This window comes from Pseudomonas sp. FSL W5-0299 (assembly GCF_005930655.1).
GTDB classification, from domain to species: domain Bacteria; phylum Pseudomonadota; class Gammaproteobacteria; order Pseudomonadales; family Pseudomonadaceae; genus Aquipseudomonas; species Aquipseudomonas mandelii.
On sequence record NZ_RXHX01000002.1, the window covers coordinates 113,027 to 166,379 of the forward strand.

General features: G+C 55.6%; 62 protein-coding genes and 2 pseudogenes (2 of these 64 cut by a window edge). 26 read left to right on the forward strand and 38 right to left on the reverse strand.

Annotated elements, in window-relative coordinates:
• From FHL16_RS04155 to FHL16_RS04170, 4 genes are all read left to right on the forward strand, one after another.
• A protein-coding gene (locus FHL16_RS04155; RefSeq protein WP_077747517.1) for an aminotransferase crosses the window boundary here: on the forward strand, positions 1-904 show its end. It extends 2,009 nt beyond the left edge of the window; 904 of the gene's 2,913 nt are visible here — the last part of the coding sequence; its start codon lies beyond the left edge, outside the window; its stop codon occupies positions 902-904.
• Positions 905-1,200: 296 nt separating this feature from the next.
• Entirely contained in the window at positions 1,201-2,079 is an 879-nt protein-coding gene (gene aguB, locus FHL16_RS04160; RefSeq protein ID WP_077747518.1) for an N-carbamoylputrescine amidase, read from the forward strand.
• Between the two features lie 4 nt (positions 2,080-2,083).
• A complete protein-coding gene (gene aguA, locus FHL16_RS04165; protein WP_077747519.1) occupies positions 2,084-3,190 on the forward strand; it encodes an agmatine deiminase in 1,107 nt (368 codons plus the stop codon).
• 245 nt (positions 3,191-3,435) lie between these two features.
• Positions 3,436-3,648 carry a hypothetical protein gene (locus FHL16_RS04170; protein WP_010464685.1) on the forward strand — a complete coding sequence of 71 codons (213 nt, stop codon included), beginning with the start codon at positions 3,436-3,438 and terminating at the stop codon, positions 3,646-3,648.
• A gap of 206 nt (positions 3,649-3,854) precedes the next feature.
• Here FHL16_RS04170 and FHL16_RS04175 read toward each other — a convergent pair whose 3' ends face one another.
• Positions 3,855-5,948: a TonB-dependent receptor gene (locus tag FHL16_RS04175; RefSeq protein WP_077747520.1), complete on the reverse strand. Its 2,094-nt coding sequence runs from the start codon at positions 5,946-5,948 to the stop codon at positions 3,855-3,857.
• 254 nt (positions 5,949-6,202) lie between these two features.
• Between FHL16_RS04175 and FHL16_RS04180 the strand changes: the two genes are divergently transcribed.
• The 6 genes from FHL16_RS04180 to FHL16_RS04205 all read left to right on the forward strand — a co-directional run bounded on the left by FHL16_RS04180 (position 6,203) and on the right by FHL16_RS04205 (position 10,788).
• On the forward strand, positions 6,203-6,817 hold the full coding sequence (locus FHL16_RS04180; protein ID WP_077747521.1) for a DsbA family protein: 615 nt from the start codon (positions 6,203-6,205) through the stop codon (positions 6,815-6,817).
• Between the two features lie 233 nt (positions 6,818-7,050).
• Positions 7,051-8,337, forward strand: coding sequence for an OprD family porin (locus FHL16_RS04185; RefSeq protein WP_010464680.1), 1,287 nt, complete (start codon positions 7,051-7,053; stop codon positions 8,335-8,337).
• 232 nt (positions 8,338-8,569) lie between these two features.
• Positions 8,570-9,319: a 2OG-Fe dioxygenase family protein gene (locus FHL16_RS04190; RefSeq protein ID WP_010464678.1), complete on the forward strand. Its 750-nt coding sequence runs from the start codon at positions 8,570-8,572 to the stop codon at positions 9,317-9,319.
• 46 nt (positions 9,320-9,365) lie between these two features.
• Complete coding sequence (locus FHL16_RS04195; protein ID WP_169857613.1) at positions 9,366-9,779, forward strand: GNAT family N-acetyltransferase; 414 nt, start codon at positions 9,366-9,368, stop codon at positions 9,777-9,779.
• A complete protein-coding gene (locus FHL16_RS04200; RefSeq protein ID WP_010464674.1) occupies positions 9,776-10,492 on the forward strand; it encodes an AzlC family ABC transporter permease in 717 nt (238 codons plus the stop codon). The genes FHL16_RS04195 and FHL16_RS04200 overlap by 4 nt, the downstream gene beginning before the upstream one ends.
• Positions 10,471-10,788 carry an AzlD domain-containing protein gene (locus FHL16_RS04205; protein ID WP_010464672.1) on the forward strand — a complete coding sequence of 106 codons (318 nt, stop codon included), beginning with the start codon at positions 10,471-10,473 and terminating at the stop codon, positions 10,786-10,788. The genes FHL16_RS04200 and FHL16_RS04205 overlap by 22 nt, the downstream gene beginning before the upstream one ends.
• Here the strand turns inward: FHL16_RS04205 and FHL16_RS04210 are convergent.
• Positions 10,705-11,631, reverse strand: a complete 927-nt coding sequence (locus FHL16_RS04210; RefSeq protein WP_042932449.1) for a LysR family transcriptional regulator — start codon at positions 11,629-11,631, stop codon at positions 10,705-10,707. The two genes, FHL16_RS04205 and FHL16_RS04210, sit on opposite strands and share 84 nt — an antisense overlap.
• Before the next feature lie 475 nt (positions 11,632-12,106).
• On the opposite strand from FHL16_RS04210, the gene FHL16_RS04215 reads away from it, so the two are divergent.
• The 5 genes from FHL16_RS04215 to FHL16_RS04235 all read left to right on the forward strand — a co-directional run bounded on the left by FHL16_RS04215 (position 12,107) and on the right by FHL16_RS04235 (position 18,222).
• Positions 12,107-13,120: a 2-keto-3-deoxygluconate permease gene (locus FHL16_RS04215; RefSeq protein WP_077747522.1), complete on the forward strand. Its 1,014-nt coding sequence runs from the start codon at positions 12,107-12,109 to the stop codon at positions 13,118-13,120.
• Complete coding sequence (locus FHL16_RS04220) at positions 13,117-14,397, forward strand: four-carbon acid sugar kinase family protein (protein WP_077747523.1); 1,281 nt, start codon at positions 13,117-13,119, stop codon at positions 14,395-14,397. The genes FHL16_RS04215 and FHL16_RS04220 overlap by 4 nt, the downstream gene beginning before the upstream one ends.
• Before the next feature lie 5 nt (positions 14,398-14,402).
• Positions 14,403-15,404 carry a 4-hydroxythreonine-4-phosphate dehydrogenase PdxA gene (gene pdxA, locus FHL16_RS04225; protein ID WP_077747524.1) on the forward strand — a complete coding sequence of 334 codons (1,002 nt, stop codon included), beginning with the start codon at positions 14,403-14,405 and terminating at the stop codon, positions 15,402-15,404.
• A gap of 55 nt (positions 15,405-15,459) precedes the next feature.
• Positions 15,460-16,233, forward strand: coding sequence for a DeoR/GlpR family DNA-binding transcription regulator (locus tag FHL16_RS04230; protein WP_077747525.1), 774 nt, complete (start codon positions 15,460-15,462; stop codon positions 16,231-16,233).
• A 375-nt stretch (positions 16,234-16,608) separates the two neighbouring features.
• Positions 16,609-18,222 carry a Fic family protein gene (locus tag FHL16_RS04235; RefSeq protein ID WP_077747526.1) on the forward strand — a complete coding sequence of 538 codons (1,614 nt, stop codon included), beginning with the start codon at positions 16,609-16,611 and terminating at the stop codon, positions 18,220-18,222.
• A 56-nt stretch (positions 18,223-18,278) separates the two neighbouring features.
• Here the strand turns inward: FHL16_RS04235 and FHL16_RS04240 are convergent, their stop codons facing one another.
• Positions 18,279-18,572 carry a DUF3077 domain-containing protein gene (locus FHL16_RS04240; protein ID WP_077747527.1) on the reverse strand — a complete coding sequence of 98 codons (294 nt, stop codon included), beginning with the start codon at positions 18,570-18,572 and terminating at the stop codon, positions 18,279-18,281.
• 811 nt (positions 18,573-19,383) lie between these two features.
• On the opposite strand from FHL16_RS04240, the gene FHL16_RS04245 reads away from it, so the two are divergent.
• Complete coding sequence (locus tag FHL16_RS04245; protein WP_202979489.1) at positions 19,384-20,583, forward strand: reverse transcriptase family protein; 1,200 nt, start codon at positions 19,384-19,386, stop codon at positions 20,581-20,583.
• Between the two features lie 10 nt (positions 20,584-20,593).
• Positions 20,594-21,316, forward strand: a complete 723-nt coding sequence (locus FHL16_RS04250; RefSeq protein ID WP_077747528.1) for a retron Ec48 family effector membrane protein — start codon at positions 20,594-20,596, stop codon at positions 21,314-21,316.
• Positions 21,317-21,372: 56 nt separating this feature from the next.
• Here the strand turns inward: FHL16_RS04250 and FHL16_RS04255 are convergent, their stop codons facing one another.
• Positions 21,373-21,744, reverse strand: coding sequence for a helix-turn-helix domain-containing protein (locus tag FHL16_RS04255; protein WP_077747529.1), 372 nt, complete (start codon positions 21,742-21,744; stop codon positions 21,373-21,375).
• A gap of 222 nt (positions 21,745-21,966) precedes the next feature.
• Between FHL16_RS04255 and FHL16_RS04260 the strand changes: the two genes are divergently transcribed.
• From FHL16_RS04260 to FHL16_RS04270, 3 genes are read left to right on the forward strand one after another with little or no spacing between them, the layout of a single operon-like run.
• Entirely contained in the window at positions 21,967-22,188 is a 222-nt protein-coding gene (locus FHL16_RS04260) for a tautomerase family protein (RefSeq protein ID WP_077747530.1), read from the forward strand.
• Positions 22,185-22,841, forward strand: coding sequence for a DsbA family oxidoreductase (locus tag FHL16_RS04265; RefSeq protein ID WP_077747531.1), 657 nt, complete (start codon positions 22,185-22,187; stop codon positions 22,839-22,841). Before FHL16_RS04260 ends, FHL16_RS04265 begins: the two co-directional genes overlap by 4 nt.
• 43 nt (positions 22,842-22,884) lie before the next feature.
• Positions 22,885-23,595, forward strand: a complete 711-nt coding sequence (locus FHL16_RS04270) for an SDR family NAD(P)-dependent oxidoreductase (RefSeq protein ID WP_077747532.1) — start codon at positions 22,885-22,887, stop codon at positions 23,593-23,595.
• 71 nt (positions 23,596-23,666) lie between these two features.
• Here the strand turns inward: FHL16_RS04270 and FHL16_RS04275 are convergent, their stop codons facing one another.
• The 7 genes and pseudogenes from FHL16_RS04275 to FHL16_RS34325 form a co-directional block, all read right to left on the reverse strand.
• A complete protein-coding gene (locus FHL16_RS04275) occupies positions 23,667-24,656 on the reverse strand; it encodes an Abi family protein (RefSeq protein WP_077747533.1) in 990 nt (329 codons plus the stop codon).
• 372 nt (positions 24,657-25,028) lie between these two features.
• Positions 25,029-25,241, reverse strand: a complete 213-nt coding sequence (locus tag FHL16_RS04280) for a hypothetical protein (RefSeq protein ID WP_077747671.1) — start codon at positions 25,239-25,241, stop codon at positions 25,029-25,031.
• A 424-nt stretch (positions 25,242-25,665) separates the two neighbouring features.
• Positions 25,666-26,346: an MAE_28990/MAE_18760 family HEPN-like nuclease gene (locus tag FHL16_RS04285; protein ID WP_077747534.1), complete on the reverse strand. Its 681-nt coding sequence runs from the start codon at positions 26,344-26,346 to the stop codon at positions 25,666-25,668.
• A gap of 3 nt (positions 26,347-26,349) precedes the next feature.
• A complete protein-coding gene (locus FHL16_RS04290; protein ID WP_077747535.1) occupies positions 26,350-27,492 on the reverse strand; it encodes a DUF262 domain-containing protein in 1,143 nt (380 codons plus the stop codon).
• A 62-nt stretch (positions 27,493-27,554) separates the two neighbouring features.
• On the reverse strand, positions 27,555-28,889 hold the full coding sequence (locus FHL16_RS04295) for a site-specific DNA-methyltransferase (protein WP_138739015.1): 1,335 nt from the start codon (positions 28,887-28,889) through the stop codon (positions 27,555-27,557).
• Positions 28,890-29,014: 125 nt separating this feature from the next.
• Positions 29,015-29,320, reverse strand: a complete 306-nt coding sequence (locus FHL16_RS34320; protein ID WP_077747536.1) for a hypothetical protein — start codon at positions 29,318-29,320, stop codon at positions 29,015-29,017.
• A pseudogene (locus FHL16_RS34325) lies at positions 29,317-29,625 on the reverse strand (integrase domain-containing protein); the annotation flags it as partial. The gene FHL16_RS34320 and the pseudogene FHL16_RS34325, both read right to left, overlap by 4 nt.
• Here FHL16_RS34325 and FHL16_RS04310 point away from each other — a divergent pair.
• Both FHL16_RS04310 and FHL16_RS04315 read left to right on the forward strand, forming a co-directional pair.
• Positions 29,607-30,494: pseudogene (locus FHL16_RS04310) on the forward strand (phage terminase large subunit family protein); the annotation flags it as partial. The pseudogenes FHL16_RS34325 and FHL16_RS04310 sit on opposite strands and share 19 nt — an antisense overlap.
• Positions 30,494-31,519: a phage portal protein gene (locus FHL16_RS04315; protein WP_077747538.1), complete on the forward strand. Its 1,026-nt coding sequence runs from the start codon at positions 30,494-30,496 to the stop codon at positions 31,517-31,519. The pseudogene FHL16_RS04310 and the gene FHL16_RS04315, both read left to right, overlap by 1 nt.
• Before the next feature lie 33 nt (positions 31,520-31,552).
• On the opposite strand, the gene FHL16_RS04320 is transcribed toward FHL16_RS04315, so the two are convergent.
• The 3 genes from FHL16_RS04320 to FHL16_RS04330 form a co-directional block, all read right to left on the reverse strand.
• The gene (locus FHL16_RS04320; RefSeq protein WP_138739016.1) at positions 31,553-31,900 is read right to left on the reverse strand and encodes a hypothetical protein; all 348 of its coding nucleotides are present in this window, start codon (positions 31,898-31,900) and stop codon (positions 31,553-31,555) included.
• A 676-nt stretch (positions 31,901-32,576) separates the two neighbouring features.
• Entirely contained in the window at positions 32,577-32,885 is a 309-nt protein-coding gene (locus FHL16_RS04325) for a hypothetical protein (RefSeq protein WP_138739017.1), read from the reverse strand.
• Positions 32,886-32,937: 52 nt separating this feature from the next.
• A complete protein-coding gene (locus FHL16_RS04330) occupies positions 32,938-33,612 on the reverse strand; it encodes a division plane positioning ATPase MipZ (RefSeq protein ID WP_077747541.1) in 675 nt (224 codons plus the stop codon).
• 167 nt (positions 33,613-33,779) lie between these two features.
• On the opposite strand from FHL16_RS04330, the gene FHL16_RS04335 reads away from it, so the two are divergent.
• Positions 33,780-34,571: a hypothetical protein gene (locus tag FHL16_RS04335; protein WP_077747542.1), complete on the forward strand. Its 792-nt coding sequence runs from the start codon at positions 33,780-33,782 to the stop codon at positions 34,569-34,571.
• A gap of 345 nt (positions 34,572-34,916) precedes the next feature.
• Here the strand turns inward: FHL16_RS04335 and FHL16_RS04340 are convergent, their stop codons facing one another.
• The 14 genes from FHL16_RS04340 to FHL16_RS04405 all read right to left on the reverse strand — a co-directional run bounded on the left by FHL16_RS04340 (position 34,917) and on the right by FHL16_RS04405 (position 43,627).
• On the reverse strand, positions 34,917-36,068 hold the full coding sequence (locus tag FHL16_RS04340) for a site-specific integrase (RefSeq protein WP_077747543.1): 1,152 nt from the start codon (positions 36,066-36,068) through the stop codon (positions 34,917-34,919).
• A complete protein-coding gene (locus FHL16_RS34330) occupies positions 36,065-36,277 on the reverse strand; it encodes a hypothetical protein (RefSeq protein WP_077747544.1) in 213 nt (70 codons plus the stop codon). The genes FHL16_RS04340 and FHL16_RS34330 overlap by 4 nt, the downstream gene beginning before the upstream one ends.
• Before the next feature lie 78 nt (positions 36,278-36,355).
• Positions 36,356-36,586 carry a hypothetical protein gene (locus tag FHL16_RS04350; RefSeq protein WP_077747545.1) on the reverse strand — a complete coding sequence of 77 codons (231 nt, stop codon included), beginning with the start codon at positions 36,584-36,586 and terminating at the stop codon, positions 36,356-36,358.
• A 191-nt stretch (positions 36,587-36,777) separates the two neighbouring features.
• Positions 36,778-37,383 carry a hypothetical protein gene (locus tag FHL16_RS04360; RefSeq protein WP_077747546.1) on the reverse strand — a complete coding sequence of 202 codons (606 nt, stop codon included), beginning with the start codon at positions 37,381-37,383 and terminating at the stop codon, positions 36,778-36,780.
• Positions 37,380-37,586 carry a glyoxalase superfamily protein gene (locus FHL16_RS04365; RefSeq protein WP_033039984.1) on the reverse strand — a complete coding sequence of 69 codons (207 nt, stop codon included), beginning with the start codon at positions 37,584-37,586 and terminating at the stop codon, positions 37,380-37,382. The genes FHL16_RS04360 and FHL16_RS04365 overlap by 4 nt, the downstream gene beginning before the upstream one ends.
• A 76-nt stretch (positions 37,587-37,662) precedes the next feature.
• On the reverse strand, positions 37,663-38,478 hold the full coding sequence (locus FHL16_RS04370; RefSeq protein WP_077747547.1) for a hypothetical protein: 816 nt from the start codon (positions 38,476-38,478) through the stop codon (positions 37,663-37,665).
• 71 nt (positions 38,479-38,549) lie between these two features.
• Positions 38,550-38,687 (reverse strand): hypothetical protein, encoded by a 138-nt coding sequence (locus FHL16_RS33985; RefSeq protein WP_158080543.1) that lies wholly within the window; start codon positions 38,685-38,687, stop codon positions 38,550-38,552.
• Positions 38,688-38,723: 36 nt separating this feature from the next.
• Entirely contained in the window at positions 38,724-39,032 is a 309-nt protein-coding gene (locus FHL16_RS04375; protein ID WP_077747548.1) for a hypothetical protein, read from the reverse strand.
• A 40-nt stretch (positions 39,033-39,072) separates the two neighbouring features.
• On the reverse strand, positions 39,073-41,877 hold the full coding sequence (locus tag FHL16_RS04380) for a toprim domain-containing protein (RefSeq protein ID WP_177346223.1): 2,805 nt from the start codon (positions 41,875-41,877) through the stop codon (positions 39,073-39,075).
• A gap of 2 nt (positions 41,878-41,879) precedes the next feature.
• Positions 41,880-42,113, reverse strand: a complete 234-nt coding sequence (locus FHL16_RS04385; protein WP_177346220.1) for a hypothetical protein — start codon at positions 42,111-42,113, stop codon at positions 41,880-41,882.
• A 64-nt stretch (positions 42,114-42,177) separates the two neighbouring features.
• On the reverse strand, positions 42,178-42,552 hold the full coding sequence (locus FHL16_RS04390; RefSeq protein ID WP_077747550.1) for a hypothetical protein: 375 nt from the start codon (positions 42,550-42,552) through the stop codon (positions 42,178-42,180).
• Positions 42,552-42,833: an ogr/Delta-like zinc finger family protein gene (locus tag FHL16_RS04395; protein ID WP_033039973.1), complete on the reverse strand. Its 282-nt coding sequence runs from the start codon at positions 42,831-42,833 to the stop codon at positions 42,552-42,554. Before FHL16_RS04395 ends, FHL16_RS04390 begins: the two co-directional genes overlap by 1 nt.
• A 78-nt stretch (positions 42,834-42,911) precedes the next feature.
• Positions 42,912-43,385, reverse strand: a complete 474-nt coding sequence (locus FHL16_RS04400) for a YmfL family putative regulatory protein (protein ID WP_077747551.1) — start codon at positions 43,383-43,385, stop codon at positions 42,912-42,914.
• A gap of 29 nt (positions 43,386-43,414) precedes the next feature.
• The gene (locus tag FHL16_RS04405; protein WP_033039969.1) at positions 43,415-43,627 is read right to left on the reverse strand and encodes a DNA-binding protein; all 213 of its coding nucleotides are present in this window, start codon (positions 43,625-43,627) and stop codon (positions 43,415-43,417) included.
• Positions 43,628-43,713: 86 nt separating this feature from the next.
• On the opposite strand from FHL16_RS04405, the gene FHL16_RS04410 reads away from it, so the two are divergent.
• The 3 genes from FHL16_RS04410 (at position 43,714) to FHL16_RS04420 (ending at position 45,014) form a co-directional block, all read left to right on the forward strand.
• Positions 43,714-44,061 carry a helix-turn-helix domain-containing protein gene (locus tag FHL16_RS04410; protein ID WP_033039966.1) on the forward strand — a complete coding sequence of 116 codons (348 nt, stop codon included), beginning with the start codon at positions 43,714-43,716 and terminating at the stop codon, positions 44,059-44,061.
• Positions 44,062-44,093: 32 nt separating this feature from the next.
• Positions 44,094-44,660 (forward strand): hypothetical protein, encoded by a 567-nt coding sequence (locus tag FHL16_RS04415; RefSeq protein ID WP_077747552.1) that lies wholly within the window; start codon positions 44,094-44,096, stop codon positions 44,658-44,660.
• A gap of 138 nt (positions 44,661-44,798) precedes the next feature.
• Entirely contained in the window at positions 44,799-45,014 is a 216-nt protein-coding gene (locus tag FHL16_RS04420; RefSeq protein ID WP_077747553.1) for a hypothetical protein, read from the forward strand.
• Here FHL16_RS04420 and FHL16_RS04425 read toward each other — a convergent pair.
• From FHL16_RS04425 to FHL16_RS04470, 10 genes are all read right to left on the reverse strand, one after another.
• A complete protein-coding gene (locus tag FHL16_RS04425) occupies positions 45,011-46,291 on the reverse strand; it encodes a phage late control D family protein (RefSeq protein ID WP_177346221.1) in 1,281 nt (426 codons plus the stop codon). The genes FHL16_RS04420 and FHL16_RS04425 overlap by 4 nt on opposite strands.
• A complete protein-coding gene (locus tag FHL16_RS04430; protein ID WP_077747554.1) occupies positions 46,288-46,728 on the reverse strand; it encodes a phage tail protein in 441 nt (146 codons plus the stop codon). The genes FHL16_RS04425 and FHL16_RS04430 overlap by 4 nt, the downstream gene beginning before the upstream one ends.
• Before the next feature lie 6 nt (positions 46,729-46,734).
• Positions 46,735-49,515 carry a phage tail tape measure protein gene (locus FHL16_RS04435; protein WP_077747555.1) on the reverse strand — a complete coding sequence of 927 codons (2,781 nt, stop codon included), beginning with the start codon at positions 49,513-49,515 and terminating at the stop codon, positions 46,735-46,737.
• Complete coding sequence (locus FHL16_RS04440) at positions 49,508-49,627, reverse strand: GpE family phage tail protein (RefSeq protein WP_017336912.1); 120 nt, start codon at positions 49,625-49,627, stop codon at positions 49,508-49,510. The genes FHL16_RS04435 and FHL16_RS04440 overlap by 8 nt, the downstream gene beginning before the upstream one ends.
• 8 nt (positions 49,628-49,635) lie before the next feature.
• Positions 49,636-49,980 carry a phage tail assembly protein gene (locus FHL16_RS04445; protein WP_202979490.1) on the reverse strand — a complete coding sequence of 115 codons (345 nt, stop codon included), beginning with the start codon at positions 49,978-49,980 and terminating at the stop codon, positions 49,636-49,638.
• Between the two features lie 54 nt (positions 49,981-50,034).
• The gene (locus tag FHL16_RS04450; protein ID WP_033039956.1) at positions 50,035-50,550 is read right to left on the reverse strand and encodes a phage major tail tube protein; all 516 of its coding nucleotides are present in this window, start codon (positions 50,548-50,550) and stop codon (positions 50,035-50,037) included.
• Between the two features lie 49 nt (positions 50,551-50,599).
• Entirely contained in the window at positions 50,600-51,772 is a 1,173-nt protein-coding gene (locus tag FHL16_RS04455; protein WP_077747556.1) for a phage tail sheath protein, read from the reverse strand.
• A 146-nt stretch (positions 51,773-51,918) separates the two neighbouring features.
• Complete coding sequence (locus FHL16_RS04460) at positions 51,919-52,293, reverse strand: DUF1353 domain-containing protein (protein ID WP_077747557.1); 375 nt, start codon at positions 52,291-52,293, stop codon at positions 51,919-51,921.
• Entirely contained in the window at positions 52,290-52,853 is a 564-nt protein-coding gene (locus FHL16_RS04465; RefSeq protein WP_077747558.1) for a DUF4376 domain-containing protein, read from the reverse strand. Before FHL16_RS04465 ends, FHL16_RS04460 begins: the two co-directional genes overlap by 4 nt.
• An 11-nt stretch (positions 52,854-52,864) precedes the next feature.
• Positions 52,865-53,353, reverse strand: partial view of a phage tail protein gene (locus FHL16_RS04470; RefSeq protein ID WP_077747559.1) — the end only. The gene runs 1,194 nt beyond the window's last position; 489 of the gene's 1,683 nt are visible here — the last part of the coding sequence; the start codon falls outside the window, past its right edge — the gene reads right to left on this strand; the stop codon is at positions 52,865-52,867.

A 53,353-nucleotide genomic window follows, 5' to 3' on the forward strand; every position in this document is an offset into this window, starting at 1 on the left:
CGTGCTGGAGGCTTATCACGGCTGGACAGTGGGCGCGGATGCGGTTTCGACCTCGATTGCCGACAACCCGCAAGCCTTGAGCAGCCGTCCCGATTGGGTGCATCCGGTGATCGCGCCGAATACCTATCGCGGCGAATTCCGTGGCCCAGGCAGCGCGCCGGACTACGTGCGCAGCGTCGAACACAACCTGGCGAAAATCGCTGAGCAGAAACGCCAGTTGGCCGGTTTCATCTGCGAACCGGTGTACGGCAATGCCGGCGGGATCTCGCTGCCGCCGGGTTATCTGAAACAGGTCTATGCGTTGGTTCGCGCCCAAGGCGGTGTGTGCATCGCCGATGAAGTGCAGGTCGGCTACGGGCGCATGGGTCACTTCTTCTGGGGCTTCGAGGAGCAAGGCGTGGTGCCGGACATCATCACGATGGCCAAAGGCATGGGCAACGGCCAGCCGTTGGGCGCGGTCATCACCCGCCGGGAAATCGCCGAGGCGCTGGAGGCCGAGGGTTACTTCTTCTCGTCGGCCGGTGGCAGCCCAGTCAGTTGCCAGGTCGGCATGGCGGTGCTGGACGTGATGGAGGAAGAAAAGCTCTGGGAAAACGCTCAGGTGGTGGGGGGGTATTTCAAGGAGCGGCTTGAAGCGCTGATCGATATTCATCCGTTGGTGGGCGCGGTGCATGGTTCCGGCTTCTATCTGGGTGTCGAGCTGATCCGCAACCGCGAGACCCTGGAACCGGCGACCGAAGAAACCACGGCGCTGTGTGACCGGTTGCGGGAGTTGGGGATTTTCATGCAGCCGACAGGGGATTATCTGAACGTACTGAAGATCAAACCGCCGATGGTGACCTCGCGCCGGAGTGTGGATTTCTTTGTCGACATGCTTTCGAAGGTGTTGGGTGAAGGGTTGTAAGGCTTGATACCGTCTTCGCGGGCAAGCCTCGCTCCTACAGAATTTGCGCGATTTCAAATTGGCGCATGGCCTGTAGGAGCGAGGCTTGCCCGCGAAGGGGGTCTCAAAAAAGCCGATTGTTATCGAGTTTAAGTGCTTTAAATAAGACGGGCGGAGTATTAATCGCTTCTAAAGTCGATATTTATCGGCTATAAAGTCGCCATTGCTCACGGCGTGCCTCATCGCGCCCTTGCTTCCCGTTTCTGTCATCGGTCGAGGCCATACTCGACCCATCAGCACTTGCCCGGAGATGATCCATGAGTCGTATCGTTACCGTCGCCGCCACCCAGATGGCCTGTTCCTGGGACCTTGAAGCCAACATCGAGACCGCTGAGAAGCTGGTCCGTGAGGCTGCAGCCAAAGGCGCGCAGATCATACTGATCCAGGAGCTGTTCGAGGCGCCGTACTTCTGCCAGAAACCGAACCCGGATTACCTGCAACTGGCCACGACGGTTGAAGACAACGTCGCCATCAAGCACTTCCGGAAAGTCGCCAAGGAACTGCAAGTGGTGCTGCCGATCAGCTTCTATGAACTGGCCGGCCGCGCCCGTTTCAACAGCATCGCGATCATCGATGCCGACGGCAGCAACCTCGGGATTTATCGTAAAAGCCACATCCCGGACGGCCCGGGTTACCACGAAAAGTATTACTTCAACCCGGGCGATACCGGCTTCAAAGTCTGGAACACCCGTTACGCGAAAATCGGCGTCGGCATCTGCTGGGATCAGTGGTTCCCGGAGTGCGCCCGCAGCATGGCGTTGCTGGGCGCGGAAATCCTGTTCTACCCGACCGCCATCGGCAGCGAGCCGCACGACAAAACCATTTCGTCCCGCGACCACTGGCAGCGCGTGCAACAAGGCCATGCCGGCGCCAACCTGATGCCGCTGATCGCGAGCAACCGCATCGGTAACGAAGAACAGGACGGCTACGACATCACGTTCTACGGCTCATCGTTCATCGCCAACCAGTTCGGCGAGAAGGTCCAGGAACTCGACAAGACTGAAGAGGGCGTGCTGGTCCAGAGCTTCGACCTCGACGAGCTGGAGCACATTCGCAGCGCGTGGGGTTCGTTCCGTGATCGTCGCCCGAACCTATACAATGCGATCAAAACCCTCGACGGTTCCCTGGAGTCCTGATCGCATGACCACTTTAAACAGCACCCCGCGCGCCGATGGCTTCTACATGCCCGCCGAGTGGGCGCCACAAACCCAGACCTGGATGATCTGGCCGGAGCGCCCGGACAACTGGCGCCTGGGCGGCAAACCCGCGCAAGCCGCGCACGTGGCCGTCGCCAAGGCCATCGCCCGTTTCGAACCGGTGACCGTGGCGGTCTCTGCCGGCCAATACGAAAACGCCCGTGCCCGTCTCGACGTGCCGAATATTCGTGTGGTCGAGATGTCCAGCGACGACGCCTGGGTTCGCGACACCGGCCCGACGTTCGTCATCAATAACAGTGGCGAAGTCCGTGGTGTGAACTGGGACTTCAACTCGTGGGGCGGTTTCGATGGCGGTTTGTACTCGCCGTGGAACCGCGACTCGCAGGTGGGCGGCAAGATCCTCGAGATCGAGCGCAGCCAGCGCTACCGTACCCAGGGCTTCGTGCTCGAGGGCGGTTCGATTCACGTCGATGGCGAAGGCACCCTGATCACCACCGAAGAATGCCTGCTCAACCGCAATCGCAACCCGCACCTGAGCCGGGGGGAAATCGAAGCGGTGCTCAGTGCTCATCTGGCTGTGGATAAGATCATCTGGCTGCCGGACGGTCTGTTCAACGACGAAACCGACGGCCATGTGGATAACTTCTGCTGCTACGTGCGTCCGGGTGAAGTATTGCTGGCCTGGACCGATGATCCGCAGGACCCGAACTACCCGCGCTGCCAGGCGGCAATGAAAGTGCTGGAAAGCAGCACCGATGCCAAGGGTCGCCCATTCACGGTGCACAAGATGCCGATCCCGGGACCGCTGTATGCGACCGAGGAAGAGTGTGCCGGCGTGGATCCGGTGGACGGGACTCAGGAGCGTAATCCGAGCGTGCGTCTGGCCGGTTCCTACGTGAACTTCCTGATCGTCAACGGCGGCATTATCGCGCCGAGTTTCGACGACCCGCTGGACGGTCCTGCGAAAGAGATTCTGCAGGCGCTATTCCCGCAGCATGAAGTGGTGATGGTGCCGGGCCGCGAACTGTTACTGGGGGGCGGTAACATCCACTGCCTTACCCAACAACAGCCGGCGCCGCACAAGGAGTGAGTGGGGTTGTAACAGCCTGAACCGGCTGAAAAATCACCAAGACGCCGGTTTATCCCCGCTCTTCACCCAGAAGCCCGCAGCCCCAAAGGACTGCGGGCTTCTTTGTATCCACTTGTCGACACTTGGGAAACATTGGCACAGCTCTTGTATCTGTCACGGAGTGAAACAGGGAGGGGGAGGACTTCGATGTTCTGTCATAAACCTTGGATAAGTTAGCCGCTCACGAACCAGGAGAGAGCGCTGAAATGAACGCCGAAGTGAACGTAGTGAGAGAGCGGGCGTTGCATCCCCTGGCAGTTAATAGCGAATCGCTCCAGGTCCTGGCGCACTGGTTGAAGTCCAATGGAACGCGTCAGATCAGAGAACCTGATCCGCGCCGGATGATGATCGAGCGCTACCCCGCTGGTTTATTCAGCGAGGCGGAACTGGAAGCGTTGTGGGATGTGATGGAAGGATAAGAAGAAAAAACAAAGGATTGATGAGAGCGCTGCCGGGATGGCGGCGCTTTTTTATGGGCGATGGATTTGTAAGCTACACCCTGACCATTGTAGGAGCGAGCCTGCTCGCGATGGCGGCCTGGCAGTCACATTAACGTTGACTGACCCGCCGCCATCGCGAGCAGGCTCGCTCCCACAGGTGATTGGTGGGAACACATCAGCAGTGTTTAGAAGCTGTAGGTCCCCGTCACCACCAGGCTGCGCGGTTCGCCGGGTTGAATCTGCGCCGCGCTGGTGGCCGACGAGTAATAGGTCTTGTCGCTGATGTTGTTCAGTGCCGCACGCAAGTCCCAATCCTTCTGCCGGAATCCGGCCAGTGCATCCCAACGGCCATAACCCGGCAGTACGACGGTGTTGAGGTTATCGGCGTAACGCTGGCCGACCAAGGTCAACCCGGTTTCCGCATACCAGCCCATTTCCGGTTTCCAGGTCAGGAACAGACTGCCGTTGTGCTTGGCCACGTTGCTGATGCGTTTGCCTTCAAAGCCGTTGTTGTCCTTCTCGACCGTCGCGTCCTGTACGCCCACGCCACCGCGCACGTACCAGTTGCCGGCAATTTTACCGGTGCCGGTCAGCTCGATCCCGCGGGAACGTTGCAGGCCCGAGAGCAAGGTGACGGTCGGGTTGAGGGGATCGCTGGTGCGGCGGTTGTAGAGTTCCAGTTCGTAGATTGCCAGGGTGGTGCTCAGGCGGTCGTCGAGCCAGTCGCTCTTCACGCCGATTTCCTTCTGCTTGGTCAGCTCCGGGCTCAAGTCGTTGCTGTTACCGGCCGCGCCGGGCGTGATGCCGATCAAGCCGCCGCCCACTGGCGAGAACGTCTTGGTCCAGGAGGCATAGAAGGAATGATTCTGCAGCGGCGTCCAGACCAGGCCTACACGCGGGCTTGTGCTGTGGCTGTCACGGTCTTCGGAAATGTCGCGCAGCTTGTTGGTCGATTCGATGTCGAACGTGTCGTAGCGCAAACCGGCCAGCAGTTGCCATTGATCGTTCAGACGCAATTGATCCTGCACGTACACCGCACGGCTTTCGACTTCGGTGTGGTTGTCGCTGGACACCTGCATGCGGCCGGTGTGGCGCAGATCGCGATTCGGGTTGTGCAGGTCCAGCGCCGGCACCGGCGAGCTGCCCGGTCCGGAAGTGGCCGCGTTGTAAAGGGTCGGATCGCGGCGTTGACTGCCGATCTCGATCCCGGTCAGCAGGCGATGCTCCAGGCCGAAGGTGTCGAAACCTCCCTCCAGTTCGACGTTGTTGTAGACATTGCGGGTGGTCAGGTCTTGCTGCCAATGCTGACGCGTGACCTTGTTGGTGGCCGGGGTGTATCCGGTCAGGTACGTGTTGTCGAAATCGCTGTCGAGCTTGAACACGCCCAGGGTGTGGCGCAGCTGCCAGTTGTCGCTCAGTTCATAGCTGAGTTTGGAGCGCAGGGATTGCGACTTGTCGTCGATGAAATCGTGCTCGCTGCCGTAGGTCGTATCGCGTCCTACGTCTGCCGGGCGCCCGTTTACGCCAGGAATACCGCGATCCGGCGTGCGGTTGTAACGGCTGTATTCGTATTGCACCAACCAGTTCAGGTCCGGCGTCAATTGCCAGCTCATGGATGGCGCGAACAGTTGGCGGTTGCCGCTGACACCCTCGCGAAAGCTGTTCTGATCCATGTTGCCCATGTTCAGGCGCAGGCTGATGTTCTCGGACGGATCGGTGCTGAGGTCGGCATAAAGGCTGCGTAAATCATCGCTGCCGCCCTGGGCTTCGATGGTCGAACGGCGGCCGAACTCGGGCAGTTTGCTGACCCGGTTGACGATTCCGCCCTGGCTGCCACGCCCGTATAACACGGCGGCCGGCCCTTTGAGGACTTCGATACGCTCGATGTTGTGCAAGTCGCGCACGTATTGGCTGTCGTCACGAATGCCATCGAGGTAGAAGTCGTTGCTCGCATCGAAACCGCGGATACGCAGGCTGTCGAAACGAGTGTCTGCACCGCTGCTGACGTTGGGGATGCCGCTCAATGCAGTGCCCAGATCATTGGTGCCGTAATCCGAGACGTTCGAGGTTTTAATCGAGTCGATGGCTTGTGGCACGTAGCGCACCGGAGTCGCAGTCCGGGTGGCGGTGCTGGTTTCCTTTACTCGCGGATCGTCGGCCTCCGCTTCGGCACTGATCGAGGTTTCGGGTAAAACGGTGGTCGCGGCGCAAGTGAAACCGGCAGATAGAAAAGCAGAAAGCCCAAGGGTGGCGGGCATAAGGCGGAAGGGGGCAGGCATCTGAAGCGCATCCGAAAGGGTAGAAGAGTTCGAGGGTGCGAATGGTAATGCTTGTTATTTACTTCCGTTAATTATTCTTGAAAAGCTTCGTTGTTCGATTGTTTCAAGCTGTGTCGAGATTACTACAGAGATTCGTCGAGGCTATTCGACCGATTCATGAAACAGACTGAACGCCATTCCAGCGTTTTTCCGCAACGGTCCGAGGATTAGTCTGCCGGCACTGAGTTTCCCTGATTGATTGCCGGAGTCTTTCCATGATCCTTCACTATATTTACGACCCTTTGTGCGGCTGGTGCTACGGCGCCAAACCGCTGGTGCACGCCGCCCAAGGCGTGTTGCCAGTGATCGCCCACGGTGGCGGCATGATGAGCGGTGCCAACCGCAAAGCCGTTTCGCCACAATTGCGCAACTATGTGATGCCCCACGACCGCCGAATCGCCGAGTACACCGGCCAGCCATTTGGCGAAGCGTATTTCGAAGGTTTGCTACGCGACGACACGGCGGTGTTCGATTCCACCCCGCCAATCGCTGCGGTGCTGGCCGCCGAACACATCGCCGGCCGTGGGCTTGAGTTGCTGGGGCGTTTGCAAACCGCCCATTACGTGGAAGGGAGGCGGATTGCCGATGAGGCGGTGTTATTTGAGCTGGCAAAAGAGATTGGACTTGAGCCTGATGCCTTTGCGTCAGCCTTCATAAGCACCGACTCGGATCGCCACATCAAGGACAGCCGCGCATTGCTGGCCCGTGTCGGTGGTCAAGGTTTTCCGACCTTGGCGTTGGAGCAAAATGGTCATTTCACGGTGGTCGATATCAGCCCTTGGCTTGGTAAGCCGCAAGCGTTCGCGTCCTGGCTTGCTCAGTCCGCTTAGATGTTTTTCGCCTATGGATAGACGATTCATCAAATTGACACAGCCTTCTGGGCGCGGCTACGATCGCGCCCAACGCCTGTGGCTAACCGCCATGACTCATAAAATAATAAAAAGGCCCGCCACGATTTCTTCGTGGGCGGGCCTTTTTGTTTTGGGGTGAAAAAAGAGTGCGATAGCGCCGTTTCAGCCGTTCGACACAGCGCGTATCAACCGGTAATAAGGAAAAAAACAAAATGTTGAATAAGCGAATCAGCTTGATCGCTCTGGGGATGTTGAGCGCTACACAGGCCATGGCTAACGACCAGGCCGAATCCAAGGGATTTGTTGAAGACAGCAGCCTCAAAGTGCTGCTGCGCAACGCCTACATCAATCGTGATTACAAAGACGGTCGTGCGGACAAAGCCGAATGGGGCCAAGCGGCCATCGGCACGTTCTCGTCCGGCTTCACCCAAGGCACCGTCGGTGTCGGTGTGGATGCTTTCGGTCTGTACGCACTGCGTCTGGATGGCGGCAAGGGTCGCACCGGCGCACAAGGCATCGACTTCTTTAAAAAGGGCGACAGCGGCAACGCGGCTGACGACCTGTCCAAAGGCGGTGCAGCAGTCAAATTCCGTGTCTCCAGCACCACGCTGACCTACGGCGACCAGATGCCGGCCCTGCCGGTACTGAGCTACGACAACTCGCGCCTGCTGCCGGAAAGCTACACCGGCACCTTGATCACCTCCAAGGAGATCAAAGGCCTGGAGCTGAACGCCGGTCGCTTCACCGCCGAATCGCGCAAAAGCGCTGAAGGCCGTGACAGTGGCGGTCTGAAGTCGATCAACGTATTGGGCGGTAGCTACCAGTTCACCGAACAATTCAAGGCGGCGCTGTACGCATCCGACGTTGAAGACGTGTTGAAGAAGCAATACGTGAACGCCAACTACGTGTTCCCGATCGACAAGGATCAGTCCCTGACCCTGGACTTCAACGGCTATCGCACCAAGCTGGATGATTCCTACGTTCGCGAAAGCGGCGCTACCGGCGACGACAACAAAATCTGGAGCCTGGCGGCGACCTTCGCCACCGGCCCGCACTCGTTCACCCTCGCGCACCAGCGCAGCACCGGCGACAGCAATCTGGGCTACGCCTACGGCGGTTACCAGAAGGACCAAGGTCGTGTCGGCGACGGCGGCAACACCATCTACCTGGCGAACTCCTACTGGTCTGACTTCAACGCCGAAGACGAGCGCAGCTGGCAGTTGGGCTACGGCCTGGACTTCACCGCATTCGGCGTTCCTGGCCTGAGCTACAACTTCGCCTACGTGCGCGGTGACAACATCACCACGTCCACCAGCGAAGGCGGCACCGAGCGTGAAATCTTCAACCAGTTCAAGTACGTCGTGCAAAGCGGCCCGGCCAAAGACCTGAGCGTGAAACTGCGCAGCTCGATCCTGCGTGTCTCGCAGAAATCCAGCGAGTACAACGTCAGCGGTAACGAAGTGCGTGTGTTCGTGGATTACCCGATCAACATCTTCTGATGATCGACTGAGTGTTCAACATTCACTAAAGAACCCCGACTGGCTCGGGGTTTTTTTTCGCTTGAGAACCGTTGAAAAACGCATAAAAAGGCCATTTTCGATCGTAAAAAGTCAAACTAAAGCAACGTCATGCTTCGTTTCAAGCAGCGCTTGATATGCCTCAAATTCTTTCTCATGGACGTAAATCCTGTGCTCTCTAGATTAGGCAGCTAAATGCACGGAGATTTTTAAAATGATCGTTTTGAACAAAGAAGTGGGCGAATTTCTACGGCGTGACAAATATGCGAACGTCCGGGGTGCTGACTTCAATCTTTTCGGTCATTTCAACGATTTCGTCAGATTGACCAAAAGCTGGGAAAACATGGAGCCGGACAGTTACTACGGACAGTCCGAGGCGGGCATGCGCTACCGTCGCTACAGCGATTTCGAGTACAACCCGGTCACGCGCGATCTGAAGCAACTGGAACACCGCGCCTATGTTCAGTCCAAGGCGAACAACAGTTACGTTGGCGGGATGGTTCGGCACTTCCAAGACTTCTCTGATGAAATCATCAGTTCGCCGGTGATGCGCAGCCTGATCGACACCGACTTCGAAGTGTACAAAAACGTTTTGCCACCTGAGTTGCACGACGAAATCTGGCAGTGCCAGATTCATCAGATCCGCATCGAGATCAAGCCCGGCAAACAACTGGAAATCACCCCGGAAGGTATTCACTGCGACGGTTATCCGTTCAGCGGCGTGCACTTCTGGGGACGCAATAACGTTGAAGGGGCAGAGAGCCGGTTGTACGACACGGAAAACCAGGAGCACCTGGCCTCGACGACGTATCAGGAAATCCTCGACACCACCTACTTTCTCGATCGCGACATGCGTCACTACGTGACACCGGCACGCAATACCCATTCTCACGACATGGCGTACCGGCAGATTCTGGCGATCTCTTTCTCGCGGCCCGGGACCGCTTTCGACATTGTTCGCTGAACAGTACAACACCGTGACCAGCCTCGCCGAGTGCCCCGCACCGGTGATGCTGCGGCGCACCACGGCCAAGGATGCACAGCGCCTGGAACGCTTCTTTCGGCAATTCGAAGAAGTGTCTTTCTGTGAATGGCAGGACGCCAAATGCCTGCGCAGTGTGCTGGTGCAGAAGACCACCACCGCGTTTATCGCACTGGACGTCAGCGGCGAAATCGTCGGCGCGGTGTTGGGCGGAATGCTCGGCAGTCGCGGCACGATCAACCACCTCGCCGTGAGCCCGGATTACCGCAGCCAAGGCGTCGGTCAACGCCTGGTTGAAGCAGCGTCGTCAGACATGAAGCGCGTGGGCGTGCTGCGGATGTTCCTGTTTGTCGACGATGCTAACCTTGCCGGCCAGCGCTTCTGGAGTGCCCAGGGTTTTTGCGAGCCGCGGGGCGAAAGAACATTTGAGAGGGACCTATGAATGAGACGTCCAGCAGCCAGCCGCTGATGGTCGAGCCGCACGCTTCGCGCACCTTCGCCGAAGCCAGCCCGGTGGTTGCGGGTTACTTCACGGTGTCGTTTGTGTTCGGTTTGATGGCGGTGAATGCCGGGTTGCCTGTGTGGTTGCCGGTCGCCATGTGCCTGTTCGTGTATGCCGGCGCTTCGCAGTTCGCCGCCCTCGCGCTGATTTCCAGCGGTGCGTCGCTGACCACCATCATCCTCACCACGTTTCTGATCAACGCGCGGCACATGCTGATGTCGGTCTACATGGCCAAGGCGTTGCAGGCAATGGGCCTCAGCCGAATGGAGCGCTGGTGTTACGCGGGTGGGCTGACCGATGAGTCGTTCGCTTTTCACAGCGTCAAACTGGGCAAAGGCTCGCCCGTCAACGTGCGTTACCTGATCGGTTTCAATCTGTATTGCCACACCTCGTGGGTGCTCGGCGGTTTGCTGGGGGCGATTTGCGCGCAGTATGCGGCGCACTTGATCCAGTATCAGCTCGACTACGCGTTGACCGCGATGATGCTCTACGTGCTGGTGTCGCTGTGCAACACGCGTAACAAACTCATCGCCGCACTGGCCGCCGTCGCCTGCATGGGCGTGCTGAGCCTGGTCGGCAGCTCGCCCTTCAACGTATTCATCGCCACATTTGTGGGCTGCGGGGTGGGCGTATGCCTGACCAAACGTTCCTGATTCTGGTCGTTGTGCTGATGATGGCCGTGACCTTCTTGCCGCGCGCATTGCCGCTGCAAGTGAACACTGACCATTGGCCGCCCTTCGTCGCCCGGGCGCTGGAATACCTGCCGGTGGCGATCGTCGCTGCAATCAGCCTCACGCCGTTGTTGATCAAGGATCAGCACGTGCAGCTCGATCGCCCGGAATTTTATGCCGCGATTCCGACGTTGTTATGTGCGTATTTCAGCAAAAACCTCTTTCTCTCCGTTGCGGTGGGAACGGCTGCGTACATTGCGCTCGGCTCGTTCATGTAGCGGGAGGTCGACCACATCGTGCAAAGCCTGGCCCGACAACTCAGGATTATTGATCGCCAGCCGCACTTCAAGGGCATCCTCGAAGCCGGGGAAAATCGTCAGGCCATTGCGCTGGGCTGCATCCCGCGAAACCATGCCAAGGCCGTCCATCTGGGTGATCAACGACAGCGTCAGGGTTTCGCTGCACGAATAGACCATCCGCTTGCCCGACTCGTAATTGCCCAGACCCGCGTCGAGAAAGCGCAAGAAGCTGTGGGAATACGGACAATCGTCTGCCGGACGCACCTGAAACTTGTTGCCGAGCAGCACCAGCGGATCATGTTCCTGACCGCAATGCGCACCGACCACCTGCACCTGGACCTCGGGCAGGATGATGCTGGGCAATCCCGGCTTCTGCGGACCAATCAGCACCGCCAGGTCAAAGTCTTCGTTCTTCAGCTTGCTGAGGTTTTCCATCGACTCGGCGTAGCTGAATTCCAGCTGATAGTCGGGAAACACCTCAATCAGGCGTCCGATCATTCGCCGATTGAAGTCAGCCGACAGCGTCGTGTTCAGCGCTACCTTGAGCGTGCGCTGCCCAGGCACCTTCAACGCGGCGACTTTTTCTTCCAGTTGCCGCGTGGCAACCAACACCTTGTCCATGTAAGGCGTGAGTTCCGTGCCCTGCGTGGTCAGGGTCAACCCCTTGTTGGAGCGACGAAACAACCGAAAACCGAACTGTTCTTCGACCTTGTTCAACTGCGCGGCCAACGCCTGCACGGTTAAACAGGAATGCTCTGCCGCCGCCGACAAAGAGCCGGTCTGAACAATGCGCATGAGGTTGCGTAGGGTTCTGCTATCCATTGGGTAATGCCCTCTAAAGTGGGCTGGCTATTGTTGAGTACCTGGCCGCCGGTTGGGCGATACGTGCTGGCTATAATCCTGCACCTGAACACGCTTGTCCCGAGTTTAGTAGCGAATTGATGCTGCGTCCGATGGTTGGAGGCTTACATAGAGTCGAGGTTTTTTGGGAATGTTGGGTGATCAGGGTCAAAAAAATGCTCAGGCCGGGAGGTTTGGGCATTTTTTTTGGGGTGTGTGAATGCTCGACCTTGCCGCTTTTCTTTATCTGAGGGCGGCTACTGCGGTGGCTGGCAAAGGTATTTGTGAAAAAACAGGTTTCCTCCATAAATGATCAAAACGATCATTTGAATGATTGGTTTGCGCAATTAAGAACGAAAGCCTAAGATTATTTTGACTGACTCAATCACCAAATGATCGAATCAGTCAGTTTCGAGGTGAAGTACGTCTTACCAAACAATTATAAAAGGAGACCCTCGTGGCCCAAATTCCTATCAAGCGCACCATTGAACGCATCCCTGGCGGCATGATGATTGTCCCGCTGCTGATTGGCTCACTGGTGGCTACATTCCTTCCTGACACACCGAAGTTTTTCGGCTCTTTCACCAATGCGCTGTTCACCGGGGCGTTACCCATCCTCGCGGTGTTCTACGTCTGCATGGGCGCGAGCATCAATATCAAGGCCACACCTTATCTGCTGAAGAAGGGCGGCACGCTGCTTATCACCAAAGTCGGCATCGCCGTGTTGATCGGTATTGTGCTCGGGCATTTTCTCGGCGAGCAGCCGATCTCGTCTGGCCTCTTCGCCGGCATTTCAACGCTGGCGGTCGTCGCCGCGATGAACGACACCAATGGCGGCTTGTACATGGCGCTGATGGGGCAATACGGTCGATCCGAAGACGTCGGCGCCTATTCGGTCATGTCCCTGGAGTCCGGGCCTTTTCTGACCATGGTCACCTTGGGCATCGCCGGCCTGTCGGCTTTCCCTTGGCCGACGCTGGTGGGCAGCATCCTGCCACTGGCCCTCGGTATGTTGCTGGGAAACCTCGACCGTGACATGCGCGACTTTCTGGCCAAGGCCGTCCCGGTGATGATCCCGTTTTTTGCCCTTGCACTCGGCGCCAGTCTGGACTTGCATAACGTCTGGCAGGCCGGTTTGCTGGGTCTCGGTATGGGCGTTGCAGTGGTTGTGCTGACCGGCATTCCGCTGTTCTTCGCCGATCGTTTGACCGGTGGCACGGGCGTCGCGGGTGTTGCCGCAGCCACCACCGCCGGGAATGCCGCCGCCGTCCCTGCACTGATTGCGGCAGCCAACCCGGTGTACGCCGAAGCGGCCAAGAGCGCGACCATACTGGTAGCCGCCTGCGTCGTGGTCACCGCGATCCTCGCGCCGTTACTCACCGCCGCCGTCGCCAAACGCGTGCAGCAGCGCAATCCTGTCGTCATACCTGAACCGGGGATCGAACCTCAAAAGCAGGAGGCTTTGCGATGAGGATTCTGATCATCGCTGACGATCTGTCCGGCGCGGCAGATTGCGCCATCGGCTTTGCCAGCGTGGGGATGCAAACGGTCGTTACCCTCGACCCCCTGAATGACGAGGCTGACGCTCAAGTGATTGCCGCGGATACGGACACTCGGCGCCTCCCACCCGCGCGGGCTGCCGAGCGCACGGTCGCGGCATTCAAAGCGCTGCACAAACCCGGGCAACGGCTGTACAAAAAAATCGATTCGACGCTGCGTGGCAACTGGGCGGCTGAGGTTGCCGCCCTGCAACCGTTGGCCGGCCTGGCCATCGTCGCCCCGGCGTTCCCGGCCACCGGGCGCACGTTGCGCGGCGGTCGCGTGTTCGTCAACGGCCAGCCGCTGGAAACCACCGACACCTGGAAACTGGAAAACGCCGACCGTCCGGCCGATGTCGAGGCGATGCTGATTGCCGCAGGCCTGAGCACCGCGAAGCTCGACCTCGACACCTTGCGCGGCAACGAAAAAGCGCTCGAGCGGCACATTGCTGAAATTGCCGGCAATGGCACGCAGGCGCTGATCGTCGATGCGCAGACCGAAGACGACCTGCTGACCCTCGCTCGCTTGACCGCGTCGATGGATCAGCCGCTGTTCTGGATCGGTTCGGGTGGTCTTGCACGGGAAATCGCCAGTCTTCCTGATTTATCCGAAGCACAGTTCACGGTTGTCGAGCCTGCGGCCCTCGAAAAAAGCCAGGCGCCGATTCTGATCCTCGTCGGCAGCCTCTCCGGCGTCTGCGAGCGACAATGCGAGCGGCTCAAAGAGCGTGGCGGCGTCAGCGAACTGGTTATACCGCCTGAAGTCCTTCGTCAGGGTTCAACCCACGGCGATTGGTCGCTCTGGCAATCGCGCATTGGCGAGCAACTGGACGGCTGGAGTGACCTGCTGCTGCGCATCGGCCGCGATGAAGCGTTCGATCCCCAAGAGGGCGCGCAACTCTCGACCATGCTCGCCGTGCTGGTCGAACCGCACTTCGCCAAGGTCGGCGGCCTGATCGCCACCGGCGGCGAAACCGCTCGGGCCATATTGACCACCGTCGGCATCGACAGCCTGCAACTGCTGACCGAAATCGAAGCCGGCGTCGCCTTCGCCCGCCCGACCGTTTCCCGCCAGGGCCATCGTCCCGGCATCGTTACCAAGGCCGGCGCGTTCGGTACCGACAACGCCTTATATGCGGCATGGCAACACCTGAGCGACAGCGCCGATCGCTCCCCGCCCCAACGCACACGAATCCAAGGACTCGAATGAACACTATGGCTAACTACCTGCCCATCATCGGCATCACTATGGGCGACGCCACTGGCGTCGGCCCGGAAATCATCGTCAAGAGCCTGACTCACGACATCGTCTACCAACAATGCCGGCCGCTGGTGATCGGCGATGCCCGTCGCCTCGAACAGGCCAACGTCATCGTCGGCGGAAGTGCCAAAGTGCGCCGCATCGAGGACGCCTCCCAAGCCTTGTACGAAGCCGGCACCATTGACTGCATCGACCTTAACCTGATCCCCGACGACCTGCCGTTCGGCGAGTTGTCGCCCATCGCCGGTGACGCTGCTTATCAATACATCGCCCGCGCCGTGCAACTCGCCGAGGCCAGCCAGATCGACGCGATCTGCACCGCACCGCTGAACAAGGAAGCGCTGCACGCCGGCGGCCACAAATACCCCGGCCACACCGAAATGCTCGCGCACCTGACCAACGTCGACGAAGTCTCGATGATGCTCGTGGCGCCGCAGTTGCGGGTGATTCACGTCACGACCCACATCGGCATCATCGACGCGATCCGCAAGATCGAACCGGGCCTGGTCCAGCGCACCATCGAGCGCGGCAACGCGACACTGATCAAGGCCGGCATTGCTCGCCCGCGAATTGGAGTTTGCGGGATCAACCCCCATGCCGGTGAAAACGGACTGTTCGGTTATGGCGAAGAAGAGGAAAAAATCATCCCTGCGGTGAAGCTGCTGCAAGAACGCGGCCTCGACGTCACCGGCCCATTGCCTGCCGACACGCTGTTCTTCCGCGCCGGTCGCGGCGACTTCGATCTGGTGGTGGCGATGTATCACGATCAAGGCCACGGCCCGGTCAAAGTGCTCGGTCTGGAAGCGGGCGTAAACGTCACCGTGGGCCTGGACGTGATCCGCACCTCGGTCGACCATGGCACCGCGTTTGATATCGCCGGCAAAGGCATCGCCGATGAGCGCAGCCTGCTCGAAGCGCTGCGCCAGGGCGCCGAGCTTGCCACGCGACGGGGATGAGGCGCAGGGGCTCGGTCGTGTAAGATCGACCACCGTCCCCACAACGAGACCCGCCATGAAAGCCTCCGAACGCCACCGCGCCATCCTCGATCTCGTGCGAATTGGCGATGCCAACGTCGAGCAATTGAGCGCGGCACTCGGAGTCTCGGAAGCCACGGTACGGCGCGACCTGACCATGCTCGCCAAACAGCGGCACCTGGTGCGCACCTATGGCGGCGCAACTGCGGTGGTCGGCGTTCATGAGCCGGAAGCCTCGCTCGAAGAACGCAAGACATCCCAGTGGGAACAGAAAGATGCCATCGCCCAGGCAGCGGCGGCCCACGTTCAGGATGGTGATACCGTGCTGCTCGACGGCGGCACCACGTGCGCCGCACTGGCCCATCATCTGTGTTCGCGACAAGACGTGCATGTGGTGACCAACAATTTGCTTGCCGTAATGACCCTGGCCAATGCGCCGGGTATTCGGTTGACGTTGATCGGCGGCGATCTGCGCGGTTCGAGCATGAGCACGTTGGGGCCGCTGGCGGAGCTGACGTTGAGTCGGCTCAGTGTCGACAAGGCCTTTCTGGGTGCGGATGGCGTGGTTGCGGAGTTTGGTTTGTGTGAGGCGAGTGCGCAGCAGGCTTATTTGAAGGAATGCATCATCAAACGGGCGGCGCAGATTGTTGTGCTTGCTGACACCGACAAGCTCGGGCGTGCCCGGCAACAACATTGGACGCCGATTGAGCGGGAGTGGCGGTTGATTACCGGCTCCACCGCGGATGAAGCAGCGCTTGCGCCGTTTTATGCGCTGAAGCAGATTACTGTGCAAACCGTGATCGTCGCTTGATTGCATCCCTACTGAAATGACCAAAACCAAAAAAATGCCTCGACCGATTCGGGGCTTTTTTTTGGATGAAAAGGCAGCGACGTTTCGGGTTTCAGCGTGTGAGGGGTTCAGTGAAATTGTCCGGTTCGAAACGGTTTTGTGCAAAAAGCCAGATTTATGATCGTTTTTGAGCAAGTAAAATCGTTTTTATGCGTTTGAGGTCAGTTCGACGGTGCACCAATTCCATTGGTAGAGCTCAATTTGAAGTGCTCTAAATGTTCGTTTTTATGCATTAGTCCCAAAAAATAATCATTTTTATGCAGCAAAACCTGATTTTGATCGTTAATCTCCATTTATGGCGGTTTGATTTGGCCGAGGATTTAAAAGGAGTGTGACGTGAGCGAGTTTCCCGTAGACCCCATCGGTGCGGCTTGGCTAGCGACGACATTCGACGTGCGGCCGATGGCACGGCTACCCGTGTTAAGTCAGGTCGGTAGCCGACGGTCAACTCAGGTCGAAGACGGTTTTCGTATTGAGACCTATACGGAAAACATGCGCCCCGATCCGGACTTTTCATCCCATCTGCAATTTCACCTGCGGCATGAAGTCCCGAACCTTGAGTTCTTGACCAGACTGTTTACCAAGGTGGGTCCTGCACCGTTACAAGGCTGGTTGAATGACGAGCCCACCGGCCAATATGCCCGCAGGTCAGCGTTCTTGTTTGAGTGGCTCACCGGCGGGCAACTGCAAGCGCCCGAGCCTATAGGCGGTAAGTATGTCGACGCCATTAACGCCGATCTGATGGTGGCAGCGTCACCCGAAGCTGCGGTGAAAGTGCAGCGTTGGCGGGTGAATGACAACCTGCCAGGCACGCGCTATTTCTGCCCAGTTGTCGTCAAGACAGCAGCAGTCCAGTCAGCAGCGGACCTCGATGTGCCTCACCTCTTCGGTCAACTGACTGCAGAGTTTGGCGAAGCGCTTCTGCTGCGCGCCGCCGCATGGATGACGCTCAGGGAAAGCAAAGCCAGCTTCGCCATTGAAGGGGAGGCGGATCGTTCTACGCGTATCCAGCGTTTCGCAGATGTATTGGCGCGACGAACCGGTCAGGGCGAACTGCCGCTCACCGATGCTGCACTGGCTGATATGCAAGAAGAAATCCTTGGCGCAGTGACCACACTGACACGTATGGGGATTCGGCAATCTCCGGTGTTTGTTGGCGAAACTGTCCGTTATCAGGAGATTGTCCATTACGTCGCTCCCCCGGAAGGCGATCTGGAGCGGATGTTGGAAGGCATCCGCGTCTTTCTGAATCGTACTCAAGGGCAATCCCCGGTCATGCGCAGCGCGGTAGCAGCGTTCGCTTTCGTCTATATCCATCCGCTGGCTGATGGCAACGGCCGGGTCCATCGCTTCCTGATCAACGACATTTTGCGTCGTGATGGAGCCATTCCAGACCCGGTGATTCTTCCGATTTCAGCTGTTATCACCGACGACTCTGCTGAGCGGCGTCTATATGACAGCGTGCTGGATCAGGTTTCAAAACCGCTCATGCAGGGCATACGAGACCAGGTAGCATTCGCCAATACGCGTACGCAATACCCTGATGGCGTGGTCTCGAATATTGAATTCACAGGCCAGGATCAGGCCCGCCCGGTGTGGCGCTATCCGAACCTGGGGCCACACGTTGTTTTCATGTCTAACGTCATTCGCCGCACCATCACCGAACAGATGCGTGAAGAGTCGCGGTATTTGCGCAGCCACATAAGGGCCAGACAGGCAATCAAGGAAGTCGTTGAAATGCCTGATCACCAGGCTGATCGGCTCTTGCGATCCATAGAGCAAAACGAAGGGAAGCTGAGCAACGTGTTGGCAAAGGAAATGCCTGTGCTGGCAAGGCCGGATATTTGGGCCGCGATTATCGAAGCGGTGGCTCAGTCGGTTCGGGGGGAGGAGCCGATAGACAGTAGCGTGAGTGATCGATACCACCCGAATCAGCCAGTGGGTCGATGACCGACTTACGCAAAAAGCCCCGATTGATTCGGGGCTTTTTCATGCGTGCGATTTGTTTATGGCGCGACGTTACTGGCTCGGTTGTTACATGGCGCGTCCAACACCTTCACCACATCATCAATGATCGCCTTGCTCATATCCTGCAAATAATGCGATGCCCAGGCGTGCCGGTCGGTGTCGCGAACCATGGCCGCGTCTGACGCGAGCAGTTTGGCGACGTGGAGCAGATCGGAGGCGTGGGAGAGGGCTGCAATGACCGGGACGCCGGCGTTGATGCGGAAGAGCGGTTCGTTGGCGTGGTAGGAGAAAGGGGTGAGGCCGATGGTTTTAAGGTCTTTGGGGTTGGTCATTGGGCACCTCCGGTTTTTGGGCGGTGGCCGGTGGGCAGTATCGCGAGGGTAGTGCGGATACTGATTTTGTACGGATTGTTTTTGTGCATTGTCTAGCTCCTTGACTGTTGGGAGCCGCAACCTTCCTTTCCTACGGGATTAGGTGGCGGCCGTACGCGGGGTAGGAAAACCGGGAATCAAGGCACCCGGCACACCCGAAGGTGTCCCGCGCACAGCCACCATTGCACGATATCGCAGGAACAAAAAAGCGCCTGCAATCGTTGGTGAGGCGCTATTGCGCCTTGATTAACTCGGGTTCCTACGCCCGGTCGCTGATTTGGCAGCGGCGATCGAAGGTTAGCGTGTGGGTAGGAGTGCTGCAAGCGTGGCGAAATGGTGGCTGGCGAAGGGGATTTGTGAGGAAAATAGTCATTTGACAATTTTAGGGAAAAATTAATCATCCGAGATTGGGAGGAGGCTGTTAGATAAGCGACTGATTAATCTAGATAATTAAGTTAGGCGTGCCATTTTATTGCCATCATCAAATCATTGAGCTAGATTATTCCTGCGCAAGCGTATCGCTTGTTTGCGGCAGTTGACATGTAACGGCGCTGAGCAAGCCTTTGTGAAAAGGCGTTCACTGATGATTTATTAGTGGGCTTGCCGGATGGGGGGGCACCATGCGCCTTCTCCTGACCCGGAGCAGTGATTGACGGTAGGTTAGCCATAGGAGATTTGGTAGCTATCGGCGCATTATGTCAATGAATGCAACATTTCTCCTAACTGCTCTATTGTATGAGCTGGCGACGCCTACACTTATTTGGTGGTTTAGATGGCAATGGATGCTAGCGCTGCTGGAGGGTTCAAGGTATCTAAAAACTCGATCGGTAGTGTAGATAATCTTATTCAAATTCTCGCAGTTAGCCTGAAAGACTTTGAGTCGGTTTTAATGATGCCCAGCGAGCTGCGATACATTAAAACTGAAATACCTAAAAGTGATGGCGGGGTTCGAAGGATTCACAATCCCCACTTCTTAATTAGGTTGTTACAGCGCCGCATAAATACTAGAATCTTATCTAATCCTCGCGTAATCGGTTGGCCTTCTCATTTGTTTGGATCTATTCCAAATCAGCGTGACGAAAAAAATAATATAGATTCTCGAGATTACATCGCATGTGCCAAGGCGCATTGCGGTGCAAAGTCGTTGCTAAAACTCGACGTAAAAGATTTTTTTGATAATGTTAGTGAAGACTTGGTTTATGGGGTTTTTCATGATCTGCTGAAATATTCTGAAGATGTATCATCGGTGTTGACTGATATATGTACGTATAACTCCCATCTGGTGCAAGGGGCGTTAACATCAAGTTATTTGGCTAGTTTATGCTTGCATGATGTTGAAGCGCATGTGGTGGATAGGCTTAGAAAGAAGAACTTGGTTTATACTAGGTTTGTTGACGATATTACGATCTCGAGCAGAACTTCAAACTATGACTTTGCTTTTGCAAGAAGCGTAGTGGAACAGATGCTTATATCTAAAGACTTACCTTTAAACTCTGGAAAGTCGCGAGTTTTTTATACCTCTTCGGAGCCTCTCACGGTGCACGGCCTTAGAGTGTCATTCTCCGAGCCCAGATTGCCATCTGACGAAGTTCGACGTATTAGGGCGGCCGTCAGAAATGTTGAGACTATATCTAGTGAGCGTGCCTATCGATTAACTCACGCGTACCGCCATGATTTCAATAGATGTATGGGTCGAGTAAATAAACTTGCACGAGTGGGCCATAATCAACATAAGCCTCTAAAAAATAGGTTGCTTGCGGTTTATCCATTGCCATCTAAACGAGATATAAGTCGTTCAATTCAAATTGTGAGTCGGCTGGAGCGTGATGTTGCTGAAAAACGAGCGACATATTGGTACTCAAGAAGATTTTATATAGCCCATGAACGGCTGAATATTCTAAAGCGCACTTATCCGCGCATGACAAAAATTCTACGTGCGCGTCTTAAGAAACTAACGCCAACTTATTTTTGAAGGATCGAAAGTGCAAGCTATTCTAGCTAATAATAAAGCTTTAAGGCTATTGGCGTACAGTTTGATTTTTGTTGCGCTGGCTGGCTGTGCGATTTCGCTAACAGTGTTTGTTTTTACTGGGTTTGAAGAGGGTGTATTCTCTCTGAAGTTATGCTTCACGGATAACTGCATAAAGAATTTTTCTGGTCACTACCAATATACTCTGATGATCATATCAAATACTGGCTCTCTTCTCGCAGGATTAGTAACTTTTGGAGGTATTGCTATAGCACTTCTTAGCTATGTAGGCACTGCTCGCGCGTCAGCTTTAAATAACCATATAGCGCACATGTCAATCTTTTTTAATTATATTTATGGAGAGGTAGACAAAAGAGATAGATTGAGTCGATCGTCGTTTGATGTGTTGAAGTGGTATAACTTGATATATAAGAATTCTAGTGTCGGTGATGTATATGTTTCTGAGAGTTATAAAAAATTCATTGCGGAGTTGAACAAAACAATAATGTTTTCAAATGAGTTAATTTCAAAAAAAGAGGACGGAGGATATCGTTATACTCAGCATCAGCGAAGTGTAATGGATAAGCTTCTAGAGGCGGGAATTACATTAAAGTCTCTCCCTAGGCTTGACTTTCACGAAGTTGAAGGCCAATTGTTTGATTTAATAAAAACTATAAATGACTCTTTTTGCCAGTCGAGAGACGGTTTTGAAATTGTTGAAAGAAAGTATCTTTGATATTCTGAGATGGCGCTTAATCGTTGTTTACATTCTTCGGTAGAACATTTTCTGGTTCAGTTTGTTGGTTTTTGTCCTCGTTTTATTTTAGTGTTATCGAACACGTCTAGAGGGTATGAACTTGTGATGACGATCTGTGGCAAAGCAGCGGCATCGTTGGATGGCAAGGTAAACGTGGTGCGAAAGCCGAGTTTATCCAGCATGTCCATCATTGCATCAATCGTGAATTTCTCGATCTTACCAGTGGTGAACTCTGAAACGCGTGACTGGGTGACGTTCAACCTGGCTGCGGCCTCACTCTGTTTGAGGCCCAGTTTTTTGATGCAGTCAGTGATGAAGATCGAAAGCTCCATTTTCAGAGCCATTTTGCTGGCGACCTCCTCGTCATGCGTGACATGGAACGGGCTGTCGAAGAATTGAATTGCCATGAGCATCCACCTTTTCGGTTGATATCTAAAATTTACGATAAATGGAGGTTGGCGACTCATCATTTTTGATGCAAACCTTTTTTGTTCCAGTGCCGATGCACCCATTACACCAAGTAACTAATGATGTTCCCGCCCCCACCTTTATCCCCTCCAGCGAACTCCCTACATTGAGCTCCAACGCCGACCCATTCATTCCGAAGGGAAGGTCACTGGAGATTCCTCATGCCTTTCGTAAGCGTACGCATCACCCGCGATGGCGTTACCTCTGAGCAGAAAGCTCAGGTGATCGCCGAAATCACTGAAACCCTGGAACGCGTCCTGAAAAAGGATCCGCACCTGACCCACATCGTGATCGAAGAAGTCGACACCGATAACTGGGGCTACGCCGGCATCACCACCACCCAGTACCGAAAGCAACTGGCTGAGGCGGAGGACAAATCATGACCGCGTCCGTCTCCATCGATTTCATCTCCGACGTGGTGTGCCCGTGGTGTGCATTGGGTGCGACGGCGCTGGAGCAAGCGATCGAGAACGTGGCCGGTGAGATTTCGGTGGAGCTGACCTACAAGCCTTTCGAACTGAACCCGGACATGCCGGCAGTCGGCGAAAAAGCGGTCGAGCATTTGATGCGCAAATATGGACGCACCGCCGCAGACGTCGCCGCTGGCAAAGCGATGCAGATCGAACGTGGCGCGGCCCTGGGTTTCAAGTTCGATCTGGAGAAGCGCACTCACTTCTACAACACGTTTGATGCGCATCGGCTGCTGTTGTGGGCGTTGCAGGAAGGGCGGCAGGTCGCACTCAAGAAAATCCTGCTCCGCGCTTACTTCACCGACGGCCAGAACCCGAGCGATCGCGAGACGTTGGTGAGTCTGGCTGCTGAAGCGGGACTGGATGCGGCGGCGGCTCAAGAGGTGTTGGCGTCCGGCGCATTTGCCAAAGAAGTGCGTGAGCTTGAAGCGTTTTACCGCCAGCACGGCATCAACTCGGTCCCGGCCATGGTGCTGAACGGTCGCCACCTGGTGTCCGGTTCGCAGTCGGTCGAGTACTACGAACAAATGTTGAGACAAATGGCCAAGGCCCCCGCCGAAGCCTGATTACTTACTTATTCAAACCATTATTTATTAGTAGAGGTTCATCATGAGCAATTCGAAAAAAGTCATCGTTATCACTGGTGCATCCCAAGGCCTCGGCGCCGGCATGGTCAAAGCCTTCCGCGATCTGGATTACAAAGTTGTCGCCACTTCGCGTTCGATCAAACCGTCCACCGATCCGGACATCCTCACCGTGGCAGGCGACATCGGCGACCCGGCTGTTGCGCAGCAAGTGATTCGTGAAGCCATCGCACGTTTTGGCCGCATCGATACCCTGGTCAACAACGCCGGCATCTTCATCGCCAAGCCGTTCACCGCCTACACCGCCGAAGACTACGCCAACGTGCTGTCGGTCAACCTGAACGGCTTCTTCTACATCACCCAACTCGCGATCAACGAGATGGAAAAGCAAGGCAAAGGCCACGTCGTCAACATCACCACCAGCCTGACAGACCACGCGATTGACGGTGTGCCATCGGTACTGGCTTCGCTGACCAAAGGTGGTTTGAACGCTGCGACCAAGTCCCTGGCGATTGAGTACGCCAAGCGCGGGATTCGGGTGAACGCGGTTTCCCCGGGCATCATCAAGACCCCGATGCACGGCGAAGAAACCCATGCAGCGCTGGGCAGTCTGCACCCGGTCGGCCACATGGGCGAAATCAACGACATCGCTCAGGCGGTTGTGTATCTGGACAACGCCAACTTCGTCACTGGCGAAATCCTGCACGTCGATGGCGGTCAGAGCGCCGGTCACTAAGACCATTTTCCAAACCGCAGAAACAACGAAGCCCTCGTACTCCTATGAGGGCTTTGTTGTCGTGTTGGTTTTTATTCGAGACGCCATTGCTGTTGGCGCTTCCAATCACTTGGAAAGCCCATAAGGCTTAGGTTCGCTGGTTCCAAATGATCCATGATTTCTTCGAGACGAACCTTCCACTGGCTGTCTGGACTGATCAAATCGGTGAGATACGCGAGTATTGTCAATACAATATAAAGCCGTTGTTTAGGCTGAGGCCTATCGGCGGATGCGTTTGGGATACTCCATTCTTTCGGAAGCGATGGTCGAATTGAAAGTTCTCGGTTCCATAGTCGCGAGTGGTGAGCGCAGCAGTTTCGAATGAAGGTCAGGGTGTGTAACCAAGAAGCCAATACCTCGAATGGCAAGCTGAATCTGGTCGCAATAGCTTTCTTGTCTGCACTTCTGCCTATTGCGTTGAAGAGGGTGGATACCGTTCCGAGGCTGAGTTCTTCAAGTATTGCCCAGGCGGGCGGCAATTCTGGGAGGGCATAGGTCGCGCCGTAGTATCGAAAATAGTTATCGCGCATACGATTTTCGATTCTCTGTTGCTGAAGTCCATCTTCCTGTCGCCCTCTTTTAATGCGATCAATCTCACGTCCGAATTTTTTCCGCTCTTTGCTCAGTTGCTCGCGAAGTGGGCGTAATAGCTCGGAATGCGAATAGGACGACGAGAAGACTGACGCATCAGCAATCCAATCGTGCCCATATTTGGGGCACATATGGTTACTGATGGTTGCGCGAATGGCGACTTCGACCCGCTCAATGGCATCCATGGTTATGCGTCGCAGTGAACCATCAAACCTGTAAATGTCGACTACGGCTTTCAGGGTGCTACCCGACTTAAAGGTGTGATCGGGTCCATGTTCCTGAAAGGGGCGCATATAGGGGCTCAGGCGAAACAGCGTGACCACTTCGAGGAAACGCTTGGCCCGGTCGTCATTGGCGACTTGTAGGCCTCTTTGCTTTAGCAGTTCCAATTGCTGTTCTACGCTGAGGGCCGGTTTATCGAAGGGCCTCATGCAGTTTTTCTCCAGGCAAAAAAAACCCGCACGATTTGAGCTTGCTGACTGGGTCAACCTAGGCTTGGCGGGTGTGTTGGGGTGCATTATAGGTCGGTGTGAGAGGCCGTCAACGTCGCAGTAACGCGAATTTGTAACGGGGCAGACGCGCAGACAATGTTTGGTCTGGCGATGGAGGTATGGCTTTGTTGGGTTCTATCGCCGCAATCTGGTGGCGTTTCGGGGAACTGTTTCCACACCCCAGAAACAACAAAGCCCTCGTATTTCTACGGGGGCTTTGTTATGTGGTGTCGGCACACCAGATCTGAAAATAGATCTGAAAGTCATCTGGCCGGCCCCCCACCTCTCGTAGGTGGCGAGTGATTCCATTCGCTACAGACAGGAAAGCGCCACATCTTCGTCGTCGGGGACTTCGTCCGTAACAATCACTCGTGCGTGTGCGCTGTGCTCGTCCTCCATGCGCAACCCGAAGTAGCGGGTATCGTTGGCGTCCCAAAATGCCTCTATCTGCGCCATGGGTGCATGTTCAAGCAGCACCTCGGCGCTGTGCTCCAAGATGATCGAGTAACGTCGTTCGGTGTTCATTACAAAGAGGCTCGCAACGGCGGAGTGAAGTGGCAGGTTGTGCATAAGCACTGCTGTCATTATGCCGCCTCACTGATTTTCGACCGTAACCGCTCATCGTTTCGGTGAGATATGTAGATGCGCGGTACCAGAATTGGCTGCGCCGATTCCGCACCTTTGATGAATATAACCACCCTTCAGCGAGCGGGGCGCAAAAAGGGGCGAACACGACACGGGGAGCGAGCAGAGGAAACCCAGGAGCGTAAGACCCATAAACGAAAAAGGCCCACCTTTCGGTGAGCCTTTTTCGATACTGCGTATGGTGCGGCACCAGGAGTCGAAAAACCTGCTAACACGAGGTGAGTTAAGAGTTTTTTTATTTTTGAACTCACGCACTATCTCAAAAAATACCCTTTTTGAAGTTTTTGTAGTGAGGTTCTTATGATTAAGAGAACTCCGCAAGGCGGACGCCAATCGCCATGTCTATGCATCCACCTAGTGTTCTAAACCTATCAATATAATTTAATAGGTCGGCGCCGGAAGGCGGTGTCTGATGGCGCCCGGTATGAGCACATACATTTCGCATCTCGATGAAGGATGTTAAAAACATATCGAGCCGACCGTGAGATTTATTTAAGTCGTTTATCAAGTTCCATCCTTTTTCAATCTCAAGCCCTGAAAGCAGCATCGATATTGTATCCGTTCCGGGATTGGACTTTGTATTAGCAAAAGATTCCCAAGCAAGATAGTATTTGGATTGGTCAAGCGAACCAAGCCGTCTAGTGAGGTCTTGGGATATCGATGTTGATTTGAGTTTCTTGTCTTTTTTACTCGCTGAAACTAAAGCGTCTGCTCCTCCAGAATAGTGCTTTAACTGCATGTTTAGCGGTATTATAGTTAGGGGTTTGTTGAGGTCGTTAATTGACTCAATATGCTCTTTAATAATATTCTTTAAGTAGCTCTCAAAATACCCGGACAGCAGAACGATAATGGAGCAGCTAATTGCGTTTGTGCTGGCAAGTTGGCTCGGTTTCAGAGCCGCTGGAGAGGAGAGCGATTGGGCAACTGTCTCAATGGTGTCTAAAGAGGATAAAAATTCATCTGTAGCAACAAAGCAGTTAGTCATAACTCAAACTTTCTTATTTAAGTGCGAGCTGAACATCGCTCTTGCTTTGTTGATTCTTGTTTTAATTGCGCCTTTTCCATTTGTGCCGCTTGATATGGATTTAAGGAATTCTGCGTCATTGCATAGTTTTGAGAAATCGGCCTTTATATTTGTGGCGATCTCTTCAGTGATTAAGGAAGGTTCATAATCAGAGAGGCCAATCATTATTGCTTCGGCAATAGGAAGAGACGGAGGACCTTTCATCATTTTTGAAGGGTTTCTGAAAGAGTTTGTTCCGAAAACAGTGACGCTGTTCAATACTGCGCGTTCGAAGCGTTCTGCATCTTTTGCTGCTAGGTCCGGATCTGCTATATAAAGCTTATTACGATCTTCCATGAACTCGCCAAGGAAATCCTTGAATGTAGTATCCATCTTATCTGGATCAGATAGCGCGAAAAATCGCAAAACAATCGAAAGATCGATCATTTTTTGATAGATAGGGTTCGATTGAGCCTCAATTGCGTCAACAGGAATTTCCCATGCTTTACAGAACTCGGGATGTCGTGAAAGCTTATGTAGAGCGTCAGTGAACGGCCCTCTAAAAATAGCATTCCTAACTTCCATCTCGTTAGCTTTGACACCACCTGTATTTAGGCGGTCAAAGACATCATATTTAATGGCTGATGAGGATTCATTAAGTAAGGCAATAGCTGACAGAAACCGTCTCGTGAGGTGTTTGTCCAGTCCTCTTTTGACGAGGTCATTAAATCGGAGTCCATTTAAGTCATCCCAGACGACCAACCCCTTCAAGGCTAACGTATTGTCTAGAAAATTTTGTATTGCTGTAAGCCGCTGCCTACCATCTAAAACGACATAAAACCCATAATCGTCCTCTCCCAAAAACACTGGTGGAATCGGGACGTTCATTAGGAGTGATTCAATTAAACGTGATTGACGTTCCTCATCCCAACGATCACGGCGTTGGAACTCAGGGTTGATTTTAATGTTGTCAGCAAGCATTGAGGGCAGGGTGGAAATAGGAATATCAAGTTTTTGGGTGACAATCTGCCGCATCTGAGCTTTATATTTTTTTTCGAAACCTGAAAGCCCTTCTCCCTCTGGTTCCATGTCAACAATATCTTTGTCTGCAATGTTTGAATCGTTCATCTGCTTCCTCTCTATCACTGCAGCAATTGGATGACGGGCTTCATAAAAATAACACTAATGCTTTAATGGTTTTGAAAGCACAGCACGCTTTCAGTTGTATTTCTACTATTAAGGTATTTTTTTGATTTGAGATTCACTCCAACCATGGAGCGTGATGTTTTAAAGTCTTCGCGGCGGACAATTTCCAATCCGAACGCGCTTGCCATTTCAGATGTTATCGTTGGGACATCATTATGGACTTCTTTATAATAGGAGTCTTGTGAAACTAAGAAACAGAGCTTTCCAGGTTTCAAAACTCTGGAAATTTCGCTGAGCGAACGCGATAAAGAAGCGAAATACTGTAAGTGATTTTTGAAATAGTATCCTTTCGACGCTTTAGAAGGATGATTATATAGGGCGTCTAGGAAGTTAACGCATGTCGTTCCCCATTTGCCATCAACGGGGGTCGCGGTTCGTTCGACAGTTGAGGTGCCTGTAAGGCCTCTACGTAGTAGGTCGAATTCCCTTTGTTCACATCTAATTACTGCTAATTCGATAGTAGTGGATACGGCATAGTCAATTCTAGTGCAATAGGGTGGTGAGGATATGATGGCGTCAACTGAATTGTCATGCAGTGTAATATTTTCCGCATTACCAATCTGAAGCTTAATGCTCGATTCCGAATCTCTGGAGGTAGCCTCGAAAGAGCTTTCCCGGGAAATCAAAATTTTGACTTCTTCTATAAAAGCCGTGAAGATGGAGTCCAGCGAAGGACGCTTACGATTTAGCTTTGTTTTCGGATGTTTTACCCATGTTGGGTTGGATGGAATGAAGTCGATAAGCAGTTTTCTCACAGTCCGGAACAGTGACACGTAGAAAAAAGCGGCTAGTGGCGAAACTAAATCCATCGCCAGATTATTATCTAATTTCACATATGCATCATTTGAAACAAGCAAGTTATTGATTTTTGACTCTAAGTTTCGAATCGGTGTCGCGCTACACGCGGAGAACCATTTTAATAGCGGGTCGAGCGGATCGCTCGTACTGCCATTGTACGAACTAGTAGGGATGCGCGCTTGTTCAACTAGTGATTTTGCTATTGCAACTAGGCTCGGGTGCTCAAGCGGCGAAAGTAATCGTGCTTTAGCAACCAAAACCATGGAAGGGTTTAAATCAAAGCCAATAGAATCAAAACCATTAGTAAATGCCGAGCGTGTGGTCGTTCCGCTTCCATTCCAAGGATCGAAAATAATGGAGTTTTGGCTCAATCCGAGTGTTGATAGCAGATTATTTGAGAATTCGCTGGAGTAGCCCGCGTAGTACGGAAATATCCTTGACTCTTTCGACGACTTGGGATCTTTATAAAGTTTAGGGTTCGATATCGCTATGCTGTCGATGGAGGTCGAGTGGAGTTGCATGGGATACGACTCTTCATGTGCAAGGTGGGGCATTGACCAGAGTAAGTAGCAGTGATGGGCCTTGTGTCTGGGATCCGCAATTTTTGATCTTACGCCACACAGTGCAGGATTTCCACTTAGGACCGTCAGTCGGGATGGAGCCTAATTACCTTGGTCGCATGACCAAAAACCCACGGTTTACCCAAGCGCCGAGCTACCAATGTTACGGTTAACTCGTAGTAATACCTTGTAGATTTGGCCTTCTGCGCCTGGAGGTGCGTTAGAAACCATTCCAAGTGCTTTCGCTGCCATGTCCAAGGGTTGTCTCGCTGCCACCGTCCTGCTATCGCGTTCTGAATGAATCTAGCTTGGCGTATATGGCGTTGGCGTGTGCTATTCGATCCGGTCAGGACGCCTGCGAGGAACAACTCCATATCGAATGGCTTGCTCATGCTCGGCCCCCGATATAAGCCGACACTACGTCGATACGACCGTGTCCCAGCTCATAGCTGATTTGTGCTCGGGCTTCCTGATCGAGGTGATGATCAAGTTGGTAGCAATTTCCACCGTTGATGGGGGCAGGATGCTGTGTGATTTGCTCATAGCGTTCGCACGCATAGGTCGCCCGCAATTCGTGGAAGCCCTTGAGGTTGTGCGTATGGAGAATCTCCCGTGCGGGGCGAACGATTACCTGTTGGAAATCGAGGTAGCGTTCATTTGCTGCAAGCAGGTTGCGGCTACCCGTTCTGGACAGCCGAACTTTTCAACAAGGGACGCCCGAAAGCCGACCACATCAAATTGGACGTGTCCCACAAGTCTTTGGCTTCAGGCAGGCACTGCGAGGATGGTCAGTGGAGGCAGATTGTCACCGTGCTGGACGCTGAGAAAGGTGGCTGTGATCTGTTCGATATCAATCAGCTCCGGCTTGAGTACGGTCCCGATGAGTTCGAGCAACTCTTCATGTGCCAGTTCATCGACGACGGCGCGAGCGTTTTCGGCTTTGCCCTGATGCAAGCGTGCATGGTCGATAGTTGGGAGCTGTGGGAAGACTACAAACCTTTCGCTGTTCGTCCGTTCGCCGGTCGTGAGGTGTGGGTCGGTTATGACCCCGCTGACACTGGTGACCGAGCGGCGCTTGTAGTTCTGGCACCGCCGCTGGTGGCCGGGGGCAAGTTCAGGATCCTTGAGCGTCACCAGTTCAAGGGGATGGACTTCGCAGCCCAGGCTGAGGCGATCCGAAAGATTTGCGATCGCTACCGTGTGACGTACATCGGCATCGACGTCACTGGCCTTGGCGGCGGTGTTTACCAATTGGTGAAACAGTTCCGGCCCGATGCCCGAGGCTTCAACTACAGCGTCGAGGTCAAAACCCGCTTGGTGCTGAAAGCCTATGACGTGATAAGCAAGGGCCGACTCGAATTCGATGCCGGAGCTACTGAAATCGCCGCCTCGTTTATGGCAATCAAGAAGACCACCACGGCCAGCGGAAGGCAGGTGACCTTTGCCGCAGGCCGATCCGAAGAAGTGAGCCATGCCGATCTGGCGTGGGCAACGATGCACGCCCTATTCAACGAACCGCTGGAGGGGACTACCCCGAGCAACTCCGGCTTCATGGAGATTTACTGATGTCGAATACGTCCAACCCACAGCCGGTTGTTGATTCACCTGAGTCCAGTGCAGGGGCTATGTCCTTCAGCTTTGGGGATCCTGTTCCGGTACTGGATCGGCGCGAGATCCTCGATTATGCCGAGTGTCTGAATGCAGGTCGGTGGTATGAGCCACCGGTGAGCTGGGAGGGACTGGCCCGTTCATACCGCGCCGCCGTCCACCACGGCAGTGCTATCCAAGTGAAGCGCAATATTCTGGTCAGCACGTTCCAGCCACATCGCCTGCTGTCGCGGTCGGACTTTGCGCGGTGGGTGCTGGACTATCTCACCTTCGGTAATGGCTATCTGGAACGTCGAGACAGCCGATTGAAAACCACACTATCCCTGAAGCCAGCTTTGGCGAAGTACGTTCGCCGAGGGGGCGACCTCAGCCGCTACTGGTTCGTGCCGAGCTTTGGCATGGAGCATGAATTCGCCGAAGGTTCGTTGTTCCATCTGATGGAGCCGGATATCAATCAGGAGGTGTACGGCCTGCCGGAGTATCTGGCGTCACTCAGTGCGGCGTGGTTGAACGAGAGTGCCACACTGTTCCGGCGCAAGTATTACCTGAACGGTTCGCACGCTGGATTCATTCTGTACATGACCGATGCCGCTCAGAACGAGCAGGACGTCAACGGTTTGCGCAAGGCGCTGAAGGACAGCAAGGGGCCGGGCAACTTCCGCAACCTGTTCGTGTATGCACCTAACGGCAAGAAAGACGGCTTACAGGTGATACCGGTGTCCGAGGTTGCAGCCAAGGACGAGTTCTTCAACATCAAGAACGTGACCCGTGACGACATCATGGCCGCACACCGGGTGCCGCCGCAGCTGATGGGTATCATCCCGAACAACACTGGCGGGTTCGGTGACGCGGGCAAAGCAGCCCAGGTCTTTTACCACCACGAGGTCGTGCCGCTGCAGGAGCGCTTCAAGGAGCTGAACCAGTGGCTCGGCGAAGAGGTGGTGACCTTCAAGCCGTACGAAATGGCACTAGCAGATAAATGAAGTCGTTGAGGCGCTGGTCACAGCGCCTTACCCTCAGCTAATCCAGCCGGATATATCTTTGAGTTTTTGACGGCTTTCTGCCTGTTGGCGAACAGCAGTTTGGATAATGATCTGCGCGGCCCTTCGTGACGCTCCTTTCAATGGTGCAGCAAGCCTGATCAGAATGTTCTCCAGCTGTTTCAACTGCATCAGTGCTTCTTCGCATTCCTGATACCGCGCGCGAGTAATCAAAGACTTGCCACTGTAATAGCCATCAACAAGCGTCCTCTGCTTGTTCCCACTCGCCCATAGCATCCACAGCTCCCTGAACTCGATCGCCTCTGGGTCGTCGTCGAGCGCCTTGAACAACACGCTGTTATCTACCGCTTCCTGATCAGACATCCCGTACTCCCGGTTCGTATATGCGTGCTCATCTTTCCACATTCTGTGGTGATCTGCACCCGGCGCGCGGACTCGTTACCCCGCCACGCCCGCGCGCCTTTCGTGCCACTAAATATGCACCTGCATGAGTCCGGTGGAGCCCCGTGCACCGTGGGCTTCGAAGGGGATGTCAGGGGGTTAAAAAACTTGCGGAATCATGCACCCAAGCGCTTGCAGTGCAGCTTTCTGCGAGGTCAGGTAGAGGGTCTATTCTGGGAAACGGGTAACCGAAGTCATCGAAGTGTTTATGTGGCTCAACCCTTTGTTTTCATTGGGGTGTTTTGATTACCTTATATGCGTAATTGGAGGTAACTGATTTGGTAATTTTGGTGTAAGTCATTGATTTATAAGAGCTATTCATATCAGGTAACTAACTCTTATAAAAGGTAATACGATTACTACATAGTTACTATTCAATTACCTTTATTCAATTGTGTTAAGCCCTACTGGATCGTGGGCTTGCTGGGCGTCTCAAAGGCTAGTGACCTGCGTTACCTTTTTCTTGCAACCCCTCCGACTTGAAAATTGCACCCGCCCCGCGTGAGGCGTGCGCGCACGTATACAGTCGCGCATGATTGCTTTCGTCCAGGCGAAAAAAAGCCCCGATCGTGCGGGGCTTGATGGCCATCTTTTTCGGTCACTGTTTCGATCGGATTTCAGCGGCACGCCGCTGGATCTCCGGCAGCAGGATCGACTCCAGCAACTTCTGTTTGCTCTTCACGTTGGTGTTCTCGTACACAAACGCGAACTCGTCATAGGTCGCTTTCGAGCACCGAAACAACATGCTTTCGGTGAGCTTGCCTTCTTGTTCGACTTTGCCGATCGGAGCGGCGGCGGCAGGAGCTACCGGAACCGTTGTGTGAGTGTCGGCACCTACCGCAAATGCAGCCAGCGCATCAGGGTCTACCGGTTGCCTCTTGGGTTTTACGTCGAATGCCATATCCATTCCTTTCGTTTGATATCAGATGCAACGATATCAAATGATATCGCTCTGTTTGTCACTGTGCGAGCGCTGCGGGTTTCGTGCTCTCGTTGTGCAGTAGGTGGGGGAACATCTCGTCGGCGAGCAACTGGATTTCTGCGCGTGCCTTGCTGTTTCCCATCTCCACCACGCCCATTCCTTTCAGCCATGCGTCCCGGTAGATCTTGCGATCGCGAATGAATGTGCGTGCCATGGTGAAGCTCTCGAACTCAACGAGCAGTGTCTTGGCATCAGCGACTTCATTGATGACGGGGTTGGTCGGTGCGCGTGATAGGACGGCGAATGCTTCGAGCCCTGGGTTGATCCCTTGAGCCAGCCCGATCAGCTCATCAAGGTGCGGCAGCGTTTCAAGGTCTACTTGGCTGGCCTGAGTCGGAATGATCATCCGATCGGCAGCGACCATCGCTGTGCGCAGTTCTTTGCTGTCCCGACCGCCCGCGTCGATGATCACGAGCTGGTAGCGCTGGGCCAGATCCTTCGCCGTCGCAAACACGTCTCCGGTTTTCTGTACGCAATGCACCACCGGCAGCCCGGCTTCGTTTCTCCGCGCGATGAACTTGGCCGCTGAGCCTTGCGGATCCGCATCAAGCACGATCGTGTCTACACCTTTCAGCGCTGCCCAGACTCCGAGGTTGCCCCCGATGTTGCTTTTGCCCGCGCCGCCTTTCTCACAACCGATCAACAGAATCATGATTCTCTCCCTAGCAAAGTGATGTAAAACGATATCGAATGGAACGATATCATATGATATCACTTTGGGGGAATAGCTTCAGTGAGATGTCGTGGAGCCGGGCGTTGCTTGAGGGGCAGATCCGCCCTCACTATGCGTAGCGGTGAAAAGACAACAAGGAGAGACGGATGCTGCTAGCTAAAAGTTGTGACACTAGAAACAATATAAAGAACGGCACTATAAAGTTAGGAACACTTTACGAATACAGAGAAACAGAGATTGAAGAAATAGCGGATCGTGAGGAGGGTATGCTTACCTTTCATTTAAAATTTACTGGTCAAGTCAAAGTTCCTGCTATTTGGTTCAACACGTTAGCGGGGGGCAGCATGGTTTTCGGCAAGGAAACTTTTACAAGATTTCCCGGAGTACTTCGGGCTCATTTCGACACAGTGAATATCGTAGTGTTCGATGGCCAGGACGTGGTCCTCAGAGACTCCAGAGCCACCATCTGTAGAGAGTCGCCTAATAGTTTTGTGTTCTGTATGTCGCTGGTTCGTAAAATGCGGGACAGCGAGGGAATCTTTGCAGGTTACGACGACTGCTGGTACATGACAGCAGCGAAGGCGCAGAGATTCGGGCTCGTGCTGGGGCAGGTGCTTTTGCAATTCGTAAAAGCAGAGCATCTCAAAGGAAACTTTATAGTTCCCAAAGAAACCGACGTGACAAAGCTTAAGGTATTTGTGGAGCACCGTTCAGTTGATTATATTTCCAGAGAAATCGAAATATTTGATGATGCTCATACTCCGTTAGATGTATTCATGAATAAAATGCAGAGCATGGCATTCATCAAGCCAGATTCATATTCGCCTGAACTTGAATATCGATTTAACTACACGATGGTAGTAGATGGGAAGATAGTCCAGCCGCAAGTAAAGAAAGTTATTCTGAAATCTGAGCAACTGTTGGATCTTGTCGTTTGAACCGCCATCAGCGAAAACAGATATTGTCGCTGACACGACGTTTTCCCATTGCTGACCGACTGAGTAGCAGCCGGAATTCTTTCTGAGAGTGCTCAACCAATGAGCAATATTTGCCTGAATTTTACGTCGATTTTTACGTTTTGCACAAAAAACAAGGGCCTGCATCGCTGCAAGCCCTTGATTTATATGGTGCCGGCACCAGGAGTCGAACCCGGGACCTACTGATTACAAGGAACCTCGTCACAACATATAAATCAAAGGGTTACAGGATTTCTTCCTACGTCCAGATACGCGAAAGCCCGCTGTTTAGGCGGGCCTTGGCGGGCTTATTACGTCCCGATTTGCTCAATCGACGGAGGGATTCACGATTGGCAGGCTGAGGTCGTAGACGTCCATCATCGACTCATCGCGGTGGCCACTCGCTTCTTGCTTGTCGGCCCGGTTGCCGACGGTGTCTGTAATGCCTCGGCGCTTCAAGTCGTGGATCCCGAAGCGTTGTTCGGCAGTGATCGTGCCGTCTTCGATGGACGATTTGATAAACCGCTGCCAGGCGGTGTCCAGGCTCGACTTGCGCAGCGGGCCGCCATGGCTTGCGACCACGATGTAGCGTCGATCGGCGCGAATCGGGATCGCCGTTGATTTGCGATCCCATACGTTGGCGCGATACGCCTTCGCTCCATCCCACGCAGCGCGCAGCCTTGGCGTCCATCTAACAATGTTGTCACGGCTGCCCTTGCGCCTGTTGGTCATTACGCCTTCCGGCAGTTCATGAGCGTCGGTGAGGGTGATCGTCTCAATGCCACGCAGCCGGCAGAGGTAGGAGATCTCCATCACGTAGGCCAAGTACTCGGGGCAACCACCTTTTTCATTTCTGGCCAGACGGCCGAAAGCCTTCGCCCGATCAAGAAGTGCGTCCAGCGCCTGGTGCGCAGGCAGTCGGCGTCGCTTGCGTTCGATCGGAGCCTCGATCCCGAGAGCGGGATTGACGTCGAGAAACCCCCGATTTCGGCCCCATTGCAAAACCCTCCGTAGATACCGGAGTGCATGAGCCGCTTTCGACGGTGTGCCTTCGTCAGCAAGCCGATCGACGATGCGTTGTACGAGTGCCGGCGAGAACTTCCGCACAGTTAGATCGCCAAGCGAGACACCCAATTTGGTGGGAATGTTGATCAGGACGTCCCGGGAGTAGCAGTAGTCGTCGTGGGTCTTGGGTGCCAGTTTTTTGAAGCGATCGCTTAGGTGAAATTGCTGGCAGATGTAGCGCAGCGTCCCCCGATCCACGTTGGAGCTTTCCTCCATTATCCGGTGCAGCTCGGCGAGCGACACATCTGCCGGCGCAATATTGCGCCGGCGCTGCTTTCCGTTCTCGTCCGTGTGCGAGGTGTACCAAAGGCCAGCGCCTTTTCTGTGGTCGAAGTAAACGGCCGCTGGTATAGCGGCCTGGTCTATATGGGCGGGGATGTGCGGATTATGCTTCCGCTTCCGTGCTTTCCTCATAAGATTTGCGTGTCATACCGCTCTGCTGCAGTGGGCTTCATACCCGCTGCTTGGTTGATAAGGTCCAGGGTGGTCCAAGGGCCGGTACGCCCTCGGAACAGCTGGATGCCCTGGTCGCGTAGCGACCGCTCGACATCAGACCGACGCTGGTAGCCGGTAATGCGCTGCAGGTCTGCAAATGCCAGGACGTTGTCCGGTCGGGAGTTCATGGCTTGCCCTCTATCGTATGAAGCGCCCCGGTGAGTGTAGGCTCGGCGCCGGGGCTGGTGTTATTAGAAGTTATGGGCTTAGTTGCTAGTAATGCTGCCCGGATGTACGAAGCGGGAACGACCGTACTCGAGTCCGTCGCAGCGTTGCTCTTGTAGCAGGCCGGACGAGAGCCCCAGCTTGGTGGCGAGTGCCTCGGCAGCCTGCCTCGGGCCAGCGCTGCAACTGGCACTCGGCTTAAAACCCTTGGCCTTGGCAATATAGGTGCCGGTGCTTTGCCGGACGGTGATCATGATCGACTCAGCGGGCATATCGCTTCCCCTTAGCTATTCGAGCAGCAACCCTATCTGCCATCAGGGTGGCCCATTCCTCAGCCTTGTGTTGTTGACGAATACGACTGCAGGTTTGGTGTCTGCGCGTCGATCGCGCCTTTCCGCAGATATCGCAGATGCTCGGCAGATCGAGTCGATTGCTTGCCATGGTCGGTCGCAGACGTGGTGCGTTATCCATGGGCGACCTCCGATTTGGGCTCTACCTTCGCCAACCGAGCTGCCTCATATTCGCGTGGGAATATCTCAACGGCACCGTCGATCCAGCCGTTGGTGCCTTGGCCACTGGCCTTAAGATTGCGATGCCGTTCCTCGTTGATTTCGAAACCCAAGGCAAAGTAGGCAATTCCATTTTGTTCCAGACATATCCCGCCATTGAGCCAGATGCTGCCGCCGTTGATGCCGATCGCGCTCCAGAGTTCGTCCGAGTTGATACGTGCTGGGCAATGCTCTTTCCATAGGCCAAGCAAGCGCTCATGCTCGGCGCGAAGGGCCGCGCGCTCTTCTTTGGTGATTCCCTTGGGAAGTTTTACTGCCGTCCGGAGGCTGCGGTAGCCGAACTCGTCCTGCTGTCGCCAATGGGGATCGAGCCTGATGTCGGTGCTCAGTTTTACGCCTCCAACGAAGAGAGTCGTCCCCGACTTCATAGGTGACCCAGGTGCGCCAAATACGTGTGTGAGTCGCTCCCGAGCTACGTCAAACGCTGCTTTCTTCGCTTCCCAGGCTTTCATCTCTGAAACCACTGCCGGCGCGCTGGATTTATAGAAGTAGTGAGTCATTTTGAATCACCCGGCAGAGCATTGAGTAACTGCGCCCAGTTTTTGAAGTTGTTGTCTCGGGCCACAATTTCCAGCGCTTGCATGTGAGTGATGTTGCCGTCAGACGCTTTTTTAATCTTCTTGGCCAGGCGTTTCATACCGGCGACGGTTGTAGGCTTCGTGATAGCCTCGGCAGCGCCATCGTTGAGGGTTTGAGCTTGCATGGTTCTCTCCTTTCAGGGGTGGTCGGTGTCGAGGGGTTGCAGCCCCTCGGCACCACTTCCAGTTACTTCGCCGGCGTCAGACGTATTCGGACGCAATGGTTTGGAGCACCTCCAAAGGCGCCGCTCGGTACTCATTGGCGAGCCCCAGTAAGTCGCTCAGTACGTTGACCAGGGCCATCACCTGCGCACAGTTATGCAGACCTCGCGGATCTGGGTCGCGGATGAAGTGGAGTCCTTCAGTCAGCGCTTCGATGTAAACCGGCACCAACTTTTCTACGGTGAGCAGTAAGTGTTCTTTGTTCCTATCTATGGCTCGACCAAAGACACTTGCTTCTGTAGCGGTCAGTTGGTGCAGCGCGTCAATGTGCGTTGGTTTGTCGAGGAGATTTTTCCCCTTTAACCTGACATCAATCATCCGACTGCGGACAGCGTCATTGCATTCGACTGGCTTGTTTGCGGTGATAATCAAAGTTCCCTTAAACGTCACCTCTCGCGTCTCATCACGCGTGCCGTAGCTGGCTGAGTCTCCGTTGTAGAGAGCTTTAATTTCGTCCCAGTCGAACGATTCTGCCGGTGCACCTTCGTCCAGATAGACGATCGATTCAGTGCCCGCGTTTTCCAAATTGCGCAGACGCCCCGCCTTGGTGGCGTGCTGAGGCGAGCTACAACGGTAAGTTTCCTTGCCAATGAGTTTTGACAAGTAGCTGAGGAGAAAGCTGCTACCGCTACCCGCAGGGGCAGTTATTTCCAGAAAGGGATAGCTGTTCTGATTGTCGCGAATCGCGTTTACGTGTTGTGCGCCGACCCACCAGGCCAGGGCTACTACACCTTCGGGACCATAAACAGCCCACAGGTCGTCAAAGCGGATGGCATTTCTCAATTCGTTTTGCATGGTTCTCTCCTTTCAGGGGTGGTAGGTGTCCTGGGGTTGCAGCCCCATGGCACCCGATTTTTTGCGGATGCTTAGCTAAGGATCCAGATCAGCAGATCTGGCACCTGGACCGCGACGATGACGATCAATGCCACCGTCATGACTGCGCCGATCAATTGCCCAAGCAGGGCGTCGCGTGCGTTGTGTTCAAGTTGCTTTGTGTCGCGCATGGTTCTCTCCTTCAAAAGTGCCGGTTGCAGCCGGCGTTACAGGGTGCTGTCTGGCAGTCGCACCAGGTGCAGCACCAGGTGTTCAAATTCGTCCGTGTCTTCGGCGCATGACTGCCAGTCCAAAACCGCCTGGATCTGTAGCCTTGAACAATTCAGCACCAGGATCTCGCCCTGACCGTCCGCAGCCCGTACCTCCAAAATATCGACCAGACCGTTGGCACCGTAGGCCTCGGCCTGCACCGTTTTGCGGTGATCGTTTCCGAGCTCGCTGAGCAGCTGGGAGACGCGGTCCTGCAGGCTTTTCGCATCACTACAATCAGTGCCGGCAACGACTTGAATCTGCATGGTTCTCTCCTTTCAGGGCTGTTCTACGTGGGTTGCAGCCCTACGCCTGGAACATCCAGCACTTGACGGTGGGTGACTTGGTGATCGTGTTGTTATTCCGCGTGGCCTGATAAGCACGCACCGCGCTGTCGACGGCCTTGTTCGATTCCAGGAACTTGCGGCAACGAGATTCCTTCAGGCGATCGCGCAGCTCGCTGACGTCGGCCAGCTTCTGCCGGTGTTCTGCGGCGCGCTCGACGAACTCGTTGAGGTTGATGGCGATGACGTTGTCTTTTTTACTGTGGTTGACCACAGGCCCATCGGCGTCCAGACCTTGCAGGTAGTCGTACACTTCCCAGAATTCGGCAACCACAGGGTGGTCTGCGCTGATCGAGCTCTGGCGCTCGATCGCCATTGCGATGATGCAACGCTGGGTGGTGCTGATATGAGAATCGCTCAGGGGTACGAGCGAGCGGATGCAGTCCAACAGGCCGAGCAGCTGGGCATGGTTTTTAACGATCCGCTCGACGCGGATATAGCCGCGCAACTGATTGCCGCAGTTTTGGCATGCGGCCTTTTCGTTGTTGGCTGGGTACTCGGTGTCGCAACTGATGCAATGGGTGTGCAGCCGGCGCAAACGCGCTTCGTGTGCGGGAATTTTGTCGGCGAGCGTGGACATGACATCGCTTTCGCGTTTCACCGCCTGCAGCAGGAAGTGGCTGAGCTGATTGCCGTCCAGGGCTGTCAGCCGGTCAGCCGCGGCTCGGCTTTCAGGCGTCACATTTGGCCGCACGAAGTGCAGCTTCACAATCCGCGTCATGATGGCTTCAGAAGCAATCACAGGCGCGTTCTGGCTGATCGCGATCGTGCCTCGGAAGGGCGGCTCGTAGGTTTCGTTGCCGGCGGTTTTAACACCCTTTGTCGCCAAGGTGCCGCCACCGAAGTAGTCCTTCAGCTCGTCCCATTCAAAGTTCTTTGCGTGGGACTTGTCGTCGCCGCTCCGATCGGACTCCAGCAACACCACCGGCATCCCGGAAACCTGCCCCATCAAGCGGCTTCGGCCCGCCTTGGTGGATTTTGAAGGGTCAAACCCTTCGTAGCCGGCGCGCCCCAGCAGTTTCCACAGCAGGTTGAGCAGTGTGGTTTTACCGGCCCCGGCCTCGCCGGTGGCTTCCAGGAAGGGAAAGGACTGGTAGCGAGCGCGGATCTGCTCGGCAAACAGCGAGCCGAACCAGAACGTCAGCGCGACAACGCCCTGGGCACCGAAACACGTCCACAGCAATTTCGCCCATTCGTCGCTGTATTCCTTCGGGTCGCGCTGAATTCGCACCGGCACCGCCCGCTGCAGGGTTTTCAGACGCAGCTTCCCGAACTCGAAAAATTCCTCATCGTTGACGTCGACCACCTGGCCATCCTTGATGGCCACGTCGCCGTACACGTAGCAGCCGTATTCCTTGCTGTAACCGACGAAGTCGATCGTCTGAACGGTTTTGATCGCGAACAGCTGGTCCTTCATGATCTTGTCGAGCTGCTGGCCGCTGCCGGTGAACACTGCGCCGGCTGCCATGCCGAGCAGACGCTTCTTGAATTCGCTCGCCGCTGCGACCTGGCCACCGGTGAAGGTGTTTTTCACTGAGCCGCCGTCGTGCGGAAAGTCGACGCGGAAGAAGTACCAGGATTCGTCAGTGATCTCGTTGCGCTGGAAGTACAGCGCCTGGGGATAGCAGTTGGCAATCTCGACTACACAGCCCGACATGCGGAGCGCTTTCTCACGCATTGCTTTGTTGTTCAGCTGCTGCTCTTCGTGGTTTTCGCTCGTTTCCAGCGCCTGCATGGCGCTGTTGAATTTGCTGATGTCCAGCTTCCACCAGTACAAGCGGGACTCAAACCCGAAGTGGAATTCCTCGCGTTCGCGCCAGTCATAAATCAGCAGAGCTTTTTCTGACGCGCTCTCGGCGATGAGCAGGGCACCGTGGTGGCGGGCCTCGTTAAGGTCCGCTTCAGTGCGCCGCCGACGATCGGCTTCATCACTGACAAAGGCCCAACGCTGATGTAGGTCGTTCCAGTCCACCTTCCGCGCATCGCGTTGCGGAATCTGCGCCGCAGTGCATTCAAAGCCCATTGCCCGGGCCATGGTGACCCATTTGCGCGTGTAGCGGTGCGCGCCTGGCTCGTTGTCCAGTGCCCACACAAGTCTCGGCAAATTACCTGCTCGATCAGCGGCAAGTGCCTTCAGCGATTCCTCGGGAAAGGCATTCGACGACATCGCGGCAACAGCATCGATCGCGTTGTGCTCGAGGGCGATCGCGTCAAAAATGCCTTCGACGATCCACAGCTCTTCGGTCTGTGAAAGATCGATGTGAGGCGAACACCACCAGTAGCCCTTATACGACTCCCCGGGTTTGAAGCGGGCTTTCTTTTTCCCGAAGCGCTGAGGCTGGTCAATGAGGCGTTCCCAGTAACCGCCGCGCTCCAGGGGAAAGCGGACCGTTGCCGATCCGATGTTCAGGACGCGATCAAAATAATTTTCCTGGGTGAACAAGCCGGCGACCAGCTCGATCTTGAAGCCCCGAGCGAACTCCATATAAGCGCGGGCGCTTGCTGTCGGTTGATCGTCCGTGGCCGGCGCACGTTTGCTCCAGTCGTCAAACAGATCCGCGTACAGCTCTTTGACATGCCACTGCTGACCGCATTTGCTCTCACGGCCGCACTTGATGAACCACGGGTTTTCGAAGCTCGAATACAGTTCTTTCTTCGAGCAGGCAGGGCAGGTGCCACCGCGCATGAAGTCGGTGCCTGTGCGATGCCGTAAGCCATAGTCGTTCTCGAGTCGGGTCAGTACATCACCCCGCATTTGCTGTTCCATCATCACGCCTGCTTTCTGATGGCGACCTGAAGGGCGCCGAGAGTTGTTTTTTGAGCCGCCAAGGCGGGGTAGGCAGAAAGAATTGCGCCGGTCCGCAAGCCATCAGGGATGCGCCGAAACTCATCCGAGTACCAATGCTCCTGAATGCCCATCCGAAGGCGCTCACGCAGCTCCTGGTGCAGGGCTTCAGCGAGGTTCTTGCTAAGGTCCATCCGGATGGAAAGTGCTGTACTCATGGCTTTTTCCCTGATTTCGGGCGCAACTTGCCCAAACCCACTCGCGAAAGGTGGTGCTATTCGGTTAGTTGAAAGGGGCTGTCGGTTGAGGCTCGGTAGCGTCGACCAGGTGTTTGAATATCAACACGACGGGAATGGCGAAGGACTTGCCGCTGGCTGGGTCTGTGAGCATCGCCACGGACGCACTGCTGTTCTTTAGGTCGAGGTGGCGCTGTCCACCACCGGAATGCAATTCGGCGTATGCCAAGCCCGTCAAAGTCTCGGCAAGGTAGACAGGTACTTCCAATGTCGCTTGCAGGTACGTGACGGTGCGGTTGAAGAGCTGCTGGTCGTTTTCCAGGTGTTCAGCCTGGTGGCGTTGCATGTAGCAAAGCGCGGCGCTCTGCATGGCGGCGCGGTACTCGCGTTCGGGGTTTTGCGCATTGGTCATCATGTTCATCAGGCCGTCTCCAGCTCAAGTAGGTCCATTTGTTGTTCGCCTTCCTTCTTCATCGCGTGCCTGCGAATCGCCACGGGGGCGACCGGTAGGCGAACGGACGGATTGGGCATGCCGGAGGGGCTCATTTCATGAGTCATTTCGAACTCGGCCCGAACTGACCAGCCGCAGGCCTCGTTGGTGCATTGCAGGTAGGCAATACGCAGAAAAATATGCGTGCCTTCACTTGTGCGGATCCGCATTCGCCCTTGGCAATGCGGGCATACCAGTTTGTAAGTGCTCACTTTGTTTCCCCCATCGCAAACTGCGACTTTTCGGCGAATGCCGAGAATTGGTGGCGCTTCTTGCGCCTACTTCGTGTCCTAACTGCCCGAGTTTTCCCGGTGCAGTACGATCACCGCAGTGACCTCTTCATGTCTGGCTGCTACGTGTGCGCGGTGTGCGGCGAGAATGTCCTGCACCTCGTCGTCCTGGATGACGCCGTCTTGAAGTGCTTTGGCAATGATCGCGTCAACTAGCCCGCGCTTTACGGTGGTGTTAATCGACCGGGCGTACAGATCGAGGTTATCGAGTTGACCTGCCTCAGCGACGGGCACAAAAACACCGCCGTACAGATTGCAGATGAAGTCGGGGAGGTGAGTGGTGCCGGTTTGCGACTCTAGAAGGCAGATCTGCTCATCGGTCAGTGGCCGGCTACCGGCGTTTTCATATGCGTGGTTGTCGAACTTTTTGACCGACATACCTATACGCGGTGCTGCGCAATCACGACCGCCCGGGTACGCGCAAATGACTGCGCTCACAACTTGCCGACGGGTCTCTAGAACTGTGCGTTTCATCTTCTGGTTTCTCAAAAAGGTGGGGGCAATTAATTTGAGATCACGCCGTCTTTGATACCCAGAAGCACAGCCGCTCGGTGAGCTTCGCCGCGCAAACATTTTTTCTGACCATTCAGTACTGCATAAACAGTGCTGGGGTTGAGGTCGTGTCGTTTGGCGAAATCAGCAGCAGACAGTCCCTGCGCGACCAACTTACTTCGAGCTAGCTGTAGCGCTTGCTCCGTGATAGCTGTGTTCGGCATAGTGCTCATTCGTGTGATTTAGTGTGGAATTCTGGCGATATTGGTCCAAATAATTGGGACTGTCAAGCAATGAGGGTGCGATTTTGATGACCATTGGAGCTCGGCTTCGCGAAGAACGAGCGCGGCTGGGCGTTAGCCAAACGGAATTGGCAAATGTTTGTGGTGTTGCGAAGAACACTCAGTTGAATTATGAGAAAGACGAGCGAAGCCCTGACGCCCCATACCTGCTGTTGGCTCACAAAGCTGGGGTGGATATTCACTACGTTTTGTTCGGTGAGCCTTTGCCGGCATTCGCGGATCAGCTGTCACCTGTTGAATCCGAAGTCCTGTCCTATTTTCGTAACCTGTCGGATTACGACAAAGAATCCATCCGCCGTATGGCTTATGCGATGGCTACCGTCGCAAAAGACTCAACACCAGCCCCACGTACTTAAAAGTCATATCTAATTAGAAGGAACTTGCGTTCATGTTTGGGATTGCCAAAAGAACTGTGTTGGCTGCTGTATTTGCATCATCTGTAGCGCTCTCGGCTCATGCTTTGGAGCCGCAACACTTCGATAATTTGCCTGCGATGGTCGAAGATTTCGGAGATTTTTCCGATGAAAATGGCACGTTCAAAGTGCTGAAAACTCAGCCCCTGCATGTGCAGTTTTCTCCGCAAGTCGTACCTGGTGATCTACCTGAAAATGTTCGATACGAGGTGCAGCGAGCCGCCCTGTACGGCGTGTATCGGACCTTCGTGCATACCTCCGCCGAGTCGGTTCAAGTCACTGCCCTCCCCATTGAGCTGGACATCAAAAATGGTGTTTCCAAAAAGCTCAAGGGTCCATCGGTTGACGTGACTGTTACTCGGGCTCAAGCGTTGGCAGCTGTACAGAAGCTCATTCAGGTGAACAACCTTGCAGAATTGGTGAAGCCGGAACAGATGGGAGATATGCAGCTGGATAACTGGACCAAGAACTTCGAGGCCCTGTATTACAAGCAGCAAGGGATCGATAGGCTGCTCGCTGAATTGAAAGCGAAGCAAGGTTAAGCGGGATCGTCGTCCGAGGCTCAGCGTCAAAAAGCCCAGCTTCTGCTGGGCTTTTTTGTATCTGAGCGAATGCCCCCATTGGCTAAATGGTTCGATATAGGTACTGTATGTGCATACAGTGATGGAGCTTGGAAGACAATGGAACCGATTAGCGTCACCCCCGTAACCGCAGCCAATGGGCTCGCTATGTTCGAGCCTATTACGAAATGGGAGCGGGAGTTGATTGTCGGCTACAGACGTTTATCCAGCGATGATCAGGAGCGCTTGCTCCAGCTGCTGCATGCTTTGGTTTCTGTAACCGATGAAGGTAAGCCAAGTGCACGGTTGATGTCCTGTCAGCGTCACGCCAGCTAAGAAGGGGAGGCGACTGCCTTGCTGGAAGTCAGTCGTTTAAGCTCTCGCTCCGCAGCTCGTTTTGCCGAGGCTTTGCTCTCATACAGATGTGACAGTCGTTTTGGCTTGCTCTGATCACCCTCGGTAAGTTTTTGTTGCTTACCGCTCTTCTTGTCGCGGTACCACGCGACGATGCCCGTGAAGTCCTTGGCATCGTCGGCCAGCTCCGCTACCTCGTCGCCATCTGGCAACTTTGATTCAAGCTCAAGACTCGTGGTGAATGAGTCCGACGTGAAACTGTGTTTGACGTTGCCCCCCAGCCAGATAATGTCCGCGATTTCCTGCTTGATCCCTGTCAGGGAGTAGGTGAGCTCTGGCGTTAGATCCGGACGGCCACGCGCCAGCGAGTAGCTGAGCGTTGCCGTACCGCGCTGCAGCTTGTTCCACTCTGCCCGGGCAGCGACCAGCGCGCTTTTCTGGTCGGTGTAGGAGTGCCGCAGGTCCTTGATATTGTCTCCGCCGCCGGATACCGCCTCTTTTTTTTCGGCGCTGTTGACGTCGTAGTAGAACGCCCGAACGCCCGTGTAACTATCCCGATCCGCTTGTAGGAAACGGTGCTGGTCGCCGTCCCGGCGAGTCAGGGTGATGTGCGGCAGGTTCAGTCCGCTGGCGCTGGTTGCATTGCCGATCGGCATGAACAGCAGCTTGCCGGCTTTCACTGTGGCGATCGCATCGTGCTCTTGTCCCAGGCGGGAGAGCAGGTTCGCGTCTGATTCATTGGCCTGGTCCAGATGCACCAGTTTGATCGCACTGAGGGCGGCGCTTACCAGCGGGCCAAGGCCGTATGCGCCCGCGATGGCTTGCACGACTGACTCAATCGTTTCGTCATGCCAGCTTCGTTCCCGTTTTACCTTCAACCCAGCGCTCAGGTCCACGCTGCGCGCTCGGATGTTCAGCTGGTCCGGCGCGCCGCTGTGTTCGGTCTCGTCGACCGTGTACGAGCCCTTATCGACCAAGCCGGTATCGCTCCAGCCAAGCCACAGGCGCAGCGTTGCACCTTTTGGTGGGATAACCAGACGCCCGTCATGGTCCGAGAGCGTGACATCGAGCTGGTCTGCCGTGAGTCCGCGGTTGTCGGTCAGTTCAATGCTCATCAAGCGCTTCTCGATGGCCGCTGTGATGTCGCGGCCGTCAACCTCCAGCCGACAGATCGGGCGAGGGTAGGCTTTCGCTTCGCGCATCGAAGCCTGCGCATCATTTAGATAGCCATCAATCTGGCCCAGCACCTGGTCGATCACAGAATTTTCCTCAGAATGTTGCCGGCCGTGCTGATGCCGGCACCAAGCAGGTCGACGCGCCCGTCATCGATCCGCTTGAGCGCTATGGTGAATTCAATTCGCCGTGCTGCGCCGTCCTGGAAGAATATGGTTTTGGTCTCGCTGATGTTCTCGATCACCCAGATGCCTAAGATCCTGCCGGTGCCCTCAATCAACGGCCAGGCCTTGCCGGTATCTGCCATGGCGCGAAGTGTGTCGAGGCTGAGCGGGCTTCCAGCGAGCGCCGGCAGAAGAATTCCAGGCATGCTGATTGAGTCCTCCCCACGGCCCAGGAACTGGCGTGATGGGTTGGTGCCAATGCGGGACGTCGAGCCGTGGCGCCATTCTGTCTGCCGTTGCAGTTCCTGATACGCCAGCGTCTCGAGGCTGAAAATGAACATGCCCAATGACATCATCATGTTCGTTTACTCCTGGTCAAAAAGGGCGCTGCGTCCCTTGGCTTGTTTTGCATGCTGCCGCTTGTCCAGTTCTGCAGACACGGCGCGTGCGATCGCAGCGGCATCCATCCCCGGGGCGGGGTGAATGTTGATGACGATTTGATCGGGCGCCATCTGCATCGCCGCTGGAGCTGCTGCAGCACCAATTGGCGGACGGTTGTCGACCGCTATGGCGCCTTGAGCACCGCCCATACCTACGGCGATCGCGCCCACTTGGGCCAGTCGTTTGCCTATGCCCAGGATCGAATCAAGCATGCCGCCACTTTCAGCTTTTGCCCCGGGCACGGACCCGGCTGAGTTCAGAGCGGCGGCGGTGGCCTCGGGCATGGCAGCGGCTGGATTCAGCGTTGCGCCCGCGCTGGTTATTGCACCGATGGTCACGGTCCCTGCTTGGGTCATGAGGTCGCCCACTGCCTTGACGGCTTCCAGAGGCCCGCTCTGACCGTCAGCCACGCCCTGCGCCAACCCGGCCATGGTGAAGCCGCCGAGCTCGGCGAAAACCCGGGAGGGGCTATGAATACCCAACTTCTCTTTGAACCAGTCGACGGTGTTGCTACCGGCGTCGGTGATCGCCGTCTTCACAGACCCCATCGCGTTAGTGATGCCGTTGACGAGCCCAGCGATGATCATTCCCCCGAACTCAGTAAATTTGCCTGGCATCTCGACGCCCATGTAGTTCATCACCGCCGAGAAGGCCTGGTAGATCAGCCCTATGGGGCTGAAATTGGCGAGCGTCTGCAGGATGCCGCTGATCCCGCCGCTGAAGCCTGCTTTGATTTCAGCCCAGGCACTGACGAAGTAAGCCTTCACCTTGTCCCAGTTCGCATAGATCAGATACGCAGCAGCGGCGATCGCCATGATGGCCAAGCCAATGGGATTGGCCATGAACAGTCGGCCAACCCACATGAATGCCTGGCCGACAAAGGGTAGGACCTTCGAGCCAAGGTTGAAGAGCAACCCGATCACAGAGGGCAGGCGGATCCCGATCAATGACAGCCCGTAACGCACGGCGAGAAATGGGCCAAGGGTTGTGGCCATCGTGAGAGCTATGGTGCTGAAGCCGATCGACAGTGCCGCAATGCCGGCGGCGACTTTGAGGATACCCAGTACCAGCCCCGGGTTAGCGGTCGCCCAGGCATTGACGCGCTCCAGGACACCGTTAAATCCGGTGACCAGCTGGATCAGCGCCGGGCGGAGAGTGGCGCCCAGGGCGCTGCTCAGGTTGAACATGCGGTTCTGCGACATTTCCCATCGGGCGGACAGCTGGTCTGCGCGGATATCGCCCTCGCGTTGCATCGAACCGTCGCGTTTGGGCGCGTTGTCCGCTCCATTCACCAGGTCAAGCTGTCGCTTATACTCGCCGATGTTTGACGCCAGTTTCGCAGCGTCGTCGCCGTATTCTTTGCCGAACAACTGGGTCATCACACCCAGTTGCTGGTTTTTGGGCAGTTTGTTCACCGCTTCCAGCACCTTCTGGATGGTGCCCGTCGCGTCCTTGCTCATGCCATCCTGAACCGCTTTCGCTTCCAAGCCGATCGACTTGAGGCCGGTGACAAATCGCTTAGGTTGCTGGGTGGCGATAGCCAGCTCTCGGATCATGGCATTGGTAGCGGTTCCGGCGATCTCTGCGGATGCCCCAAGCGTCAGGAAGGTTGAGCCTAAAGCGGCAGCGTCCTTAAACGACATACCGACCGACGCGGTAATACCTGCCGTGCGCTGCATGACTTCAATGATATCTCCACCCTTCGACATCGCGTTGTCGTCCAGGTAGTTGATCGCGTCGCCGAGCTGGCTGACGTTTTTGATGGGCAATTTGTAGAGACTGGCGATGCGCGCCAGGCTCTCGCCGACCTGATCCGCAGGCAACTCGAAAGCCGTTGCGGCAGTCGCCGCGACGCGGGCGAACTCCAGAAGGTCGTCTTTGCCCTGGATGCCCATTCGCGCACCGCCTTCTACCAGCGCGGCGATATCGGTAGTCGCCATGGGGATGGTTTCGGACATCTTCTTGATGGCCGCGCCCATGTCGTAATAGGTCTGAGTGAGCTGACCGTTGTCATCCCGGGCGCCGTTGACTTGTTTGGCTACACCCGCCATAGCGTCTTCGAAACGGGAATAGTCTTTGACCATTCCAACGATCGGCAAGCCGACCGCCGCACCCACCGCACCTGCGCTTGCGCCGGCTACAGCGGCGTTGCCGGCGAGCTCTTTACCCTTGGAATAGTTTCTCTGTGCCTTCGAGACCCGTTCCTGCTGCTTGGCAAGCGCAGAGAGGCGCTCTCGTTGAGCCTGGATGGCTTTATTCGCCGCCTCGATCTCGGTTTTTAAACGGCGTTCGGTGGTGCCGAGGTTGCGGGTATCAGCACCGGTCGATTTCATAAGGGGGATCAAGCGCTGCAGCTCCGAGCGCTGAGCCGTGTGTTTGTTTGTCAGCTTTTCCACCGAGGCGGAGGCGTTGACGAACGCCTTCTGGAAAGCCGCAGTAGGGGCGTCCATCTTCTGCAGCTGCTCACGCAGCCCGCGAAGCTTGTCCTGTGCCTTGGCCAATTCTTCGGAGGATTGGCGGACGGCCTCCTTCTGGCGGGTATAGCTGGAAATATTGGACTGCTGGGCGTTGAGTTCCTTCAGCTGGTCCCGCGCCGCTTTCAAGGCGCGAGACGTAGCATTGCTCCCGGCGCTAATCTGTTTGAGGGGCGCGGTGACCTTGTCGATCGCGGACAGCAGAAATTCCAGCCGCAGCTTGTCAGTCATCCTTCGCCCCACTTCGTTTTCGAGCGCGTTCGCGCCATTCCATCAGTTCGGTCAGGGGGAGCGGATCCATTTCCGCTGGCCCCCAGTGAAAAATCACGGCGATATCCGCCATCGCGTCATCTACGCAACGAGGGATGCATCCACCTTCGCCGACTTCGGCAGCAAAAAACCGGCAACCTCGGTGGCCATCTGCACCAGGTCGGCCGGATCCATCAGGCCAATGTCGTGATCGGTCAGGGTCGGTGTGGTGATGCGCGGCAGGACCTTGCGCAGTGCGAGGACGTCCATCTGCAACAGGTCGGTCAAAGAAACGCCGCGCAATTCGCCGGAGACGGGTTTGCGCAGCGTCACCTCGGTGATTTCGGTCGAGCCTCGGATAATGGGCGTGTCCAGGGTGATGACTGGGCGGTTTGGGTTCTTCTCAACTGGTGCGTCTGCAGCTTCGTTTTTCTGGGCGGTGCTCATGTCGAAATCCTTTGAAAGAGAGGGCGCCGGACGAGCCGGCGGGGAAAGCTGGAATTACAGGCCGATCGCCTTGCGGTGTTCAGCCAGCATGTCTTTGCCATCGACCTTGAAAATGAAGTTGAGCAAGTCGATCTCGACCTCTTCATTGCCGTCGATCGTCAGCTTGTAATAGCTGCAGGTGGTGGTGAACTTGTGCTCGGTGTCTTCACCGCTTTCCGAGTCGCCCATGTCAATTTCTTCGTGCCGACCGCGCACGACGACCTCGACGGCCGAAACCTCACCGGTGTCGTCGCGCTGAATAGAACCGGCCCAACGCAGCATGACGCCACTTGCCGACACCGCACCGTACTGACGCAGTGCCGTCAGGTCCCAGCCACCGAGGGTCCATTCGAGCTGGATGCCGTCGTCGCCATGACCCAGGTCGACCTTCACACCACCGTCCATGCCGCCGCCCCGGAATGCTTCGAGCTTGCGGGCGAGTTTGGGCAGGGTGACGCTCTTGCACGCACCGACGTAGCTGACGCCGTCGTTGTACAAATTCATGTTCTTGAGCTTTTTGGGCAGAGCCATGTGGGCGCTCTCCTAAAGGCGCGGCCAACGCCGCGCGGATGAATGAATATCAGGCGTTGACGCGGCTGGCGAAGTCGACCAGGTAGCGATCGGTGATGCGCTGGCGAAGTCCCAGGTTCTCCAATGGAGGCACGGGTGTGTAGTCGTAATCCAGGTACAGCTTGCCGGCCTTGAGGGTGTCCTTGTCGTTGGCGGCTTCGTCGTACCAGCACTCGCCACCGATCAGGTAGCCAAGGCGTACCAGTTCGCGGAACTTGGCGTTGATACCCTCAACGATGTCGCGCACCAGGCTTGGGTGCATCGGCTTGTCGACGGCCCAGAATTGACCCTCGGCCATGGTGTCGGCCAACACCTGGGCGGTACGGGTGTAGTTTTCGAAGGCGAACAAAGGGTCGTCGCTGCAAGTGCGCGAACCCCAGAAGCGGAAGCCTTCGCGACGAATCAGCGTGGTGACGTCCGCCGCGTTCAGCAGGCCGGCGTCGGTGGCCGGGTTCTGCAGATCCCAGTAAATGTCCCGGCTCAGTCCGGACACACCATTGACTGCCACGTTGGAAAGGGTTTTGTGCCAGCCGACCTGTTCATCGAGCTTGGCGCGCAGGCCCAGGGCGCGGGCGATCGCCGACGCCGGTGCGTCGGCATTCAGCGTGGTGTCCCAGTTGACGAAATCGGGCCAGATGGTCATCAGCTCGCGGGCGCCGAAATTTTCCCGGTAGGCGATGGCGTCGGAGACGGTCTCGCAGTCCCAGGCACTGGCGTAAGCGAAACCACGTAGCTTCTGTGCGGTGAGGACCAGTTCGGTGGCCACCGCCAGCGAGTCGAGGCCAGGTACGCCGAGGATGCGCGGCCGCACGCCCAACTGCGCCTCCGCAGCCAGCAGTGCCTTGAGCCCGGTGTACTGACCGCCGGCAGTGACGCCACCGATCACATTGGTGGTGGTCGCGGCAGCGTCAGCGCCTTCGGCGACACGAACAACGACGGTGACTGGGCTTGCCTGGTCAGCGATAGCATCCAAACTTTTTGCGAGTGTGCCCAGTTCACCGGCCTTACCGCTGGCGGTAAGCACGTCGGTTAGCAGGACAGGACGATTGAGAGGAAACGCGATCGGATCGGCATCTTCGGCGGTGCAGACCATGCCGACGACGGCGGTAGCGACGGTGCGGATCGGGCGGGTGCCTTCGTTGATTTCGACAACTCGGACGCCGTGGTGATAATCGGTTGGCATGGGGAGAACCTGCGCGTGGGTGACAATGAAACGCAGAGTGACGCGCGCGCGACACGACGACGAGTCGCTGGGTCTGTAGGAGCGCTTGCTACACGGCAGGCAAAAAAAAGCCCTGCAAGAGCAGGGCGGTACTGCAGGACGAAATTTTAACGTGAGGCCCCGTAATGCTTGCGGCCACCGACTCTCACACCAATCCAAAAGAGCCAGGCACGCCATCGGGCCACACCTTCAGCACGTAATGCCCGATAGAGGACAGCGTCAGCTTCCTTGCGGCTGATGTCGCCGGTCGTGTAAAGCCAGTCATGCACAGTCGCGGCATAGTTTCCGTAGCCCGAAACCAGCGCGAACAACACGAACAAAAACACGTTGTGCAGCATGTCGAGGCTGGCAAAGTTGGTCGTTATGCCGGCAGGCACGACGATAACGCCGGCGTTCTCATCTGCCAGGACCAAATCGGCTAACAGTGTGTGCTGTCGTCGGCCGACTTGCTCAGTTTTCAATGTGGTCACAAACCGGCTCATGCTGGCCACCACTTATCGTCTTCGAAGTCAGTCGGGATCTGGGCATTGTCCTTGAGTGCGCGAGCCGCAAAAATTAGCGCCTGTTTGGCCGAGGCTGCCACTTTGCCGAATTCCATCACGGTGTGCGCATCCATCGACACCAGGTCGTTGTCTGTGCTGATCCACGTGAAGTCCTTATCAGGGTCGGACCACCGATAGTCCCCTGGCTGCGCGCCCGCGATGACGGCCATCAGGCCGAGCTGAGCGGCCCCGGCGATGTTCTCGCGATCAGTGGCCCGGGATTGGTAGTGGATGCCGCGAAAGGTCACTCCTGCCTCAATTCGTCGATCACGCTCGATCGTTACAAGGCTCTGCTTATCTTCTTCGGTTAGGACCAAAGCAGGACGTTCGTGTTTGCGCACCGTCCCGTCAGCGTCTAGCAGCCAGACACCATCGAGCTCTTGGGTGATGCGCATCCACAGGTCATCGTCCACCTCGACGGCACCTTCAGGGATGTCATTTACGCCACGGATCAGGCGACATTTAAGAGCGCCGGCCCCGTCAAAAGTTACGTATTTCATGTCGTTCCGCCTTAGTGCCCGAATGTTAGCCAGTAGAAGTTTGCTGCTGCTTGCACCGCAGTCCCCGTCGGCCCGGATGTAACCCCGACAGCACCAAAGCTATTTGTTGTAGGCACGACGGTGAGCTCTAGCACATCGGCGCCGCCCGTTACGTTGAACACTGTGGTCCACACACCGAAGCATGCATTTGGGAAGGTCAGTGAGAACGGGATATTTGTCGTTGTCGCGGGAGTCGAGGAATAACCCCATTGGATAATCAAACTGCCTAGCCATGTTGGAAACACAACATAGCCCTGGGCAGCTTTGAGGATTTGAAACCCCCAGCGCAGTTTTTTCGGCGTGATAACAGTAGCGTCGTCAGTTCCGGCGTTCGCCTGCAGCTGTGTTGCCACCCTGGCGATGCCGGCAATGCTTTCGGTAGCCTGAATAACCAGCGCCGCGATACCGGCCGAGAATTTCTTCGGCGTAATCATGGTGGTGTCATCAATGCCCGAGTTTGT

Excerpts from the sequence above, each read along its gene's own strand:
- aguB (WP_077747518.1), top strand. The coding sequence starts at position 1,201 with ATGAGTCGTATCGTTACCGTCGCCGCCACCCAGATGGCCTGTTCCTGG.
- aguA (WP_077747519.1), top strand. The coding sequence starts at position 2,084 with ATGACCACTTTAAACAGCACCCCGCGCGCCGATGGCTTCTACATGCCC.
- FHL16_RS04170 (WP_010464685.1), top strand. The coding sequence starts at position 3,436 with ATGAACGCCGAAGTGAACGTAGTGAGAGAGCGGGCGTTGCATCCCCTG.
- FHL16_RS04175 (WP_077747520.1), bottom strand. The coding sequence starts at position 5,948 with ATGCCTGCCCCCTTCCGCCTTATGCCCGCCACCCTTGGGCTTTCTGCT.
- FHL16_RS04180 (WP_077747521.1), top strand. The coding sequence starts at position 6,203 with ATGATCCTTCACTATATTTACGACCCTTTGTGCGGCTGGTGCTACGGC.
- FHL16_RS04185 (WP_010464680.1), top strand. The coding sequence starts at position 7,051 with ATGTTGAATAAGCGAATCAGCTTGATCGCTCTGGGGATGTTGAGCGCT.
- FHL16_RS04190 (WP_010464678.1), top strand. The coding sequence starts at position 8,570 with ATGATCGTTTTGAACAAAGAAGTGGGCGAATTTCTACGGCGTGACAAA.
- FHL16_RS04195 (WP_169857613.1), top strand. The coding sequence starts at position 9,366 with ATGCTGCGGCGCACCACGGCCAAGGATGCACAGCGCCTGGAACGCTTC.
- FHL16_RS04200 (WP_010464674.1), top strand. The coding sequence starts at position 9,776 with ATGAATGAGACGTCCAGCAGCCAGCCGCTGATGGTCGAGCCGCACGCT.
- FHL16_RS04205 (WP_010464672.1), top strand. The coding sequence starts at position 10,471 with ATGCCTGACCAAACGTTCCTGATTCTGGTCGTTGTGCTGATGATGGCC.
- FHL16_RS04210 (WP_042932449.1), bottom strand. The coding sequence starts at position 11,631 with ATGGATAGCAGAACCCTACGCAACCTCATGCGCATTGTTCAGACCGGC.
- FHL16_RS04220 (WP_077747523.1), top strand. The coding sequence starts at position 13,117 with ATGAGGATTCTGATCATCGCTGACGATCTGTCCGGCGCGGCAGATTGC.
- pdxA (WP_077747524.1), top strand. The coding sequence starts at position 14,403 with ATGGCTAACTACCTGCCCATCATCGGCATCACTATGGGCGACGCCACT.
- FHL16_RS04230 (WP_077747525.1), top strand. The coding sequence starts at position 15,460 with ATGAAAGCCTCCGAACGCCACCGCGCCATCCTCGATCTCGTGCGAATT.
- FHL16_RS04240 (WP_077747527.1), bottom strand. The coding sequence starts at position 18,572 with ATGACCAACCCCAAAGACCTTAAAACCATCGGCCTCACCCCTTTCTCC.
- FHL16_RS04245 (WP_202979489.1), top strand. The coding sequence starts at position 19,384 with ATGGCAATGGATGCTAGCGCTGCTGGAGGGTTCAAGGTATCTAAAAAC.
- FHL16_RS04255 (WP_077747529.1), bottom strand. The coding sequence starts at position 21,744 with ATGGCAATTCAATTCTTCGACAGCCCGTTCCATGTCACGCATGACGAG.
- FHL16_RS04260 (WP_077747530.1), top strand. The coding sequence starts at position 21,967 with ATGCCTTTCGTAAGCGTACGCATCACCCGCGATGGCGTTACCTCTGAG.
- FHL16_RS04265 (WP_077747531.1), top strand. The coding sequence starts at position 22,185 with ATGACCGCGTCCGTCTCCATCGATTTCATCTCCGACGTGGTGTGCCCG.
- FHL16_RS04270 (WP_077747532.1), top strand. The coding sequence starts at position 22,885 with ATGAGCAATTCGAAAAAAGTCATCGTTATCACTGGTGCATCCCAAGGC.
- FHL16_RS04275 (WP_077747533.1), bottom strand. The coding sequence starts at position 24,656 with ATGAGGCCCTTCGATAAACCGGCCCTCAGCGTAGAACAGCAATTGGAA.
- FHL16_RS04280 (WP_077747671.1), bottom strand. The coding sequence starts at position 25,241 with ATGAACACCGAACGACGTTACTCGATCATCTTGGAGCACAGCGCCGAG.
- FHL16_RS04285 (WP_077747534.1), bottom strand. The coding sequence starts at position 26,346 with ATGACTAACTGCTTTGTTGCTACAGATGAATTTTTATCCTCTTTAGAC.
- FHL16_RS04290 (WP_077747535.1), bottom strand. The coding sequence starts at position 27,492 with ATGAACGATTCAAACATTGCAGACAAAGATATTGTTGACATGGAACCA.
- FHL16_RS04295 (WP_138739015.1), bottom strand. The coding sequence starts at position 28,889 with ATGCAACTCCACTCGACCTCCATCGACAGCATAGCGATATCGAACCCT.
- FHL16_RS34320 (WP_077747536.1), bottom strand. The coding sequence starts at position 29,320 with ATGAGCAAGCCATTCGATATGGAGTTGTTCCTCGCAGGCGTCCTGACC.
- FHL16_RS04315 (WP_077747538.1), top strand. The coding sequence starts at position 30,494 with ATGTCGAATACGTCCAACCCACAGCCGGTTGTTGATTCACCTGAGTCC.
- FHL16_RS04320 (WP_138739016.1), bottom strand. The coding sequence starts at position 31,900 with ATGTCTGATCAGGAAGCGGTAGATAACAGCGTGTTGTTCAAGGCGCTC.
- FHL16_RS04325 (WP_138739017.1), bottom strand. The coding sequence starts at position 32,885 with ATGGATATGGCATTCGACGTAAAACCCAAGAGGCAACCGGTAGACCCT.
- FHL16_RS04330 (WP_077747541.1), bottom strand. The coding sequence starts at position 33,612 with ATGATTCTGTTGATCGGTTGTGAGAAAGGCGGCGCGGGCAAAAGCAAC.
- FHL16_RS04335 (WP_077747542.1), top strand. The coding sequence starts at position 33,780 with ATGCTGCTAGCTAAAAGTTGTGACACTAGAAACAATATAAAGAACGGC.
- FHL16_RS04340 (WP_077747543.1), bottom strand. The coding sequence starts at position 36,068 with ATGAGGAAAGCACGGAAGCGGAAGCATAATCCGCACATCCCCGCCCAT.
- FHL16_RS34330 (WP_077747544.1), bottom strand. The coding sequence starts at position 36,277 with ATGAACTCCCGACCGGACAACGTCCTGGCATTTGCAGACCTGCAGCGC.
- FHL16_RS04350 (WP_077747545.1), bottom strand. The coding sequence starts at position 36,586 with ATGCCCGCTGAGTCGATCATGATCACCGTCCGGCAAAGCACCGGCACC.
- FHL16_RS04360 (WP_077747546.1), bottom strand. The coding sequence starts at position 37,383 with ATGACTCACTACTTCTATAAATCCAGCGCGCCGGCAGTGGTTTCAGAG.
- FHL16_RS04365 (WP_033039984.1), bottom strand. The coding sequence starts at position 37,586 with ATGCAAGCTCAAACCCTCAACGATGGCGCTGCCGAGGCTATCACGAAG.
- FHL16_RS04370 (WP_077747547.1), bottom strand. The coding sequence starts at position 38,478 with ATGCAAAACGAATTGAGAAATGCCATCCGCTTTGACGACCTGTGGGCT.
- FHL16_RS33985 (WP_158080543.1), bottom strand. The coding sequence starts at position 38,687 with ATGCGCGACACAAAGCAACTTGAACACAACGCACGCGACGCCCTGCTT.
- FHL16_RS04375 (WP_077747548.1), bottom strand. The coding sequence starts at position 39,032 with ATGCAGATTCAAGTCGTTGCCGGCACTGATTGTAGTGATGCGAAAAGC.
- FHL16_RS04380 (WP_177346223.1), bottom strand. The coding sequence starts at position 41,877 with ATGGAACAGCAAATGCGGGGTGATGTACTGACCCGACTCGAGAACGAC.
- FHL16_RS04385 (WP_177346220.1), bottom strand. The coding sequence starts at position 42,113 with ATGAGTACAGCACTTTCCATCCGGATGGACCTTAGCAAGAACCTCGCT.
- FHL16_RS04390 (WP_077747550.1), bottom strand. The coding sequence starts at position 42,552 with ATGAACATGATGACCAATGCGCAAAACCCCGAACGCGAGTACCGCGCC.
- FHL16_RS04400 (WP_077747551.1), bottom strand. The coding sequence starts at position 43,385 with ATGAAACGCACAGTTCTAGAGACCCGTCGGCAAGTTGTGAGCGCAGTC.
- FHL16_RS04405 (WP_033039969.1), bottom strand. The coding sequence starts at position 43,627 with ATGCCGAACACAGCTATCACGGAGCAAGCGCTACAGCTAGCTCGAAGT.
- FHL16_RS04410 (WP_033039966.1), top strand. The coding sequence starts at position 43,714 with ATGACCATTGGAGCTCGGCTTCGCGAAGAACGAGCGCGGCTGGGCGTT.
- FHL16_RS04415 (WP_077747552.1), top strand. The coding sequence starts at position 44,094 with ATGTTTGGGATTGCCAAAAGAACTGTGTTGGCTGCTGTATTTGCATCA.
- FHL16_RS04420 (WP_077747553.1), top strand. The coding sequence starts at position 44,799 with ATGGAACCGATTAGCGTCACCCCCGTAACCGCAGCCAATGGGCTCGCT.
- FHL16_RS04430 (WP_077747554.1), bottom strand. The coding sequence starts at position 46,728 with ATGATGATGTCATTGGGCATGTTCATTTTCAGCCTCGAGACGCTGGCG.
- FHL16_RS04435 (WP_077747555.1), bottom strand. The coding sequence starts at position 49,515 with ATGACTGACAAGCTGCGGCTGGAATTTCTGCTGTCCGCGATCGACAAG.
- FHL16_RS04440 (WP_017336912.1), bottom strand. The coding sequence starts at position 49,627 with ATGGCGGATATCGCCGTGATTTTTCACTGGGGGCCAGCGGAAATGGAT.
- FHL16_RS04445 (WP_202979490.1), bottom strand. The coding sequence starts at position 49,980 with ATGAGCACCGCCCAGAAAAACGAAGCTGCAGACGCACCAGTTGAGAAG.
- FHL16_RS04450 (WP_033039956.1), bottom strand. The coding sequence starts at position 50,550 with ATGGCTCTGCCCAAAAAGCTCAAGAACATGAATTTGTACAACGACGGC.
- FHL16_RS04455 (WP_077747556.1), bottom strand. The coding sequence starts at position 51,772 with ATGCCAACCGATTATCACCACGGCGTCCGAGTTGTCGAAATCAACGAA.
- FHL16_RS04460 (WP_077747557.1), bottom strand. The coding sequence starts at position 52,293 with ATGAGCCGGTTTGTGACCACATTGAAAACTGAGCAAGTCGGCCGACGA.
- FHL16_RS04465 (WP_077747558.1), bottom strand. The coding sequence starts at position 52,853 with ATGAAATACGTAACTTTTGACGGGGCCGGCGCTCTTAAATGTCGCCTG.